The 44,564-nt window shown below is 34.4% G+C and carries 31 protein-coding genes (1 of these 31 running past the window's edge); 10 read left to right on the forward strand and 21 right to left on the reverse strand.

Features of this window, described 5'->3' with window-relative positions; all coding sequences use genetic code 11:
* The 9 genes from DM444_RS13200 to DM444_RS13240 form a co-directional block, all read right to left on the reverse strand.
* A protein-coding gene (locus DM444_RS13200; RefSeq protein WP_111287368.1) for a glycoside hydrolase family 3 C-terminal domain-containing protein crosses the window boundary here: on the reverse strand, positions 1 to 663 show its start. 1,575 nt of this gene lie to the left of the window's left edge; the window shows 663 of its 2,238 coding nt (coding positions 1-663); it begins with the start codon at positions 661 to 663; its stop codon lies beyond the left edge, outside the window.
* A gap of 98 nt (positions 664 to 761) precedes the next feature.
* Complete coding sequence (locus DM444_RS13205; RefSeq protein ID WP_111287370.1) at positions 762 to 2,348, reverse strand: GH39 family glycosyl hydrolase; 1,587 nt, start codon at positions 2,346 to 2,348, stop codon at positions 762 to 764.
* Positions 2,349 to 2,371: 23 nt separating this feature from the next.
* Positions 2,372 to 4,528: a glycoside hydrolase family 3 C-terminal domain-containing protein gene (locus DM444_RS13210; RefSeq protein ID WP_111287372.1), complete on the reverse strand. Its 2,157-nt coding sequence runs from the start codon at positions 4,526 to 4,528 to the stop codon at positions 2,372 to 2,374.
* A 144-nt stretch (positions 4,529 to 4,672) separates the two neighbouring features.
* Positions 4,673 to 6,679 (reverse strand): glycoside hydrolase family 97 protein, encoded by a 2,007-nt coding sequence (locus DM444_RS13215; protein WP_111287374.1) that lies wholly within the window; start codon positions 6,677 to 6,679, stop codon positions 4,673 to 4,675.
* 360 nt (positions 6,680 to 7,039) lie between these two features.
* Complete coding sequence (locus DM444_RS13220) at positions 7,040 to 9,439, reverse strand: glycoside hydrolase family 31 protein (RefSeq protein WP_111287376.1); 2,400 nt, start codon at positions 9,437 to 9,439, stop codon at positions 7,040 to 7,042.
* A 133-nt stretch (positions 9,440 to 9,572) separates the two neighbouring features.
* The gene (locus tag DM444_RS13225) at positions 9,573 to 12,059 is read right to left on the reverse strand and encodes a glycoside hydrolase family 2 TIM barrel-domain containing protein (protein WP_111287378.1); all 2,487 of its coding nucleotides are present in this window, start codon (positions 12,057 to 12,059) and stop codon (positions 9,573 to 9,575) included.
* Between the two features lie 138 nt (positions 12,060 to 12,197).
* Positions 12,198 to 13,058 (reverse strand): hypothetical protein, encoded by an 861-nt coding sequence (locus tag DM444_RS13230; RefSeq protein WP_111287380.1) that lies wholly within the window; start codon positions 13,056 to 13,058, stop codon positions 12,198 to 12,200.
* A 17-nt stretch (positions 13,059 to 13,075) separates the two neighbouring features.
* Complete coding sequence (locus tag DM444_RS13235) at positions 13,076 to 14,656, reverse strand: RagB/SusD family nutrient uptake outer membrane protein (RefSeq protein ID WP_111287382.1); 1,581 nt, start codon at positions 14,654 to 14,656, stop codon at positions 13,076 to 13,078.
* A 12-nt stretch (positions 14,657 to 14,668) separates the two neighbouring features.
* On the reverse strand, positions 14,669 to 17,758 hold the full coding sequence (locus DM444_RS13240) for a SusC/RagA family TonB-linked outer membrane protein (protein ID WP_111287384.1): 3,090 nt from the start codon (positions 17,756 to 17,758) through the stop codon (positions 14,669 to 14,671).
* Positions 17,759 to 18,338: 580 nt separating this feature from the next.
* On the opposite strand from DM444_RS13240, the gene DM444_RS13245 reads away from it, so the two are divergent.
* From DM444_RS13245 to DM444_RS13260, 4 genes are all read left to right on the forward strand, one after another.
* Positions 18,339 to 19,055, forward strand: coding sequence for an NUDIX hydrolase (locus tag DM444_RS13245; protein WP_111287386.1), 717 nt, complete (start codon positions 18,339 to 18,341; stop codon positions 19,053 to 19,055).
* Between the two features lie 56 nt (positions 19,056 to 19,111).
* On the forward strand, positions 19,112 to 19,813 hold the full coding sequence (locus tag DM444_RS13250; protein WP_111287388.1) for an NUDIX hydrolase: 702 nt from the start codon (positions 19,112 to 19,114) through the stop codon (positions 19,811 to 19,813).
* A gap of 162 nt (positions 19,814 to 19,975) precedes the next feature.
* Positions 19,976 to 21,772 (forward strand): translation elongation factor 4, encoded by a 1,797-nt coding sequence (gene lepA, locus DM444_RS13255; protein ID WP_111287390.1) that lies wholly within the window; start codon positions 19,976 to 19,978, stop codon positions 21,770 to 21,772.
* Between the two features lie 224 nt (positions 21,773 to 21,996).
* Positions 21,997 to 22,614, forward strand: coding sequence for an outer membrane beta-barrel protein (locus DM444_RS13260; RefSeq protein ID WP_095928471.1), 618 nt, complete (start codon positions 21,997 to 21,999; stop codon positions 22,612 to 22,614).
* Between the two features lie 93 nt (positions 22,615 to 22,707).
* Here DM444_RS13260 and DM444_RS13265 read toward each other — a convergent pair whose 3' ends face one another.
* The 3 genes from DM444_RS13265 to DM444_RS13275 are packed head-to-tail and all read right to left on the reverse strand — an operon-like array spanning position 22,708 to position 25,035.
* Positions 22,708 to 22,905 carry a hypothetical protein gene (locus tag DM444_RS13265; protein ID WP_111287392.1) on the reverse strand — a complete coding sequence of 66 codons (198 nt, stop codon included), beginning with the start codon at positions 22,903 to 22,905 and terminating at the stop codon, positions 22,708 to 22,710.
* A gap of 5 nt (positions 22,906 to 22,910) precedes the next feature.
* Positions 22,911 to 24,302 (reverse strand): radical SAM protein, encoded by a 1,392-nt coding sequence (locus tag DM444_RS13270; protein ID WP_111287394.1) that lies wholly within the window; start codon positions 24,300 to 24,302, stop codon positions 22,911 to 22,913.
* Complete coding sequence (locus DM444_RS13275) at positions 24,292 to 25,035, reverse strand: prolipoprotein diacylglyceryl transferase (RefSeq protein WP_111287396.1); 744 nt, start codon at positions 25,033 to 25,035, stop codon at positions 24,292 to 24,294. Before DM444_RS13275 ends, DM444_RS13270 begins: the two co-directional genes overlap by 11 nt.
* A 193-nt stretch (positions 25,036 to 25,228) precedes the next feature.
* Between DM444_RS13275 and DM444_RS13280 the strand changes: the two genes are divergently transcribed.
* Entirely contained in the window at positions 25,229 to 26,188 is a 960-nt protein-coding gene (locus DM444_RS13280) for a helix-turn-helix transcriptional regulator (protein ID WP_111287398.1), read from the forward strand.
* A 39-nt stretch (positions 26,189 to 26,227) separates the two neighbouring features.
* On the opposite strand, the gene DM444_RS13285 is transcribed toward DM444_RS13280, so the two are convergent.
* Positions 26,228 to 26,725, reverse strand: coding sequence for a DinB family protein (locus DM444_RS13285; protein ID WP_111287400.1), 498 nt, complete (start codon positions 26,723 to 26,725; stop codon positions 26,228 to 26,230).
* 47 nt (positions 26,726 to 26,772) lie between these two features.
* Positions 26,773 to 27,252 carry a DinB family protein gene (locus DM444_RS13290; protein ID WP_111287402.1) on the reverse strand — a complete coding sequence of 160 codons (480 nt, stop codon included), beginning with the start codon at positions 27,250 to 27,252 and terminating at the stop codon, positions 26,773 to 26,775.
* A gap of 298 nt (positions 27,253 to 27,550) precedes the next feature.
* On the opposite strand from DM444_RS13290, the gene thiL reads away from it, so the two are divergent.
* Positions 27,551 to 28,597, forward strand: coding sequence for a thiamine-phosphate kinase (thiL, locus tag DM444_RS13295; protein ID WP_111287404.1), 1,047 nt, complete (start codon positions 27,551 to 27,553; stop codon positions 28,595 to 28,597).
* A 125-nt stretch (positions 28,598 to 28,722) separates the two neighbouring features.
* On the opposite strand, the gene DM444_RS13300 is transcribed toward thiL, so the two are convergent.
* The 5 genes from DM444_RS13300 to DM444_RS13320 all read right to left on the reverse strand — a co-directional run bounded on the left by DM444_RS13300 (position 28,723) and on the right by DM444_RS13320 (position 34,623).
* Positions 28,723 to 29,421: a response regulator gene (locus DM444_RS13300; RefSeq protein ID WP_111287406.1), complete on the reverse strand. Its 699-nt coding sequence runs from the start codon at positions 29,419 to 29,421 to the stop codon at positions 28,723 to 28,725.
* Entirely contained in the window at positions 29,411 to 31,468 is a 2,058-nt protein-coding gene (locus tag DM444_RS13305; RefSeq protein ID WP_239455678.1) for an ATP-binding protein, read from the reverse strand. Before DM444_RS13305 ends, DM444_RS13300 begins: the two co-directional genes overlap by 11 nt.
* Before the next feature lie 90 nt (positions 31,469 to 31,558).
* Positions 31,559 to 31,816, reverse strand: coding sequence for a hypothetical protein (locus tag DM444_RS13310; protein ID WP_111287408.1), 258 nt, complete (start codon positions 31,814 to 31,816; stop codon positions 31,559 to 31,561).
* A gap of 176 nt (positions 31,817 to 31,992) precedes the next feature.
* On the reverse strand, positions 31,993 to 32,811 hold the full coding sequence (locus DM444_RS13315) for a LytR/AlgR family response regulator transcription factor (RefSeq protein ID WP_111287410.1): 819 nt from the start codon (positions 32,809 to 32,811) through the stop codon (positions 31,993 to 31,995).
* A 270-nt stretch (positions 32,812 to 33,081) separates the two neighbouring features.
* The gene (locus DM444_RS13320; RefSeq protein ID WP_111287412.1) at positions 33,082 to 34,623 is read right to left on the reverse strand and encodes a glycine--tRNA ligase; all 1,542 of its coding nucleotides are present in this window, start codon (positions 34,621 to 34,623) and stop codon (positions 33,082 to 33,084) included.
* 98 nt (positions 34,624 to 34,721) lie between these two features.
* Here DM444_RS13320 and DM444_RS13325 point away from each other — a divergent pair, with 98 nt between their 5' ends.
* Positions 34,722 to 35,405, forward strand: coding sequence for a ComF family protein (locus DM444_RS13325; protein WP_239455679.1), 684 nt, complete (start codon positions 34,722 to 34,724; stop codon positions 35,403 to 35,405).
* An 80-nt stretch (positions 35,406 to 35,485) separates the two neighbouring features.
* On the opposite strand, the gene DM444_RS13330 is transcribed toward DM444_RS13325, so the two are convergent.
* Complete coding sequence (locus DM444_RS13330) at positions 35,486 to 38,161, reverse strand: zinc-dependent metalloprotease (RefSeq protein WP_111287416.1); 2,676 nt, start codon at positions 38,159 to 38,161, stop codon at positions 35,486 to 35,488.
* 194 nt (positions 38,162 to 38,355) lie between these two features.
* Here DM444_RS13330 and DM444_RS13335 point away from each other — a divergent pair, with 194 nt between their 5' ends.
* The 3 genes from DM444_RS13335 to DM444_RS13345 all read left to right on the forward strand — a co-directional run bounded on the left by DM444_RS13335 (position 38,356) and on the right by DM444_RS13345 (position 40,843).
* The gene (locus DM444_RS13335; RefSeq protein ID WP_111287418.1) at positions 38,356 to 39,303 is read left to right on the forward strand and encodes a bifunctional riboflavin kinase/FAD synthetase; all 948 of its coding nucleotides are present in this window, start codon (positions 38,356 to 38,358) and stop codon (positions 39,301 to 39,303) included.
* A gap of 99 nt (positions 39,304 to 39,402) precedes the next feature.
* Positions 39,403 to 39,840 (forward strand): hypothetical protein, encoded by a 438-nt coding sequence (locus tag DM444_RS13340; protein ID WP_111287420.1) that lies wholly within the window; start codon positions 39,403 to 39,405, stop codon positions 39,838 to 39,840.
* Positions 39,841 to 39,976: 136 nt separating this feature from the next.
* Positions 39,977 to 40,843 (forward strand): cupin-like domain-containing protein, encoded by an 867-nt coding sequence (locus DM444_RS13345; RefSeq protein ID WP_111287422.1) that lies wholly within the window; start codon positions 39,977 to 39,979, stop codon positions 40,841 to 40,843.
* 47 nt (positions 40,844 to 40,890) lie between these two features.
* On the opposite strand, the gene DM444_RS13350 is transcribed toward DM444_RS13345, so the two are convergent.
* The coding region (locus DM444_RS13350) for a T9SS sorting signal type C domain-containing protein (RefSeq protein WP_162614965.1) at positions 40,891 to 44,564 on the reverse strand (3,674 nt) is incomplete at its 5' end.

Genomic DNA, 44,564 nt, shown 5'->3' on the forward strand with positions numbered 1-44,564 from the left:
AAGTGTACGTTCATCAATTTGTACATCTACAAAATCGCGATTCGTTTCCTGATTGTTTGCTGCATAATGTTTTACACACGCCATTACATCTTTTTCTTGTAGACCTACAATCAAAGGCACCGCGATTTTTTTATTCAAAAATGGGTCTTCAGACATATATTCGTACGTTCTTCCTCCAAGTGGCGTTCTTACCATATTGATGGCTGGCGAAAGTAACATGTCTTTATCTCTTGCACGTAATTCTTCTCCTAAACTGGTTCCAAAAGTATGCGACATTTCTGCATTCCAAGTTGCTGCCAAAGCGCCTCCTGCTGGATAATATGTTGCAAAATCGTTTGTCCATCCGGCTGGAGCCCAATTATCTCTTGAGATTTCTTCACGAACTCCCAACGGACCGTCGGCCATTTTTAATTCTGGAATTCCTAAACGTTTTACACCTGCATTGGCAAACATGCTGTTTCCGTGAAGCATTCCAATTTTTTCTTCTAATGTCATTTGCGAAATCAATTTGTCGATTTCGGCATCGTGATCTGTGCTTATTTCTTTTCCAACGTATTCTTCGGTTTGCGCCGAATTTGAAGCTAAAGTTTGCGCATCATTTTTACAAGAAGTAAACAATGCAAAAACCAAAGCCGATGAAAGGAATATCATTTTGTTTTTCATAGATAGTTAGGTGTTTTTTGATTTAAAGATTTTTGATTCCTCACAAATCATCTTTAAATACCGTTAATACTATTTTTATGTTTGTGGTTTTCTCTTTATTATTGTTTAATTAAATTCAGCATTACAACATCATTTTCGTTGATTTTAAATTCTCTGCTGAAAGTTCCTTTTGCGTCAATTGTAATTTTTTCTGTTGAAATTGGCGCGCCGTTATTTTTTTCTTTTATGGAATTGACTTGCTCACGTGTTAACTGACTTGGTTTTTTCATCGACAGATAATCTGCGTAAGCGTCGTTTACTTTATAACCAACTTTGTAAATTTCTAAAAGATATTTTCCTTTCTGTATTCCGTCAATCTCCACTTTTACTTTTCCTTTTTCTTTTGATGGAAGATCCTGAATGTAATAAGTTTGGTTCCAAACTTTATCGCCGGGATGTGTATTCGTAAAATCCCATAATAAAACTTGTACATCGCCTTTTGCATTTTTGGAAGTCCAAGAAGCTTTATCACTGTTTTGAAGTTCTGTTTCTCCTAATTTATTCATTAAATAATAAGAGAAATATGCTGGCTTTTTAATTCCCTGCGTATTCAACAATCCGAAACCGCCGTGAAAAGGCGTGAATCTTGGTCCTGGTTCTTCAAAAACATCGGTAAAAACCCAATATGACATGGAGTTTGCCGCATTTCCAACTTGCTTGAGTTTTTGCAGAATGTAAGCTGCCGAATGATAACTGTCGTGAATTGGATCTGCTGGTGTATAAGAAGAACTCCACTCTGTGTAATGCAATTCTAAATTTGGTTTAGCCGAATTGGTAATCTGCTTACGCGAATTTATAACATCTCCGTTTACACTGTTTACATCTGGACTCAAAACTGTTCCAGAAGTTCCGAATTCATCCAAATATCCTTGGTTTACACCATAAGTATGTGTTGAGATAAAATCTAGGGGCACATTATTTTTAAAACAAAAATCAATTGTTTCCGGAACCCATCCTGCGCCTGCCGTTGCGGGTCCGCCAACTTTGTATGCAGGGTTTACTGCTTTTACGCCACGGGCTGCATAATCGTATAATTTAAAATAATCTGCCTGTGTTCCTGTCCAAAAACCTGGGGATAAGTTAGGCTCATTCCAAACTTCAAAGTACCATGTTTTTACTTCTTCGTCTCCATAGCGTTCTTTAAAATGCTGAGTTAAATTTCGAATTAAATCTTCCCATTTTTTATAGTCTTTTGGAGGCGTAACGTTTCCTTTCCACCAAAAAATAGTTTCTTTTCCGCTTGCCAAAGCATTCGGCATAAAACCTAATTCAACAAACGGTTTCATTTTTAGACTCACAATATAATCGAACAAAACGTCTACATATTGGTAATTGTATTCTGGATTTCCTTTTTCGTCTTCACGATAAACGGCCATATCATCGGTCAATAAACCATGAAAACGGATGTATTTAAAATCACATTCTTTTTTTACCAATGCCAATTGCTGCTGCCAGTCTGCACGAAGACCTTCATTTGCTCTTCCCGCACCGATGCATTCTTTGAACATGGTATTTAATTTTCCTGCTTCTTTTTTGAAATCTACTTTTATAATTCTGTTTTGAGAATCAGCGTTTGTTGCTTGTGCAAATGATTTAAAGCTTGCCAAACCAACAAAAACAAATAGTATTACTAGGCTTTTTTTCATGTTTAAGTTTTATTCTTTTACAATTATTTAGCTGAAATTTTCTTTTTCAGAAGTATGTTATCTGAAGAATTTCCGATCTGGATTTCGGTTGTGTTTTTTTCAAGTTCGAACGCTTGTTTTGCTGTATTCCAATATTCTAAGTCTTTTGCTTTTACAATCAAATCAACACTTTTGGTTTCTCCAGCTTTAAAGAAAACTCTCTTAAATGCTTTCAATTCTTTTTCTGGTCGTTCCACTTTCGATTCTAATTGTTTTACGTAAAGCTGAACTACTTCATCACCATCTTTATTTCCAGTATTTGTGACAGAAACTGTAGCTTTTAATTCTTCATTTTTCGAAATAGTTTCAGAACTCGTTTCAATCGAATTGTATTTGAAAGTCGTATAACTTAATCCGTGACCAAAAGCATATAATGGTTTCTTTTTAAAATACATATAGGTTCTTCCATTTCGAATGTTATAATCCAATAATTCCGGAAGATCGGTAATATCTCTTACCCAAGTTTGCGTTAAACGTCCTGCAGGATTATAATCTCCAAATAAAACATCTGCCAATGCCGTTCCTGTTTCCTGACTATTCTGAGCCATGTGTACAATTGCTGGAACATTTTCCTGAGTCCAATTGATTGCATAAGGAAAACTGCTGATTAATGCGACCACCGTTTTCGGATTTGCCTGATAAACTACCTTGATCAAATCTTCTTGTTCTAAAGTTAGAGACTGGCGGTCAACCGCTTCTTTTCCTTCACTTGGAACTGGACAATTTGCCCATCCAGCATTACAAACAGGGTGATTTCCAACAATGACAATTACAAAATCTGCTTTTTTTGCTATTGTTGCTGCTTTTCCGTCAATGTTATTTTTTGCGACTAAAACTTCGACATTATTCCCCAGCTTCTTTTTTATTCCTTCCAAAGGTGTAATAACATAAGGAGGCGTTCCGCTGTACCAGTCTAAAAGCACTTCATCAGCCCGAGGTCCAATAACGGCAACTGTTTTTATTTTTTCCTTTTGCAAGGGCAAAAATCCCTTTTCATTTTTCAATAAAACAATAGATTTTTGAGTTGCCTCTAAAGCGATTTTCTTGTGCGCTTCTGTTTTCCAAGGATCGATTGTATCTTTATCTTTTCCGATTTTCGAATATGGATTTTCTTCTGAAGCATCAAGCATTCCAAGTTTTATCATTACTCGGTAATTTCCACGCAAAACTTCATCAAGATCTTTTTCTTTCAAATATCCATTAGAAAGAGCACCATAAATACCATCTATAAATTCATCCAAAAATTGGTTAATACCCGCTTTTACAGCTGCAGCCGCTCCTAAATATTTATCTGCATAATATTTATGATCTGAAAGAAGCAATTTAAAAGCACCTCCATCGGTACAAATAATACCATTTTGGCCCCATTCTTTCTGCGTAATATTTTTAAGCATCGGATGTACCATTGCTGGAATTCCATTTACTTTGTTATACGCCGCCATATAAGCACGTGAGCCTCCTTCCACAACTCCCATTTGAAAAGGAAGTGCGTAATATTCTCTCCAGAGTCTTTCATCAAAATCAGATGATGTATAGGTTCTTCCGTCTTCATTGCTGTTTGCCAAAAAATGCTTCATCAACGAAGCCGTTTGCCAGTATTTGGAGTTATTTCCTTGTAAGCCTTTTACAAAAGCAACTGTCATAATTCCGTTAAAAAAAGCATCTTCTCCGTAACTTTCTTCAGTACGTCCCCAGCGCGGATCTCTTGCAATATCTGCATTTGGAGCACGAACTACTAGTCCACCTCGATTGTATTTTTGCAAAGCAAAACGGGTTTCATAGCCTTCAACATTTGCAACTTTTTGAAGAAGTTCAACATCCCAAGTTTCTCCTAAACCATACGCTTGAGGGAAAGTGGTTGTTGTTAATGGCTTTTTATTTTTTCCTCCCCATTCACCTGGTCCGCCCAAAGCCAATCCATGTAATCCCTCTACATGACCTGTACCAATAAGTCCTAATCTTTTTACTGACGGATTTGTGCTTAGAGCCTGAACTTTTTCATCCAGCGTCATCAAAGACAGCAAATTGTCAATACGCTTTTCAGTATCTAAACTCGGATCCTGAAAAGGATATTGCTTTTGCTGTGATAACATCAAATTAGCAGATAAAAGAAAAAAGATATAAAGAATACTGTTTTTCATTTTTTGGAAGAAGGACTAATTTTTTTGGGTTGTGTTTTATAATACCTAACAGGTTTTAAAAACCTGTTAGAATATTCAAATCTCATCGTTGCGTAACGAAACCCGACAGGTTTTAAAAACCTGTCGGATTTTAGAAATTAATAATTACAATTTTTTAAATCTCACTGCTCCACCACCAGCTCCGCCTAATTTCAATTGTAATTTATCTGAAGCTTTTACTGTTTTCTTAGAAATTGCCACTGCTTCTGGATTATGCGTTTGATCTGTTCCTTCAGCATCTACATAAATCTGAGCTTCATAGGTTGCATTTGGATCTAAGAATGATAATGAAACCTCAACATTTCTTGGTTTTTCGTTGGTCAAAGTTCCTAAATACCAATCAGCGCTGTTTCTGTCTTTTCTTGCTGTTGTGATGTACTCGCCAATTTTTCCTTCTAAGATTTTAGTGTCTTCCCAATCTGTTGGAACGTCTTTTAAGAATTGTAAAGCTGGTTTTCCTTCATAATTTTCTGGAAGATCGGCTAACATTTGAATTGGAGAATAAATTGTAACATACAATGCCAATTGCTGTCCAACTGTTCCCTGAATTCTTTTTCCTGGATAGCCCTGTTTTACCTCAACATCAAAAATTCCAGGTGTAAAATCCATTGGTCCAGAAAGCAATCTTGTAAACGGAATAATACTTAAATGGTTTGGCGGATTTCCTTCGCTCCAAGCGTTATATTCTTGTCCACGCGCTGCTTCTCTCGAAACCATGTTTGGGAAAGTTCTTCTTTCTCCAGTATCTTTTATTGATTCGTGGTATAAAACCGCTAAATCGTATTGTGCTGCCTTTTCTAAAATGTATCTGAAATAATTTACTCCAAACTGTCCGAAGTGCATTTGTTTCATATTCAATTTAGAACCTACGTGACCGATTTTTACGGTATGGATTCCCAATTTTTTGTATAAAGCAAAACCTTCGTCAACTTCTTTTAAGTAGTTAATTAAGTTTGAACCTGTTTCGTGATATCCGATTAATTCGATGTTCTTTTTCTTTCCGTATTCAACCACTTTTTCTAAGTCGAAATTGTCTGCACTTTTTGTGAAACTGAACATGTGCATACGGTTTTCATACCAACCCGGTGTCCAGCCTTTATTCCAGCCTTCAATCAATAAATGGTTGAAACCTTCTTTTGCTGTAAAGTCGATATATGTTTCAGCATTTTTAGTTGTTGCGCCTTGTTTGTCGCTTTCCCAGAAAGTATATTTTCCAATGTGCATTCCCCACCAGATTCCTAAATACTTGTATGGTTTAAAATAGCTGTTTGTATTTTTTAATTTGTTTGGTTCATTTAAATTTAAAACCAAATAAGAAGTAATCAATTCACCTGGATTTTCTCCAATTTGAAGTGTTCTCCAAGAAGAAGTGAAAGTATCTTTTACACGAACTTTAACTCCGTCAGGCCAAGGCACCAAATCCGATTTTAGTTCTGTTCCTTTATTATTCACTAAAGTCATACTTGCAAAATCGATCAAGTTTGCTTCGTGAAAACTTAAAGCCAATCCGCTTTTGCTTTCAATTGTTAATGGCGTTAAAACGGTATCCAAAGTACTTACTGGCGCATCTTTAAAAAGATATTCGTCACGGTTTTCTCTGTTTGCGGGAATCCACCAAGCTTTTCCGTCTTCTTTTAAGTTAAAAGTTGTTTTTTCATCCATGATGAAAATACTGTCTTTTACATTTTGTTTTGGATACACATATCTAAAAGCAACTCCATCATCAAAAGCACGAAACTGAATTTGTAATTTTCTTTTGTTTCCTGTTTTTTGCTGTAAATCGACTACCAATTGATTGTAGTGATTTCTGATATTTTTCTTTTCTCCCCAAACTTGTTCCCAAGTTTCGTCAAACGTAGAAGTTTTTGCTCCTTTAATTTCAAAATTTGAACTTAAGTCTTCGTTTCCTTTCAATACAAATCCCATATCTGACGGAGAAATTACTTCAGTTTTTCCGTGAGAAACTGCATATTTTGGAGCATTTTTTACTAACTCAAATTTGATTTTGTTTTTTCCGTCTGGCGATGCCAATTCGTAAGCGTTTTTCGTTTTTTGACTGTAGCCTATTGCTATTGAAAACAATACGGCTGGGAGAATTAGATAGTTTTTCATGTTTTTTGGTATTATTTTTTTTGCCACAGATTAAAAGGATTTTTTTGTTTGCGGATTTTTTTCTCGCAGATTTGGCAGATTTTTGCAGATTTATTTTAATCTTTTTAATCCTTTAATCTGTGGCTTAAACTTTTTTAAACACATAGAATCATAACTCATTGGAAACTTAAAAAAAGGCGTTTCACTTGTTTAAACAAACATAGTTTCTATGTGTGAGAAACTAGTTTCTTTCCATTTTCCTTTTATTCACAAACAAAAACCTATGTTTCTATGTGTTTAAATATTTATTTTTTGCCACGAATTGCACCAATTATCACCAATTCAATTCGTGGAAATTCGTGTAATTAGTGGCTAACTTTTTTATTTTGCCCACTCGGTTTTAAAAGTGGTTTTTCCGTTTAATGGATTTGCAACTACATCGAAATTATTTCCATTTTTAGTAACTTTTATTTCTTGTACTGCGTCACCTTCTGGTAAAAATACTTTGGCTGTTGCCGAAGTAGTTTTATCGCTTGCGTAAACTTTCAAAGTCAATTTACTCCAATCCATATCTTTTGTAGACTGCGCTAAACCGATGTGTGGAATTGCAGTTCCATCTTTAATTAAAACGATAATTGGCACCTCGCCCGCTTTGATTTTATGCCAGCCTGACTGATACACTTTTTTAGTTTGATAATCGATCCAAGTTCCTTCTGGAAGATAAACGTCTCTTTCTTCAACCTCTTCAAAAAGCGGTGCAACCAACATACTCGAACCAAATAAATATTGATTATCTACTAACCAAGCTCCCGGATCGTTTGGATATTCTACAAAAAGAGCGCGCATCATTGGCAATCCTTTTTGAGAACTTTCTTTTGCTTGTGCGTAGATATATGGCATTAATTCGTAACGCATATTATCTGCTTTTCTAAATCCTTCTAAGAATTCTTTGCTGTACAACCAAGGTTCGCGAGGTGGTTCTCCGTGGCTTCTTACGTGCGAAGTAAACATTCCAAATGGTGTCCATCTTCTGTAAATATTCTCAGGAGATTTTGTTGCGAAACCTCCAACATCATGACTCCAGAAACTGAATCCGCTTAAACCTAATGAAAGTCCGCCGCGTAATTCTGCTGACATTGCTCCGTTTGAAGTTTCAGAATCTCCTCCCCAATGTAAAGGGTAACGCTGTGATCCTGCCCAAGTACTTCTTGCCCAAATTAAAGTGTATCCTTTTTCTTTTTGAGTGATTTCTGCAACAGCTTTATTGTAACGTAACGGATATAAATTGTGCTCATAGAAACCAGTTCTTCCAGAATGGTAAATTCCGTCTGGCGGTGCCGCTTCTCCAAAATCTACTTTGAAAACTGCAACGCCTTCATCAAATAATTTTTTCAATTTTCCTTGGTACCAAGTTACCGTTTCTGGATTTGAGAAATCTAAAACAGCGTCTTCGTACGGAAGATTTCCTTTTCTATCTCTTACCGCTAAGTTTTTATCCATGATTTCTGGGAACAAAGTATTCTTTGGCGTGAAATAAGGTAATTGCCATAAACAAACTTGGAAACCGTCTTTCTTTAAATCAGACATCATTTTTGTGGCATCTGGGAAACGAGATTTTGCAAACTCATAATTGTTTCTCCAATCTACATCAAACCAGCCTGTATCGAAGTGAATTACGTCTGTTGGGATTTTATATTTACGTAAATCTCTTGCTACTTCTCTTCCTTCTTTTTCAGAGAAATAAGTGATTCTACTCATCCAGAAACCGAAAGACCAAAGTGGCGGCATTGCAGCTTTTCCAGTCAAATTCGTGTATTGGTCTAAGATATCTTTTGGTTCTCCAATAAAGAAAAATAAATCTGCTTCGTCATCTCCAATGTACATTTCGTTGGCACTTGAAAAGTATTTCCCGAAGTCCACTGTAATTGGTGTTGAATGGTGCATGAAAACTCCGTAACCACGGCTGCTCATGTAAAACGGAATCGGTTTGTACATCGTTTCGTTTTGGATTCCATTTGCGTCATCCGTCCATAAAACTACTTTTTGTCCGCGTTTGTTGAATTGGGTAAATGATTCACCACAACCAAATATTTTTTCGTCTGGTTCTAAGCTGAAAGCTGCACCCATACTTCTTGAATAATCGCTGTTTCTGCGAACATAAGAAAACGGAAGTGTCGGCGTGTATGTATTTTTAAAATCGGTATCGTGAAGTGTGCTTGTCAGCAATTTTCCTTTTTCATCGTAGATTTTTACGTGCCAAGGTTTTGTCAAAATTTCAACTCTTCCGTGTTTACTTGTATAACTGTGACCGCCTTCAATTTTAGCATATTTCCATAATTCAGGATGATTTGGCGCAACGCCGTCAACCAACATTAAAGATGTTGCCTGTGGATGAAATTGCGGTCCAGAAGTCGTTTTGATTCTAACTGTTCTGTCTGAAACAAACTGAATTTCGAATGGCAAAACAGGAGATTCTGCATATTCTGTTGTTGGAAATTCGTTTGCTTTTTCAACATCTGGTTTCATCATCATGTTGTTGAAAGCCTGACGTGTTTTATAATTGTATCTCAAATATTTGATGGTTCCTTTTCCCGTTGCAGGATCAAAAGAAGCCAATTCGTCGGCAAAATAAAAAGTGTTCAGATAGTTCTGAAAATCTTTACTGATATCTATTGGAGCATTTAATACATCTGCATTTTGAATTTGAGCATTAGCATTTGGAACTGCTAAAAATCCAAACATAAGAGCAGAAAATAATGCGGTTAGTTTTGAGTTTTTCATTGGTTAATAATCTAGATGTTAGTTTATCCTAACAGGTTTCCAAAACCTGTTAGGTATTTATTTTTTTTAATATCTTAATTAAATATATTGATACCTAACAGGTTTTGGAAACCTGTTAGGATAGCGCAACTTATTATTCGGTTGTAATTACAATTGTGGATTGTTTCAATCCGTTTGCACTTGCGGTTAATTCCAATCTTCCTGATTTATCTCCAGATTGTACAATAACCAAGCATTTTCCAGCCAAAGCCGTATGTTTATTTCCTTTATACGATTCGTGACTAACTGGATCTCCACTGCAAACGCCTACGATTTTTCCGTTTCCTTTTAAAGAGAAGTTGATTTCGTTATTGGCATTTGGCGCTATCGTTCCATTAGCATCTAAAATATCTACAGTTACAAAAGACAAATCATTTTTGTCTGCTTTGATTGTACTTCTGTCTGCTGTCAGTTTTAATTGTGAAGGATTTCCAGCCGTTTTGATCTCTTTTTCTAAAACTACTTTTCCGTCTTTACGAGAAATGGCTTTTAAAGTTCCAGCTTCAAAAGGAATTCTCCACATTACGTGCAAATCGTCTCCTTTTTTACTTCTTTTTCCAACTGATTTTCCGTTTACGAAAAGTTCCACCTCATCGGCTTTATTGTAATATGCCCAAACATCAACAGTTTGTCCAGCTTTCCAATTCCAATGCGGGAAAATATGAAGAACGGTTTTATCTGTCCATTCGCTTTGGTACATATAATAAACATCTTTTGGGAAACCAGCTAAATCTACAATTCCAAAATACGAACTTACAGATGGCCATTCGTACGGAGTTGGTTCTCCGATATAATCGAAACCTGTCCAAACGTACATTCCTGCCAAGAAATCATATTTTTTGATGACTTTCCAAGTTGCTTCGTGTGTAGAACCCCAAGGTGTCTGTACTTGGTCATAAGCTGAAACCGTATTTCCAGGATTTCCTCCTTCAAATTTTTTATCCCAACTAACCGGCCATTTTTTGATGGTGTCTGAAACCGCATCGTAATAACCTCTTGTCTGTAAGCCTGAAGTGGTTTCAGTTGCGATAAAAGGTGTATTTGGGAAGTTCTTCAGATGATGTTCGAATGTCTGGTGCGCATAATTGTATCCAATTAAATCTAAAACTCCAGATCCAGCAAGCGGATTAATTGAAACATTCTTTTTCTCAAACTGCAAAGTCACTGCATCAATATTCATATTTACTGGCGGATTCATTCCCGCAGTAATTGGTCTTGTTTTATCATATTGACGTGTAATTGCCGCCAATTCTTTTGCAATTTCAATACCTGTTTCGTTCCACTGCTCTGGAATTTCATTACCAATACTCCACATAAAAATACTAGCATGATTTCGGTCGCGTAACAACTGATCGATTAGATCTTGTTTGTGCCATTTGTCCCAATCGTTAGCATAATCGTATTTAGTTTTGTTTTGTTTCCACATATCAAAAGCTTCATCCATGACAATGAAACCCATTTTGTCGCAAAGCTGTAAAAGTTCTGGAGCAGGCGGATTGTGAGAGGTTCTGATTCCGTTTACCCCCATTTCTTTCAAGATTTCTAACTGGCGTTCGATTGCACGCGTGTTGATTGCAGAACCCAACGGGCCTAAATCGTGATGCATACAAACTCCTTTTATTTTGACTTGTTTTCCATTCAAAATAAACCCTTTATTCAAATCGAATTTAAAATCTCTGATTCCGAAAGTGGTTTTGTATTGATCAATGATTTTATCGTCAAGCGAAATTTCGGTAACTGCTGTGTACAATTCAGGTTTTTCATCTGACCATAATGCAGGATTTTCAACTTCAGCTGATTGCTTTACAATTTGATTTCCATTTGCATTGATTGTTATATCTTGAGTAACCGATGTTACTTTGGTATCTTCTTTAAAAATAGTTGTCGTTACTTTTGCTTTTTTACCTTCTTTGTATTGATTTTTAATTGTTGTTTCAATACTTACAGAAGCTTTTTCAGCCGTAACTTTTGGAGTTGTAATATAAGTTCCCCATTGTCCAACGTGAAGTTTGTCTGTTGTTTCGATCCAGACATTTCTAAAAATTCCTGAACCCGAATACCAGCGTGAATTGGGTTGTTTTGAATTGTCAACCTTAACAATTATTTCGTTGTTTTTGTCTCCGTAGTTTAAGTACGGCGTAATTTCATATTGAAAACCAATGTATCCGTTTGGACGTTTTCCTAAATAATGCCCGTTTACCCAAACTTCGCTGTTTCTGTAAACACCGTCAAAAGTGATTGAAGTTATTTTTGTGCTGTCTTCTGCAGCAACTTTAAATGTTTTTTTGTACCAGCCTAAACCTCCGTTAAGAGATCCTCCGCCATAACCTGCAGGACTTTTTTCATCAAATTTCCCTTCGATGCTCCAATCATGCGGAACGTCTAAAGTTCTCCATTTTGTAGAAGTTCCAATAGTATCTTTATCTACAATACTATCATTTAGATGAAAGCTCCAATCTGCATTAAAAGAAACTTTTCGGTTTATAAATGCATCCTCCTTTTTTGAACAAGAATTCAAGAAAAAAACTCCAGCTGCAACTGCCCATAAACTTATGTTTTTTATGTTTTTTTTAATTTGCATAGGTACTTTTTTTGTTTTTGGAATTTGAAGATAGAAATAAAAATTGATTTCATTTATTTCTTAATAAAATAATTTAAGTCTCAGTCTTAAAGAACATTACAAAATGTTTTTAGGACTGAGACTTCAAAACTAACTAACTTACGATTTTGGCTTGTAATGGAATACAATTAAACAAACTCCTTCACCAGTTCTACTTTGATCTCTTACTACTGCTAATCTTAAAGATGTTTTAGTAATCTCAACCAATTTTACACTATACCAGTTACTGCAGTCTCCATAATAGTCTCCACCGTAAAGCATTTCGACACCACCATTAAAAACTAATTTATTATTTGCTATATCAAATGTGTATGTTCCAGTTTTAGTTGTTTGATTGTTGTTTGCAATCGCTGTTTGAGTAACAGATGTATTGTAATTTCCATTTAAATCAAAATACATTTCTCCCCAATTTTTATTTGGCATAACCCAAGAATTACTTGCGTAATCTGGAAACCAGTTCCAATAATCGCTTCCTGTTGGGTTGTAAGGATAGTCTAAACCAGCCCAGCCAATAGGATCAACAAAATCTAAAACCCATGTTTTTCCGTCAACTCCATTCGTCAACATTTCCCATTTAGGATCTTTAAAGTAAGTGTCATCATTTTCAGCGATATCAACCACAGTAGGAGCAGCTTCTACAGAACCTCCTCTTGTATAAGCCGTGAAATAAATAGTATATTTTCCAGCAAAAGGTAAAGTTACCTGATCACTACTTTTATTTGAGTGTCCTAATTCATTTCCAGCAGCGTCTACATATTTCCAATATGGAATAACTGTAGGGTCTTCGCTTTTAAGAATTACAATATTTTTGTTTGTTGCATCTTGAGTCACAGAATATTCAAGTGTTTCTGGTGTCAAGGTAACTGCTGGAAGGCTTTCGCGATCTTCGATAGCCTCGCAAGAAGCTAAACCTGAACTTATCGTTGCAGCAGTTAATAAAATATATAATATACGTTTCATAGTCATTTTGTTTTAAATTAATTCCAACCTGGATTTTGAGTTATAGAACCATTTGAAAGAATGATCTGAGATTGAGGTAATGGGAACCAACCTTGAGTCTCTGTTCTGAAAGTCACATTAAATTGAGAATCGCCCGTATTGTTGTCAATAGCAGATTTCATTGTAGTCATACCTTGTCTGATTAAATCAAAATAACGTAATCCTTCTAACGCCAATTCTAATTGACGCTCTTTCATGATATTCTCCTGAGTTGCAGTAATTCTATGAGACGTATTTTTAAAAGCACGATCACGTACTCTATCAAAATCTGCTTGTGCTACAGCTGGGCTCGATTGTAAATTCAATTCAGCAGCCATTAATAAAACATCTGAGTAACGAATAATAGCGTAATCTTGGTAGTTGTCAATTTGGAAGTTTCCTCCATTTGCTTCTACAACAGCTGTTCCTGCTTCGTTTGTAATTGGACAATATTTTTTCCAAGAATATCCAGTGTACTGACGTTGCTCTCTAGCTTGTGCATCAAAGTTTAATCCTTCACCAGCATAATCAATAAATGAAGCTGCTTTTCTAGTATCGCCTGCTTCATACAAGCTTACCAATTTAGGGTTTACAGTTGCTCCACCCCATCCAGTTGCATATCTTCCAATTGCTCCTCCACGTGGTGCAATGTTTACTTGGAAACGGTTTCCTTCGTGAAGATCCCAGTTTCCTTTTCCTGAACCATTAAAACGAACAGCCCAAACCATTTCTGTATTATCTTCTCCAGCAAAATTTTCAAGAGAAGCCGCTAACCAAAGATTAGCAAAATCAGAAACTAATGCGTGACCGCTATTGTTTACAACATCATTAATATAAGTTGTTGCTTCAGCTTTTGTTACTACACCTGCTAAATCAGTTTTATTGTAAGTTCCTGTGTAGAACAAGAATGTTCTAGCTAAGTAAGCTTCTGCAGCCCATTTTGTAATACGACCGTAGTTTGCATTTCCTGCTTGCGAATAATTTTCGTTACCTAAATTATCAGCAGCAAATTTTAAATCACTTGCAATTAAAGCGTAAGTAACTTCTGGAGCTTGTCTTGGCAATTCAAATTCTGTTGTTGAAACTGTATGATCCAATGGAATAATATCTCCAAACATTTTAGCAGCTGTAAAATGGAAATGCGCTCTTAAGAAACGAGCTTCAGCTTCGTAACGCGTTTTCAAAGCCGTATCAGAACCCCAGTTTACATTGTCTAAATTTTCTAATAAAATATTAGCTCTGTAAATTCCTAAATAAGCGTTAGACCAAACATCTTTATTCATGTCTTTATCTGAAACATACAAGAAACGATCCCATTCGATATCGGCTTGACCGTCAGCAATACCATAACCCCCGAAACAGTTATCAGAAGCTTGTTCACTAATCAATAAAGGTCCGCCGTAAGCCTCGCGCTGTAAAACATCGTAAACCGCTACAAGACCTTCAAATGCATCAGAAGGTGTTTTATAAAAATTCTCAGTTACCTTATCTGTGTATGGTTCGTTTTCTAAAAAATCCTGCGAACAAGCACCTAAAACAAGTAAGCTTGAAAGGGCAAATAAGTTTATATATCTTTTCATGGTTTTCAAAATTTAAAAGTTAACATTTAGACCCATCATGTAGGTTCTTGGTTGAGGATAGTATCCAACATCAATTCCTTTAGCCCAAGATTGATTTACGTTTCCGAAACCAATTTCCGGATCCATTCCTTTGTATTTAGTGAATGTGTAAATGTTATTTCCTGCCACATACAATCTAAATTTAGTGAAGAAGTTAAGCTTTGTTGTAAGCTTCGTTAAGTCACATCCAATTGTAGCATTTTTAATTCTGAAGAAATCTGAATCTTGAACATATAAATCAGAGAATTTAGTGTAATTCCCGTTTGCATCTGTTCCGTAAGTTACTCTTGGAACTCTGTTAGAAGATCCTTCAGTTGTCCATCTGTTCAACACGTCTGTTGTGTTGTTTGTGTAAGCACGAGTGTAGTCGTGAACTCCAAATACGTTTTGTCCTCCAGCGATACCGTAAGTATTAATAGAAAAATCAAAAGCTTTATATGATAATTCTAAATTGATACCGTAGTTAATATCTGGATTTGGATTACCTACTTGCGTTTTATCATTAGCATCGATTTGTCCGTCACCATTTAAATCTACGAAACGAACGTCTCCTGGCTGTGCATTTGGCTGAACACCCGCTGCAACTTCAGCTGCATTTTGAAAAATTCCGTCTGTTTTTAATCCGTAGAAATACCCCATTGGTTTACCAACTTCAACACGGTTCATCTCGTCTAAACCTTGAAATAAAACGTTTGTTTCTCCGTGAATGATTCCTTCATTGTTAGCAATTCTTAACACTTCGTTTTGGTTACGAGAAAGGTTTGCGTTGATTGCAAAATTCCAGTCTTTTCCAAAGTGTGTACGGTAAGCTAATCCAATTTCAAAACCTTTATTACTTACGTCTCCACCATTAATGTAAGGTGCAGTTGCTCCAGCATAAGTTGGGATAGATGCCAATACTAACCAGTCTTTAGTTTTCTTGTCGTAGTAATCGAAAGTTAATGTAAAGTTATTGAACAATGTAGCATCAAAACCTAAATCTAACTGCTCAGAAGTTTCCCATTTCAAGTTACGGTTTGCTAATTGGTCAGGGCTTGAACCTACTAATAAAGTTTCGTCACCAGTTCCAAAGTGATATGTTTTGTCTGTTGAATTTACAGTTGACAAGTAAGCAAATCTTCTACCAAATTGGTCGTTACCATTTTGTCCCCAGCTTGCTCTTAATTTGAAAGTATTTAAAACTTTGTTTTCTTTGAAGAAAGCTTCTTTATCTAAATTCCACCCCGCAGAGAACGATGGGAAAATAGCATATTTGTTATCTGGACCAAATTCTGATGAACCGTCACGACGAACTGTTGCAGAGAATAAGTATTTATTGTTGTAATCGTACAATAAACGTCCGAAGTAAGATTGAATAGAATAATCTTTACGATTTCCTTTTACCACATTTGATGTCGGATCTTTTGCGTTATCTAAATAAGCGTGTTCGAAATCATCAAAAATCAAGTTCCTTCCTTGACCTTCCATATAATCTGCAGTATTCTGTTTTGCAGAAGTACCTACTAACACATCAAAATTATGAGAAGCAGCAATGTTGAATTTGTATTGAAGTGTGTTTTCAAAAATCCATCCTACAGATTTTGTTGAACTTTGAGTTACGCTAGAAACTGTATTATTATCATTTGAAGAAAGAGAGTAAACAGGTCTGAAAGAACGGTAGTCACTATCTGTCATATCAACACCATAACTTGTTCTGAAAGTAAAGTTTTTTGCAAATTTTAATTCAGCAAAAATGTTACCTACATAACGATTTGTTTTCGTTTGGTTGAAGTTGTTATAGTATAAAGATCCAACTGGGTTGCTGATATCTTGAGAAATAATTGAATGAGCAAAATCGCCATTTTCATCATAAGCCTGATCAATTGGAGCTGCATTTAAGAAGCTTCTAATTGCGTTGCTATAAATACCATCATCTGCAACACCGCTTGATTTGATGTTTGATAAAGTAAAGTTTTCACCAATTTTCAAATGATCTTTAATTACTTCAGAAGTAGAGTTTACTGTAAAAGTAACACGATCATATTGAGACTGATTATTAGATCCTCCAATCATACCTTCTTGCCCGTAGTAAGATAAACCAGTCGCAATTGTAGATTTTTGGTCACCACCAGTAATCAAAAGAGAGTGGTTTTGTTTCATTGCACCTTCATTGAACAAATCATCTTGCCAATCGTGGTTTGGAAATGAAGCGATTTGAGCTTTAGTATATAATGGAGCATATCCAGAATTTACACGAGCTTCGTTCATAATTGTTGTATATTCCTGTGTATTCATCAAATCCAGTTTTTTAGCAATTTGCTGAAAACCTGTATAAGAGTTGAAAGACACATTCATTTTACCATCTTTACCTTTTTTAGTTGTAACCAAGATAACTCCATTTGCCGCTCTTGCTCCGTAGATAGAAGCTGCTGAAGCATCTTTCAAAACGTCTACCCTTTCAATAACAGATGGATCAAGGTATCCAATTCCGTTATCAACCACTACACCATCAACTACATAAAGAGGATCGCTATTTCCTGCTGTACCTGCACCACGAATATTTACCACCATATTCGCTCCAGGCTGACCAGAAGAAGAAGTTACAGAAACCCCTGAAGCCTGACCTTGTAAAGCATTTACAACATCAAGTGACGCTACTTGCTGAATGTCTTTTCCAGACACTAAAGAAGTCGCCGCAGTATTTACTTTCTTCTTTTGAGTACCGTAACCGATTACTACAATTTCTTTAAGTTCTGCAGTTTCTGGATGCAAAACCACATTCACTGTTTTTTGAGTTCCAACCGTAATATTTTGTGCTTTGAAACCCACAAAAGTAATTACTAAAACATCTCCTGTTTTAGCCTCCACTTTATATTTTCCATCAAAATCGGTAACTGTACTCGATTTTGTTCCCTGTACTTGTACAGTTGCTCCTGGAACTCCAAATCCGTCTTCGGAAGAGGTAATTGTCCCACTTACAGTTTTGGATTCTTGTGCAAATCCAAACTGCATCATAAATACGCTAAGCAGCACCGCCATTAAAAATGGAAGCTTTGTTGTTTTAATACAATTTTTGCTTTTCATAATAAGAATTGATTAAGTTTAAGTTATAGTTAGTAATTTCTACCCTAAGAGAAACTCCGGAAAACTTCCCAAGCAGGTCATGCCAAAAATGAGGGCCTGAATCTCATTTCTAACATTTAGTACTTGTCTGACTATAAGATGATGTTTTGAACATCAAAATCGACTCGAAAATCAATTTTTAAAAAAACATTTGTGGTAAGTTTAAGTTAAGTTGTAATTTCGCCTTTTTAAACTTATAGTCAATTTGAATTTATCTTATGGTAAATTTGACTACAAGTGTAAAACAAATTTTCTATATTAACAAAATATTAGGGTTATTTTTTTTCGATTCTAATAAATACTAATTCATTTTTATCAATGTTGTAAAATCTGAATTGAAATCGAAATAAAAAATATAGAAAAATCAACGTTTTATAAAATTGACAATCAGATATTTAAGAATCACTTAAAACAAATACCGTTTTCTGATAATTTTTAAACAGCTGATTCTCACAATTTTATTTCGTTAAAAAAAATATAAAGCTTTCAAGAAGGCTAATAATCATTTTATTTATTTAATTTGTCAAAATTTATCTCGAATATGGTTGAAAATGTAGATGACAAAACTGCTCCAAAAAATGAAAACAGTGCGATGAATGCCATCACAATTGACTGTGTTATTTTTGGTTTTGATAAGGGCAGCCTTGAAGTACTTTTGGTGCAGCACGGTGAAGGTATCAGCAAAGGAAAATGGGGTCTTCCTGGGGGATGGATTTATAAAAAAGAAAGCACAGACGATGCCGCTCATCGTTTATTGAATGAGCTTACGGGTCTTGACAACATATATTTGGAACAGCTAAAAGCATTTGGAGATCCAGATCGTTTTCCGCTGCGACGTGTTATCACAATTGGATATTATGCTCTCGTAAAAAGAGAAGACTATAATATTAAAGCAGGTTTTACGGCATCTGATGCTAAATGGTATAAAATCAATAACATTCCAGATCTGATTTACGATCATAACGAAATTCTATCTTACAGTTTAAAAAACCTGCAAAACAGAGTTCGTCAAGCTCCAATTGGATTTAATCTGCTTCCTGAAAAGTTCACTTTATTACAATTAATGCAGTTGTACGAAGAAATTTTAGGAATCGAAATGGACAAACCAAACTTTAGAAGAAAAATTCTTCACATGAAACTTTTGGCCGCTTTAGATGAAAAACAGCAGGATGTATCGCATAGAGCAGCGCAATTGTATAAATTTGATCCAGAAATCTATAAAAAACTAACTGAAAAAGGATTCAATTTTGAATTCTGATTTTCAGGTAAAATGAATTAAAAAAACCTTTTCGCATTTCGAAACACCATAATAAATTGACAGAAATAACTACTCATCATCAAAAACCAGCCGTAGACGGGATCACAATTGACTGTGTTTTTTTCGGATTTAACAAAGAGAGTCTCGAAGTTCTCTTAGTACAGCACGCTCAAGGCGAAAGTAAAGGTAAATGGGGACTTCTAGGCGGATGGCTTCAATTGAATGAAAGTGCAGATGACGCGGCTCAGCGTATTTTACAAGAACTTACGGGACTTGAAGATATTTATTTGGAACAGCTAAAAGCCTTCACAAATCCGATACGTGTTCTAGAAAGACGAGTTGTAACAATTGGTTATTACACTTTAGTTAATAGAGAAGATTATAATATTAAAGCCAGTTTACGAGTAATTGAAGCAAAATGGTATAAAATAAAAGATATCCCTGAACTGATTTTTGACCACAACGAAATTCTAGATTTCAGTTTAGCGCAATTAAGAAACCGTGTTCGTCAGGCTCCAATTGGTTTTAACCTTCTTCCAGAAAAATTTACTTTGTTGCAATTAATGCATTTGTACGAAGAAATTTTAGGAATCGAATTGGATAAATCTAATTTTAGACGAAAAGTGCTTCACATGAAACTGCTCACAGCATTGGATGAAAAGCAAAAAGACGTTTCGCACAGAGCGGCCAAACTTTACAAATTTGACCCTGAAATGTATAAGAAATTAACAGAAAAAGGATTCAATTTTGAATTTTAATCCCGATTTTAATTCTTTACGCTCAACTATCCTACATCAAGATTCCAGAATCCAAAACTTTGCGCTATCTTTGCGCCTTAATAACATGCTTTAAAGCAATTGCTTTAGGCTGTTTTATACCCAAAAAATACTAAAACTCGTTATAGAGAACTGATATATAAAATGAAGAAGATACGTAACTTTTGCATTATTGCACACATTGACCACGGTAAAAGTACATTGGCGGACAGATTACTAGGCGCAACACAAACCGTTACAGCTCGTGAAGAAAAAGCACAATTGCTTGACAACATGGATCTGGAGCGTGAGCGTGGAATTACCATTAAGAGTCATGCCATTCAGATGGAATATACTTATAAAGGTGAAGAATACATTCTGAATTTAATTGATACTCCTGGCCACGTAGATTTTTCATACGAAGTTTCAAGATCTATCGCTGCTTGTGAAGGAGCGTTACTGATCGTTGATGCTGCACAAAGTATTCAGGCACAAACGATTTCAAATTTATACTTAGCTCTTGAAAACGACTTGGAAATTATTCCAGTTTTAAACAAAGTCGATTTGCCAAGTGCTAATCCAGAAGAAGTTAGTGATGATATTATTGATTTACTTGGATGTAAATTAGAAGATATTATTCACGCATCTGGAAAAACTGGTTTTGGTGTTGAGAACATTCTTGCTGCTATTATCGAAAAAATTCCTGCTCCAAAAGGAAATCCTGATGAGCCTTTACAGGCTTTGATTTTTGACTCGGTTTACAATCCGTTCCGTGGAATTGAGGTAATCTTTAGAGTTGTAAATGGTGAAATCAAAAAAGGCCAGAAAATTAAATTCATGGCTACGGACAATGAATATTTTGCTGACGAAATTGGAACTTTAAAGCTAAATCAAGTTCCTAAAAATGTAGTTTCTGCTGGAGATGTTGGTTATTTGATTTCTGGAATTAAAGAAGCTCGTGAAGTAAAAGTTGGTGATACCATTACAGATGCAAAAGTACCAACTACCAATATGATTACTGGTTTTGAGGATGTAAAACCAATGGTATTTGCCGGTATTTATCCTGTTGACACTGAAGATTACGAAGATTTACGTTCTTCAATGGAAAAATTACAATTGAATGACGCTTCATTAGTTTTTACTCCTGAAAGTTCTGCAGCTTTAGGATTTGGTTTCCGTTGTGGATTCTTAGGAATGCTTCACATGGAAATTATCCAAGAACGTTTAGAACGTGAGTTTGACATGACAGTTATTACAACAGTTCCTAACGTTTCGTACTTGGCTTACACTAAAAAAGAGCCAGAAAAAGCATTAATTGTAAACAATCCTTCAGATTTACCAGAGCCTTCAAAATTGGATAGAGTTGAAGAGCCATTTATTAAAGCTACTATCATTACTAAATCTGACTTTGTTGGAAACGTAATGAGTTTATGTATCGAAAAACGTGGTTTAATCACAAATCAAACATACTTGACAACTGAAAGAGTTGAATTGAATTTTGATATGCCTTTGGCGGAAATTGTATTCGATTTTTACGATCGTTTAAAAACAGTTTCTAAAGGTTACGCTTCTTTCGATTACTCTCCTATTGGAATGAGAACTTCGAAATTAGTTAAACTTGACGTTCTTTTAAATGCTCAAACAGTTGATGCACTTTCTGCATTGATCCACGAAGACAACGCTTACAACATCGGTAAAAAAATGACCGAAAAATTACGCGAGTTGATTCCAAGACAACAATTTGATATTCCGATTCAAGCAGCAATTGGGGCAAAAATTATCGCTCGTGAAACTATTAAAGCACTTCGTAAAGACGTTACCGCAAAATGTTACGGTGGAGATATTTCGCGTAAGCGTAAACTTCTTGAAAAACAGAAAAAAGGTAAAAAACGTATGCGTCAAGTAGGAAACGTTGAGATTCCGCAAGAAGCATTTATGGCTGTTTTGAAATTAAATGACTAAATTTTAGTATTAAGATTTTAGTACTAAGTATTAAGATAAAACCCAATGACGAAAGTTGTTGGGTTTTTTGTTTGTTTTTTATCTATCAAATTACAAAGTCATTACCTACAAAAACATTCAAATATTAACTCTAAAAATCGTTTTTTAACCCATTCGAGCAAACTCAAAGCCATTTTATAACAGAAAATGTATTTTTAATCTTACAACTTTAACATGTACGAACTATGAAAACCAAATTTTCTGTTATTTTAGCACTATTCGCATTCTGCTTTGCAAACGCTCAACAAGACCAAGTTGATGCAGAAATGAATTCTGCGAAAGGTGTCACTTTTCAAAAAGGTGATATGTTTTTAGAAGGATCTATCAAAATTAGTACAGGCGGAGACGCAGACTATTATGGCTTTAGCCCAAAGTTTGGCTATTTGTTAAATGATAAATTTGCTGTTGGAGCTAAATTAAATTACTCAAGTAACAAAGTAGAAACAACTCAAGTAGAAACAAATGTATTTGGGATTGGAGCTTTTGCTCGTTATTATTTCTTAGAATTAGACAAAAAACGCTTTAAAACTTACGCTGAAGTTGGTTTAGGTTACGGAAGAAACAAAACTGACATACCGCAAGTGGGCAGCGATACCGACAACAGTTTAACAGCTGATATTAATGTTGGTTTAAATTACTTTGTAACCAAAAACATTGCTGTTACTTTCGTTCTTGCAAATGTTTTGGCTTACAATAGCGTTTCTCCAGAAAATGGTCCGTCGTCTGATACTTTTCAATTAAATATCAATTTATTTGAAAACATTTTCGATCAACCTCAATTTGGAGTTTTGTATAGATTTTAATTTTTTTTTTTTGCGATTTAACGATCGAAAAGCTGTTTCAATTTGGAACAGCTTTTTTATTTGCCAAGTAATTCTATTCGTTTTGGGATTTTCTTATGACAGAAGTGTTCCGCATATTCCTAATCCAATAAGCAAATATAATGCTCCAATAATAAAACAAACCTTTGCTCCATTGGGATGGTTTTTCTTAATTGCAAAACCAATAATTGCCATTAAAATTGGTGGTCCAACCATAATCGCTATAAAAAATGCGATCAAACCATCTAAATTACCTACTTCTAACGCTGTCATATTCTTTATATGTTAGTTCTTAATTCCTCTAATCTTTTTACTTTATCATCTCTGTAAAACAAATTCATGGTTTCAAAAGGAATTATTTTATTATCCTTATTGACAATATGAACACATGATTTTTTTATTGCTCTCACATCAAAATTATAAGCATCAATAAACTGCATTATAATAATTCGAAACAAATTGTCATAACCTAATTCTGGTGCATCAATATTAGGGAGACAGCATAATATCGATTTCAAGTTTTCTTGCGCTACTTCTACAGAATTTCCTGTACTAAACAAGTCTATCATTTTGCCGCGAAGCACTTCATCCTGCTCGTAAATAATGGTGTTTTTACTATTGTCCAATAAATCATTTGGATTAATATATCGTGTTAGTGGAAAAACTTCTTCTCCCAGTTTCAAAGCATAACCCATAACTAAAGCATCGGGATTACAAGGAACTGGAAGTAAATCATCTGAATTAAAAACAGTGGTCTGTTCCAGAATTTTTCTTCTTACTTCTGTTAATGTCATACGATCGGTCTCTAAGTTAAAGTTCTCCAATCTGCCCGCTATTTGAGTCGGCTGAAATGTAACCCCTCGAACGCATTTTTGCTTTAGTGCAAACTCAACAATTTTACCTATTTCATGATCATTTAATCCTTTTTGAAGCGTAACAACCAAAGTTGTAGACAAATTAACTTCATTTAGATTTTCTAAAGCCTGTTTTCGTATTTCACTTAAATCGGCTCCACGCAATTCTTGCAATACACTATCTTCAAAAGAATCAAACTGAAGATAGATTTCAAAATCTGGAGCATAGCTTTTTAGCCTCTGAACAAATTCTTTGTCTTTTGCAATTTTAATTCCATTTGTGTTTAGCATTAAATGCTTTATCGGAATTGATTTTGCATAATCCAAAATTTCAAAAAACTCAGGATGTATGGTTGGTTCTCCTCCGCTAATCTGCACCACATCAGGTTCTTTTTCGTTTTTAACAACCGTATCTAGCATTGCTTTTATTTCTTCAAGAGTTCTATGTCTACCATAACTAGGCGATGAACCAGCATAACAAGTCGGACATGTCAGATTGCAACGATCTGTAACCTCAACAACTGTAAGGCAAGAATGCTGTTCATGATCTGGACATAAACCACAATCGTACGGACAACCATAATGCGTTTTTGTATTAAAAGTATACGGCATCTCAGATGGTTTATTGTAGTTTCGAATATTCTTGTAATACTGAATATCGTCAGCAATCAAAACCTTAGAACTTCCGTGTTCCGGGCATCTTTTAAGCATGTAGACATTCTCGTCTTCAAAAACAATTTTAGCATCAATTCTCTTTAAGCATTCGGGACAAAGGCTTAATGTAAAGTCATAATAAGTATATTTTCTAACTGGCATTTTTTACAAATAAATTTAAAATTGTTTTGTTATAATAGAGCAGACAAATCAAACATAAAATCTGAATCGAACTTATTCCAAAAATCAGGAAATAATTGGGTTTCAGAAATTCTACAAAAAAGCGAAATGTAAAATAGGCAATCATAAAATACTGAAATATAAGTCCGTTTTTTATATTTCTATTCTTTAATTTCTTCAGAACAAAAAACAAAATAATAAGAAAAATTAATTCGTATAATGCAATTGGATGTCTTTTAATATTATCTCCAAGATTCATACCCATAAAAAAGGTCGTTTCTTTTCCATACGTAAACTCATTTGTGCCAGATAAAAAACAGCCAATTCTCCCAATAAAAATTCCCAGAATAATCGGGAAGGTAAACAAATCACCAGATGATTCTTTTTCTCCTATAATTTTCTTAGCAATTTCAACACCCAAAAGTCCGCCAAACAATCCTCCCATAATGGTCTTCGCATTGAAAAGGTCTAAAATTGATCTCGCATCAAGATGAAAAATAGGATTTTCTAGAAAGCCCATAATTCTAGAGCCTAAAAAAGCTCCAATTGCAGCTCCCAATATGATTGATAATCTATTGGAAGAAACAATAGTATCATTCGTTCTTTTTCTCAAAAAAACGTAATAACGATATCCTAAAAAAAATGCCAGATATTCTAAAACTAAATGGATATTGATTTCATAACCAAAAATAACTGGCTCAAAAGGAAACTTCATTTTTTACGCTAAGATTTAATACTATAATTCTGTAAAGATGCAAAAAAATGTTTAAATTCATTTGACTTATAAAGTAAAAGCTGTTCTAGTTTAGAACAGCTTTTTTTATTCTCTTTACTTTTTACATTTGTATCTTTGAATTAGCAAAAGACTTAGAATCTTAGCAACTCAGAACCTTAGAATCTTAAAAAAAATGCTTGACGAAACTCCAAAACGATTTGACCGAATTGTAGCTATTCTTATTCAATTGCAATCTAAAAAAATTGTGAAAGCACAAGAATTGGCCGATCGTTTTGAGTGCAGTTTGAGGACGATTTATAGAGATATTAGAACTTTGGAAGCATCTGGAGTTCCTATTTACAGCGAAGCTGGAGTTGGTTATGCGCTAATGGACGGATATCGGCTCCCGCCAGTTATGTTTACTCGCGAAGAAGTAAGCAGTTTTATCGCGGCGGAAAAACTAATGCAAAAGTTTACCGATCCTTCTTTGGGAACACATTATGCATCGGCGATGTACAAACTGAAATCGGTTTTAAGAAGTAACGACAAAGATTATCTTTCGAACATCGAATCGAGAATTGTAATGCAGGATGCGGAACCGATGTTTAATGATAATTCGCCCAATACTTTGGCCGTTCTTTTTGAAGGAATTGCAGAGAAAAAACAAATTCTTTTAACCTATAAAACTTTTGAAAAAGACGAAACCACTGAACGCAATCTTGAGCCTGTAGGAGTTTTTCATGACAATAATAATTGGTACTTTCTTGGATATTGTCATCTTCGAAAAGATTACCGTCAGTTTAGAACAGACAGAATTCAGGGAATTAAAAAAACAGATGCTGATTTTACGATCGAACACAATGCTCTAGAAACCTATTTAACCAAAACTGAAACCTGCCCCACAACAAAAGTTCGTATTTTAATTGACCGCAAAATAGCGAGATATTTAGCAACCGAGAGAAAATATCATGGCTTTATTTCGCAAAAAGATGTAGGTGAAAAAATCGAAATGACTTTTATGTCAAGAGATATTAATAATGCTTTTCCGAGATGGTTTCTTATGTATGGAGATTACGCAGAAATTCTCGAACCTGAAATATTAAAAACCAATGTCTTGGAATTATTGGAAATCAACAGAAAGAGACTTTTATAAAAAAACTCCTGAGAGTTGTATCTCAGGAGTTTTTTTCATTTATTTCTGTTTTACAACATTATAAAAATTGTAATCGGTGTTTGAAGCGTCTGTAATTCCGACATTTCGTCCCATGGTTACAATCTGGCCGCGATGATATGTTCCATGATTGATAACTTGGATTAAATATTCAGAAATTGGCAATTCACACTCAAACCACGGATTTACTATTTTAACTTCTTTCATTAAATCTTCTTCAGATAATGAGTTAATAAGATGTTTCAATTTTGTAGACGAATTTAATAATCCGGTAAATATTTCCTCTTTTGATAAATCGCTTTCTGCTTTCTTTTCTGATAATGAAGATTCGGAAATGACAGAAAACCAATATTCTTCAGTAGACCAGATATGATCGAGTGTTTTCATAATGGTAGAAAAACTCGAAGGCACTTCTGCATAAAGCAATTCATCTGACTTCGGCGAAAGCCAATTCACAAATTGTTGATTTACCCATAAATTATAATCTGCATAATTGGATATTATCTTCTTTAAACTCATAGTCTTAGTTTTAGATTTCAGATATTAAGTTAGTAAAAAATTATCAATTATCTCTCCCAGAAAAATGGCGGTTCGATATTTAAAGCTCTTAAATAAACATAAGCTTGTCCACGGTGATGCACTTCATTATCGATAAAATATAAGATATTCTGAATTACAGGAAATTCATATTGTCCAAAAAGATTAAAGGTTTCGCTAAAATCTTCAATCGATAATTGTTCCCAATATTTGTTGATTTCTGCTGTAGCCTCATCCCATTTTTCAAGATATTGTGCTTTAAAAATTAGTTTTTCAGCTCCTTCTGAGAATGGTGCAGTTTCTTTCGTTACAATTCCTTTTAAACCTGGAACTGCAATAGCCAAAAGCTCATCTACTAATTTTGAGAAAGGTCTCATTCCACCAATTGAAAATTCGAAGAAATCTTTCTCTGGAAAAATCTCAATTAAACGACGTGTAAGTGCTCTGTGTCCTTGCCAGTGTTTTAATAAATCTTCTGAAGTAATAACTTGTGCTTCTAATGTTTTCATGGTTTTAAAGTTTAAATATTTTTAATACTTCAAAAGTAAAATGGGCCGGTGACAACAGTTTGTCAGCAGCAAAAAAAATAAATGAAATTTTTTTTTTTTTGCTGACAAACGTAGAGACGCACTGCAGTGCGTATACACACAGTATGTCTTAAACAATGAGTATATACAGGACGTAAGACGCACTGCGGTGCGTCTCTACAGAATAAAAAAACTTAGAACCTTAGCATCACAGAATCTTAGCATCTTTAAAAAAAACCTTTGTACCTTTGCACCTTAATAACTTTGGAACTTAACAGAAATGATAGAAGATAAAAATCAGCAGAGAACTAGTATAGCGCAATTAGGCGAATTCGGTTTAATTGACCATTTAACCAAAAACTTTGACGTTACTCAGGAATCTACTTTAAAAAGTATTGGCGATGATGCTGCTGTTCTTGATTTTAAAGACAAAAAAGTAGTAGTTTCAACCGATTTATTAATTGAAGGAGTTCATTTTGATTTGGCTTATATGCCGTTGAAACATTTAGGTTACAAAGCGGTTGTGGTAAATGTTTCTGATATTTGCGCAATGAATGCAAAGCCGACACAAATTACGGTTTCTGTTGCCGTTTCAAATCGTTTTCCACTTGAAGCTTTGGAAGAATTGTTTGCAGGAATTACACACGCAGCAAAAGAATACAAAGTTGATGTTATTGGCGGAGACACAACCTCATCTCAAAAAGGTTTAATTATTAGCATCACTGCAATTGGAGAAGCTGACGAAAATGAAATAGTTTATAGAAACGGAGCCAAACAAACTGATTTATTAGTTGTAACGGGAGATCTTGGTGCTGCTTATATGGGATTACAGGTCTTGGAACGCGAAAAACAAGTTTTCCAAGTTAACCCAAACAATCAGCCCGATTTAGATCCTTATACTTATTTGGTAGAACGCCAATTGAAACCTGAAGCACGAAAAGATGTTCGTACTTTGCTTCATGCTTTAGAAATTAAACCAACGGCAATGATTGATATTTCAGACGGATTATCTTCTGAAATTATTCATATCTGTAAACAATCTAAAGTAGGTTGTAATTTATATGAAGATAAACTTCCTTTAGATCCGCAGTTTATTTCTACTTGCGAAGAATTTAATATTGACAGCACGACGGTTGCTATAAACGGCGGTGAAGATTACGAACTTTTATTTACAATCGATATTAATGATTTTGATAAAATAAAAGGAAATCCGAATTTCTCTGTTATCGGACACATGGCGGAAGAAAATGAAGGAATCCATCTTATAACTCGCGCCAACACAAAAATTGCTTTAAAAGCGCGCGGATGGGACGCTTTGACAGAATAGTTTGAGTTTTCAGTCACGGTCGCAGTGCGCAGCGGCAACATAAATTAAAAATCCTATCAGATTTTAAGAACCTGATAGGATTTTTTATTGCTAAATTTTGTTCTATAAATCTAAAATCTGAAATTTTAAAACAGCCCTTTACTTTTTGCTTCTTTGATCAAATCTTCATCAGAATCATTTTTAATCTTTAGCAATTCCTTTAAATGTTTTTTTCGTTTCTCTATCGCATTTAAAGAAATCGGAATATTTTGCAGCATTTCATCTATGGTAGCTCCTTTCGATAAATGAATTAAAATCTGTTTGTCGTACTGATCAATTTCAATTGCATTGTGAGTAGATTGATTCAGCATTTTCACAACCGATTGGCTATAGTATTTTTCGTTTTTCATTACTTTATCAAAAGCCAAAAGCAATTCATCAAAAGTAAGGTCATTTTTTATAATCAAACCATTTGGCTGAATTGTTCTAATAATCGTTTTTATTTTCAGCAATTCTGTATACATGGTCAAAAGAATAATCTTGCACGAAGGCATTTTTTTCAAAAGCAATTTTGCCAAATCTTCACCAGAAAAAATCTCTCTTTCTTCATAAGGCGGCATGCTGATATCCAAAAAAGCAATATCAAACGTAGGCGTGTTATCACTTTCAATTATATCATAACCAGACCGACAATCATGTCCTTGCGAAATTAAAAATTCATATTTCTTTGGATTATAACGTGTTATGGCATTTTTATATCCTTCAATAATAAATGGATGATCATCTACTATCAAGATATTCTTCTTAACTAATTGTGGAACTGAAGATGTTAAATCAAATGTCATTATTATGCAGGTTATGGTTTGGATCTATTGGGATTTTTACGGTGAGAATTGTTCCTTCACCCTTGGCAGATTTTATGGTAACTGTACCCTTACCTTCTGTTGCTCTATATTCTATGTTATGCAAACCTATTCCGTTTTTGGTTTTCTTGGTATTAAAACCAATTCCATCATCTTCTATAGTTAAAACCAAAATTTCATTTTCATTTCTAAGTTCTACTTTTATAATATCTGCTTTAGCATATTTATTACAATTTTGAAGTCCTTCCTGAATAATTCGGTACAAATTGATTTTCAAAGTATTACTTATCAATTCCCATTTTATATTAGGATCAAAAGTCGTAATTAGTTTAGAACTATATGTATTTCGCTGATCTTCAAATAGTTTACCTAAAATAGCAACAAAATTATTAATTAATTCGGATTTTTCTCTATTTAAATCGTGAGAAATTTCGCGAATGTCTTGCTCAATATTTTTTAGTTCGTTAAGATATTTTTTTCGCTTAGCAACTGCCTCTGTTTCATTAACCTTATCCAAACTGTCCAAGCTAATTCTAATTCCAAACATACGTCCTAAAACTCCATCGTGCAGTTCCTGTGCAACTTTTTTCTTTTCTTTTATTCTCGCTAGCTCAATTTCGTTTTGCTGCGAAATCATCAAATTATAAATATTTTCATTTGCAATCTGCTGTTCCTGTTTAAAAAGTAGTTCGCGGTTTTTAGCCTGCTGCGTTTTGTAAACATAAAAAAACAATCCGAGCAATGTACAAATACTAAAGACATAAACCAAAGTTTTATTTTTTTCCTGAAGATTCGAATTTTGGTCTTTTATTTCGTTGGTTTCATATTCGATTCGAGAGAATTTTTCTCCCATTTTGCGCTCTGTTTTCTGAAGCTTCTCATTGATTTGAATATACTCTTTAGAATATATTGAAGCATTTTTCGGATCAACTTGGGCAATTTGCTTTAATGATTCCAATAAACTTGAAGGAGATTCGCTAGAACGCGACAATTCTACTGCTTCTTTTGAAAATTTCAAAGCATTAACCGAATCTTGTTTAAATGCAAAATATTTGGACAAATGTATTTTGTTCAAAATGACACCAGAGGTTAATCCAAGACTGTCCCTAATTTTTAGAGCTTGGTAAAATTGTTCAGGAAGCCCATCAGATTCTCGCATTCCAAGTTTTGCATAAGCCAGATTATCTAAAAGCATAGCATACAACTTTGTGTCGCCATGATACAAATTATCCTGTATTAATCCTTCATGAAAATAATATTTGGCTTTTCTGTAATTTTTCATTCCTAAATAGACAAAACCAATATTATTAAGAGAAGTTGCCTCTAATTGCAGTTCTGCAGGAATCGATTTATCTTTTAATATTTCCAGTGCCTTATTATGAAACTCTAAAGCTTTATTGTACTCTTCTCTATCATTATAAAGTATTCCCAAAGTGTTATAACAATCGTACAATTGGTTACTTACATTTTTTAGTTTTTTTAAAATTTTTAAAGCCTTAAAAATTGTAACTTCACTTTCAAAAAGAGCACCTTCCTGATATTGAAGATTTGCTTTATTAGAATACGTTTTTGCAAGATTCAATTCATCATTAATACGAACATAAATCTTCTCAGCCGCATAATAGTTCATATATGCACTATCTGAAACAGACTTTAATAGATAATAATCTCCTAAATAAGTATATGCTTTTGCTAAATTAACCGAATCCTTACTTTTTTCTGATCTATCCAAAATCAGATATGAAGTGCTCTTATAGGAATCCCAGTCACTCATATTATAATATCTGTTGGCAATTTTAAAAAGATTTACTTTATTAAGAGAGTCATCTTTTTGGCCAATAATAATATTCAAAGCTTTTTTATTATATAACTGTTTTTCGTTATAAGAAAGGTTAACATCATTTGCCAACGAAAGGTATATAGATAGACTATCTGTCTGAACAGCATCACTATCATCAACACTCTTTTTTTTGGAACATCCAAAAAGAAGAATAAAAATTGAAGTAAGTATTAAGCATTTATTTTTCAATAGTCCTTTTGAATTTAATCAAAAGTACAAAACTAAAAGACATAAAAAAAGCTGCCAGAATTGACAGCTTATATTTTTTATTTAAACTATTTAATCAAGTTTAATATTTTTTCCAAATGATTGTCTATCAGAATTGAAAGATTTAGTTTCGTTAAAATCAGCATTGCTTGTTCCATAAACATCTAATTTCCTTCCATCTTGACTAGTTTTCTGACCGCCCTTACCATCTACTGGTAAAATTTTAATAGAATCGTTAGCTGCCAAATATGTTGGAACTTCTGTTGATGCAAAAGAAGTTGCTACTGCTACTAAAGAAAATAATCCGATTGTCAAAGCTGTTTTTTTCATGACCTGAGGTTTTAAGTGTTTGTTTAAATTTTTGGAGAATGACCGCTGTTTGCTAGCGAATCAGAGTGTAAAACTAACACCAAGGTCGAAAAGAATTTATATGAAAAAATGAGTTTGTGGTAAATCATACCCAATTGATAGTCAATGGATAGCAATTTTGTGTAAACGTCTAGTTTTTAGATTTCTAAGTAATTTCCAGTAGAAAAATCGGCAATAATCTGCTCGACATTTGCTTTATAAGTTTTAGAGAAAGGAATCTTTTTGCTGGAATTTTTAATGTAACAGATTGAGTTTCCGCTATGAATTCTTGAAATATAATTCCGATTAATTACATAGCTATTGTGAATACGAATAAACGGATAAGTCAAAACACTTTCAAAATGCTTTAACGTTTTAAATGCCGTAATCATTTCACCGGTATTCAAATAAATATCTGTCGAGTTATTATCGGCTTGAAAATAGCAAATATCTTCAGCGTTGAGATATCGATAATCACCATACGATTTTATACAGATCGTTAATGGTTTTTCGATATTTTGAGGAATCGTAACGTTATTTACATTATCGATTACAATTGAAGTTGGTTCTTCTGTAAATGGAGCGGTTTTAGATTCTAAATGAGCTTTTTTAAGCTTCAAAATCGTTTTTAGAAGATCAATGTGCGCAACGGGTTTCAAAACATAATCAAAGACGCCATATTGAATTGCGTCGAAAGCCTTTTCTTTATGTTTGGTAGTGATAATGATTTTTGGAATTTCCTGAAAAAACCGATGCAGTTCGCTGATAAAAGCAAGCGATAAATGACTTGATTGATCTTTAGGTTCAATTTCTAGAAAAATTAAAGCAGGTTTGTGTTCTAAAACCAAATTTAAACCATCTTGAAAATTTGAAGCCGATGCTGCAAAAGCTAATTCTGAAAAACCTGAAGCGGTTGTTTTGGCTTTCAAAATACTCTCAGCGTCATCATCAATTATAATATAGGAATACTTTTTCAATTTTTGGTTTTGTTGCTTTTCTCACTTTGCAATCATAATCAAAAAATAATTTTAATTTGACTTATGGGTGAAAAAAATTGGTTTCGGTATTAATCCGATTTTAAAAATACGGATTTATAAATTTTAAACACTTTATTGTTAACACATTACAATAAAATGTTGATACAAAATGATGAAATGCAAAAAACATCGACAAAATGCGTGTTTTCTAAAATCAAAAATCCCAAACTCCTTTACGGAATTTGGGATCCTTATCTTAAATAGTAAAGATTACATTTTCATTAACCAGTTCTTCATCGAAACTTCGTTTTCGATAATACCTTTTAATTCTGTAATTTTTACACGATCTTGTTTCATTGTATCTCTATGACGAATTGTTACTGTTTCGTCTTCAAGTGTCTGATGATCTACTGTAATACAAAATGGCGTTCCTAGAGCATCTTGTCTTCTGTAACGACGTCCTACAGCATCTTTTTCATCATAAGCCACATTGAAATCCCATTTTAAATCTTCAATGATTTTTCTTGAAACTTCTGGTAAACCATCTTTTTTAACTAATGGTAAAACCGCCGCTTTAGTTGGTGCTAAAACTGCTGGCAATTTTAAAACTGTTCTTGTAGAACCGTCTTCTAATGTTTCTTCTTTTAATGAAGTTGCAAAAACTGCTAAGAACATACGATCTAAACCAACAGAAGTTTCTACTACATAAGGAACGTAGTTTTCGTTTAATTCAGGATCAAAATATTGTAATTTTCTTCCAGAATATTCTTCGTGCGCTTTCAAATCGAAATCTGTACGAGAGTGAATTCCTTCCAATTCTTTAAATCCGAATGGGAAATTAAATTCGATATCAGCAGCTGCATTTGCGTAGTGAGCTAATTTTTCGTGATCGTGAAAACGGTAATTTTCTTTTCCTAATCCTAAAGATAAATGCCATTTTAAACGCGTTTCTTTCCAGTACTCGTATGATTTCATTTCTTCTCCTGGACGCACAAAAAATTGCATTTCCATTTGTTCGAACTCACGCATACGGAAAATGAATTGTCTTGCAACAATCTCATTTCTGAATGCTTTACCCGTTTGAGCAATTCCGAAAGGAACTTTCATACGACCAGATTTTTGAACATTTAGAAAGTTTACAAAAATACCTTGAGCCGTTTCTGGACGTAGGTATAAATCCATTGCGTTTTCTGCAGAAGCTCCTAATTTTGTTCCGAACATCAAGTTAAATTGTTTTACCTCTGTCCAGTTTTTAGAACCAGTTTCAGGATCAGCAATTTCAAGTTCTTCGATCAATGCTTTAACATCAGCTAAATCTCCGTTTCCTAAAGAACGCCCTAAACGCTCTCTAATTTCTTTTTCTTTAGCTAAATATTCAATTACACGAGCGTTTGTAGTTACAAATTCTTGTTCGTTGAATGCATCGCCAAAACGAGCTTTTGCTTTGTCAATTTCCTTTTGTGCTTTTTGGTGAATTTTTTCAGCATGGTCTTCAACCAAAACGTCAGCTCTATATCTTTTTTTAGAATCTTTATTATCAATTAATGGATCATTGAATGCATCAACGTGGCCTGAAGCTTTCCAAGTTGTTGGATGCATTAATATTGCCGCATCAAGGCCGACAATATTTTCATTCATCTGAACCATTGATTTCCACCAATATTCACGGATATTCTTTTTTAATTCGACACCGTTTTGTGCGTAATCGTATACAGCACTTAAACCATCGTAAACTTCGCTTGACGGAAAAATAAATCCGTACTCTTTTGCGTGCGAAACCACATTCTTAAATAAATCTTCTTGTTTTGCCATAGTGATGCAAAAATATAAAAAGTACCTTTAAAAAAAAGAAAAATAATAAAGTTTGAAGCATTGATTTTGTTATTTTTGTAAATAAAATCTTTCTTTTAGTGATTAATTATCTAATAAACCTATTTTTTCCAAAAGTCTGTGATGGTTGTCGTGGAATTTTACTTCAAAATGAAAATGTTTTCTGTACAATCTGTAGACACGAAATGCCTCTTACTCAATATCATTTGAACCCAAAAAATGAAGCAATAAAAAAGTTTTACGGCAAGGTTGATATTCAATTTGCTTCGGCATTTTTGTATTTTAATAAAAAAGGAATGGTTCAGGAGCTCATTCACAACTTAAAATACAAAGGCCATCAGGAAATCGGAACTGTTTTAGGGCAATGGTATGTTGAAGATTTAAAAGAACTCCAAATCGAAGTTCCTTTTGATGCTGTAATTCCTGTTCCTCTTCATAAAAAGAAATTTAAAGAACGAGGTTATAACCAAGTAACCACTTTTGGAAAAGCACTTGCATCGGGTTTTGAAATTCCTTTTGATGAAAACTTATTAATTCGAAAAGTATATTCTAAAACACAATCTAAAAAGAATCTTTTAGGAAGATCAGAAAATATCGAAAACATTTTTGATGTTGAATTTAATGAAACCAATCACAACAAACATTTCCTAATTGTCGATGATGTACTTACGACAGGCGCCACAATTGAGGCTTGCTCACGAGCTTTATTAAAAATCCCAGGAGTCAAAATCAGTATAATTTGTATGGCAATGGCGAACTCTTAAAATGAAATTCTAAATAAAAAAAATCCAAATCCCAACTAGGTCTTGGAATTTGGATTTTAAATATTGATTTTTAAAAATCGTTAATTGATAATTATTTTTTTGACTGTTCTTCTTTCTCCATCTGATACAGTAACTAGATAAACTCCAGTTGGTACATTTACTAACTGAATATCTTGAATAAAATATCCTGCACCTGAAAAAGTATTGCTGTAAACATATTTTCCTAAAATATCATGCACATACACTTTAATTTCTTTTAATGTGTCTCTCTTGCATTGAATTGTAAACAACCCTTTGTTTGGATTTGGGTATAAAGCAAAATCCATGTTTTCGAAATCTGTATCTCCTAGTGTAAATGTTTTATTGCAAATATTTACTGAAGCCGAATTTATAGTTCCAAACATACCTACTACAGCATCGCGAACTCTAAATGTCCAATTTCCTTGAGGATCTTCTCCATTAAAAGCACTTAAAGCGCTAGCAGGAATTACAATTTGGCTCGTTGTTGTACTGCAATTTAAAGCATTTCCGCTATCATCAAATTGAAGTGTTAGAGTCGAATTTGTACTTCCACAACTTTTATTAAATAAAGAAACGACTGTTCCGCTTGGGCTTACAATCTGCATTTCAAGATCTTGAAATCTTTCGTGAGTAACATTAACCGAAACATTTACATCTGAAATAGTTCCTGTTGAAGCTGGCACTGTAACTGTTTTGGTAACATAAGATGAGCTTGTACCAATTGAATAACCACCATCAAAATTATAAGTCGAACAGCTAGTTGAAACAGAATATCCTACAGCAAAAGGTAAACGATTAAGAGCATAATAGATATTATCTACTGGCTGTATCATAAGTCTGCAATTTGTAGAAGCATCAATACCTGTTGGAATCAATACTGTTTCAGAACCATCATTTGGTGTATTAGCAGCTAAAGTGACAGGAAATGTTAAACCTCCGTCCAATGATAATTTTATATTAACCTCTGAAGATCCTTGCAATGTATTTGTATTATTTACACTCCAAGTAACAGTTTGCGTCGATCCTTTTGCCCAGCCAATATTTTCGGCATTTTGTGAAGTCACAGCAAATGGTCCTGCAGCCGCACTTACCGTTACAACCATTGCATCTGTACTCGTTTGTGGTCCTTCTGCAGCGTTATCTCTTCCTGTCAAAGTAAAATTCATTGTCTTTGCAATTGAAGATACCGATTCCCAAGTTGTAGTTAATTGATTATTCAGCACAGAACTTAATGCTGGCATATAACGAACTGGCGAAGTTGTTGGTGCAAAAGATCTAAACATTGGTCCGTCTGGCTTTGTTGGATAGGCAATACTATTTGCTCCAAAAGCTGTTGTTGCACTGTCAAATTGTTCCCAAGTATAAGTAATATCATTATTCTCAGGATCCGATCCTGTTCCTGTTAAAATAAAAGGTGTACTAATTGGAATCGTATAATTTTCTCCTGCACTAATCGAAGGAGGATTATTAGCAATTGCGGTTGTTACCGGACAGGTTTTTCCAGCTAAATTATTTTGTATTTGATTGATACTTCCATAAGAAAAATAATCGTCTGAGTTACTTTGCACATCATAATTTCGTGTAACACCAGCATATCCCATAATTGTTGAACCACTTCCTGGCTCATATTGCGTTCCTGTTCCTTCGCCTGAATGAGAAAATGTATGGGTTCCTCCAAGCTGATGTCCCATTTCGTGCGCAACAAAATCAATATCAAATGTATCGCCCTGAGGTATTGCATCTGCTGGTGAAGTATAAGCGCTTCCTTTTGCCAAAGGTTCATTTGAAGTTGGGTTTTCGCAAACACAGCCTATACAATTTGCATTTCCGCCGCCGCCAGAACCTCCAAATAAATGCCCAATATCATAATTAGCATTTCCAATTACGTTCGTTAAAGTTGTTTGAACTTCTTGTCCCCAAGTTCCTCCTGGATCTGCTGTTCCAACTGCAGGACTAGAATACGGATCTGTCGCTGCATCTATATAAATAATCGCATCATTATTAGCAATTAAAACTAATTTTACAGAAAGGTCTCTATCAAAAACTCCATTTACTCTAGTTAATGTTGCGTTCATTCCTGCCAATGCCGCAGCTTTTGTCCCTCCAAAAAATGCTGCATATTGGTGGGTACAAGATAGAGCTAAACGAAATGTTTTTAATTGTTTAGTATTTGAAGCGGTTTTTGCAGTAGAAGAAGATTTTTTTTCTGAAACTAAATTAGATGTTTTACAATCTAAAAGCATTTTTGATCCTGCATTGTCTGCTGATTTAAACAAAACATACTCCGATTTGTCGTCTTGATTTTGTTCAATATATTCTGTTGGTTTAGCAACGCGAAATACCATTGTCTGCATTCCAATTGGTGCAACACTAAAATATATTTTAGCATTTTTATCATCTATCCCTCTTCCTTCATACGCTCTAATTTCAGGATATTTTGCTTGCAATTCTGGATCAAAATTTGAAGATTCCCAAACCGAAAAACGTTCCAAATTTCCATCAGTATTAGGAATAGTAATTTCTGATGTGGTACTTTTTGCCGTTTTACTCGATGCCGAAGCCAATTTTGAACTAAGAAGATCGGCATTTAATTTATAATATAATTTACCCGAATCAGAAGTGTTGGCTTTTCGCGAAAGCGAAGAAGAAGTAACTTTCTGCCACAAGATATCACTTTGAGCATTAGCGCTAAGACAGCAAAAAACAAAAGATATATAAAGTAAAATTTTTTTCATTTTTCTGGGATATAATATCAAAATTAATTCAATTAATTTAAAATCATAACATATATACGACAATTAATACTTTTTCATCGACGAGTCATGTTATTTTTGCAAAAAGAAATTATACTACAAGTAAAATTCGATTTAGGATAGTATTAAATTTAAAAGAGAATAGTATAAATTTGCAGCATCTTAAATAATTTGTTTTGAAGCTCTTTCATTCTATAAACGATTTTCAGTCAACCAAGAAAACAATTTTAACTCTTGGCACTTTTGACGGCGTGCATATTGGTCACAAAAAAATTCTGGAACGAATTACACAAAATACTGAAAACGGAAAATACGAAAGTTTGGTTCTTACTTTTTTTCCGCATCCAAGAATGGTTCTTCAAGAAAAATCTGAAATAAGATTACTGAATACCATTGATGAAAAAGTAAAACTTTTGGAAGCTACCGGGATTGAAAACTTAATTGTTCATCCTTTTAACGAAAGTTTCTCACGACTTACTGCCGAAGAATTTGTGCGTACTATTTTGGTAGATAAATTTCAGATTCAAAAAATTATTATCGGACATGATCATCGTTTTGGCCGTAATCGAACTGCAAATATTGACGATTTAATTGCTTTCGGAATCGAATATGGTTTTGAAGTAGAACAAATCTCAGCCGAAGAAATTCAAGATGTTTCTGTTAGTTCTACCAAAATCAGAAAAGCTTTGAACGAGGGCAACATGGCTTTGGCAAACGAATATTTAGGATACACTTATTTCTTGAACGGTACGGTTGTTAAAGGAAAACAACTTGGAAGAACAATTGGTTTTCCTACTGCTAATATTCACATTGAAGAAGATTATAAATTGATACCTAAAATTGGTGTTTATGTTGTAAAAGCAATTGTAAATCAAGAAACGGTTTATGGCATGATGAATATTGGTTTTAATCCGACTGTTAGCGGTGAGAAGCAAACGATTGAAGTTCATCTTTTTAATTTTGACAAAGATATTTACGATCAAAGTATTGAGGTTTCGCTTCTGCATTATATTCGTGAAGAACAAAAATTTGGTTCGTTAGATGCTTTAAAAGCTCAGCTTAACCAAGATCAAACTGAATCTTTGGCTTTTATAAATTCTTCTTTAAAAAATCTGACCGCATAGTTTTTACTGTTTTTAAATCATCGTAGTTATTTTTTTAGTAAATTTGATAGAACACTGTTTTTCAAATATTTACTATTAACTTCTTAAAAAATAACCACTATGAAACTACCTAAAGAAATTACCAACGGGTTTTTGATTTTTCTCGGAATTGGCATTTATTTTTTATTGATGAATGTATTAGGTTTAGCAGATTTGTTTTATTTAAGAGTACTCAACGTTTTCTTTATATTCTATGGTGTTAACAGGACAATGCAGATGAACATTCATGAAGGAGAAACCAATTTTGTATCTAATGCTGTTTCTGCCATGACTACTTCTGTAGTTGGTGCATGTATGAGTGTATTTGGCCTTTTGGTTTATAGTTATGCTCGAGGCGGAGATGCCTATGTAAAAACTTTATCTGAAACATTTTTGTTTGGAGGAAATCCATCAGTACCAACTTACTGTATTTGTTTATTGTTTGAAGGAATCGCTTCATCAGTAATTGTTACTTTGATGATGATGCTTTATTGGAATAATAAATTGGCTGCAGATTGATATTTTGAAATTCTCAGATTAACTCTTTTTAAATTCGATTACATCAAAATTTTAGCTAAAAGAGTTCATTAATCTCATTAAATATTTTTAAATTGCTTATAACATACAGAGTTATAAGCAATTTTTTTTTAGTAAAATGAAGTTAAATCAAATTGAAAGGGTGAAAAAAATCTCAAAAGCTGATTTTGTTTCCCAATATGTAAAAAAACAAATTCCTGTTGTTATCGAAGAATTGACAGAAGACTGGCCAGCTTACAGCAAATGGAAATTATCTTATATGAAAGAAATCGCAGGAGATTTGGTCGTTCCATTGTATGACGACAGACCTGTAAATCACGAAGACGGATTTAATGAGGCTCATACCTCAATGAAAATGAGCGATTATATAGAATTGCTGGAAGAAAAGCCAACTAATTACCGTATTTTTCTTTATAATTTAATGAAAGAAGTTCCATCATTAAAAGACGACTTTTTATGGCCAGATATTGGCTTAAAACTAGTGAAGCAAATGCCAATGTTGTTTTTTGGCGGAGAAAATTCGAAGGTTTTTATGCATTATGATATTGACTATTCAAACATTCTTCATTTCCATTTTCATGGAGAAAAACAATGTATGATTTTCGCTCCTAGTCAGTCAAAATTTATGTATAAAGTACCTCACGCTTTGATTTCGCGAGAAGACATCGATTTTGACAATCCAGATTACGAAAAATTCCCCGCACTTAAAAATATAGAAGGTTACATTACTAATCTGAAACATGGAGAAATGCTTTATATGCCTGAAGGTTATTGGCATTATATGAAATATTTAACGCCAGGATTTTCAATGAGTCTGCGTTCATTTCCAAAAAACATAGTCAACTTATCAAAAGCCGCGTATAATGTTTTCATTATGCGTCACTTTGATATTATGATGCGAAAAATTCAAGGTCAAAAATGGATTGACTATAAAAATGAAAAAGCGATTACAAATACACACGAAAATTTGCAGCGCACATTTTAATTAAAATAAAAGCGGTTGAGTTTTAAAATTCTCAACCGCTTTTTTTCTTATTGGAAAATTATCTTTTTCGAGACGGTCTTCCCATCTTCCGTAGTTATTTTTAAGAGCAAGACCTGAGGTCCCGATTGGAAATTTGTAATTGTCCATTCCCTATTATTAATGCCTTTCTTTTGATATAACAATTTTCCTCCAGCATCATAAATAGCAGTTTCTTGGAGATTTTCTTGATCTAAAGTAGACTGTAATTTTATATTTTTATCTCTTACAGAAACTATAATTCTGTTATCAGAACCTTCAAAATCATCATTCCCTAAAACAATTTCAGGGTTAATATATCGCAACATAAAACGATCAGGAAAAACTCCTGTAGTTGTCGAAAATGTGTAGCCACCAGATCTAAGATTATGTATAATATTTGCTGTCTTATCTTCAAGATAGATGTCTTGGGTACTCAAATTACCGTCGCTATTGTGTATTGCAATTGTGAAATCTCCTTGAATCGCCGATCTATATCCTAAAGTTACAGTGTCTGTTACAACAAAAGGAAGTGCACGACCTTGAATTACAAGTTTTTTACCTTCATTAATACTGTAAAAATCTAGGTAAGGATTTGCATCCATAGATAATGCATCGAAATTATTATCCCAAGAATTTGTTGCTCCAGCGGCATAACCTATTAGCAATTGTTTAAAAGCGCCTTGTGTATTGGTCATATTTAACCACACACGATGTCTTTCGATTGCCGTTACAGCCGAAGATTTATAAAATTGAGTATTACGACCCGGGACACGCATTGAGTTTGTAAAAACAACGCTTTGATTGGTTCTTGCTTTTGCAAAAAATCCTTGTCCAGCCGCTATGTAACCCGAAGGTGCTTCTTGATTTCCAGGAGTGGTTGCGCCTACACCTGTTAATCCGCCAACTGTTGTTTCTCCTGAAAGATTATAAATCGCAAAATCATCATTGCTATAAGAATAAACGTTAGATCCTGGACTTGCACTAGGAGGTGTGTTATGTGTCCAAAAATATAAAGTCCCATAGATATTAGCTGCGTTATCATGTATAAACTGATCAGCATAAATTGCTGATGGATATGGATTTCCAAATAAATTAGATTTTTCTGCTACAGCAGCTGGCCCAGAAATAGTTCCATTATTAGGGACTCCAACAAATTCAGCTGTATAGATTTGAGTTGAATTTATATCATAAATTTGAGGAGCTCTAACATTGTATCCATTTCCTTTAACCATCTCTTGAGTTCCATTATAATTTATTATCCATCTTGCTACTGGATCATATTTATAAAATTTGTCATAAAGTGTATTTGGTGACAAATCATGTAAAGTAAACGCTGGCACACGAGTTATCGGAGAAGACCAATAGGTAAGATCATAACGTCTAACTGGTTTTGTATTTCTTCTATAGGTAATATTTCCAGTATTTACTGCATCTGAAATTTGAACTAAACTAGAATTGTTTTCAAAAATAAAAACTCCGTTTCCTACTACATTTACTTCATTTGTTACTGTAAGTGTGTTGGTGCTTTCTACTACTAAATAACCATTATTCTCAATAGTTATTCTATTAGCAAAAAAAGTTCCATCTGTTCCAGAAATAATTGGATTGGTTGCTACATCTGGAATTTCAACACAGTCTGAAGCAAGAGGAACTCCAGCTGGAGTCCAGTTTGCGGCATTTCCCCAACTGGCATCTACATTTCCATTCCAAACTTTACTAATTAATGGATTAATAACAATTGGAGTGGACGGCGATTCGCAACCTGATGCATTATTTTTCACTTTTACCGTATAAGAACCCGCCGCTAAACCTGTAAATATTCCCGAAGTATTACTAAAATCTACTCCATCAATACTATAAGAATAACCTGTTCCAGATGCTGGTGATGTCACGGTTATTATACCAAAATTATTCTGGCAACTTGGCTGTTGTGTTGCTGAAGCCGTTGGCGCAGCAGAAACAGCATTTACAGTTAAAGAAACTGCTTGATTTGCTGGACATCCATTTGCGGTTACAATTGTCATAACGCCATTATAAGTTCCAGCTGGCGTATTTGCCGGAACATTTACATTTACAATGTTTCCTGATCCTGAGCTAAAAACGAAAGGTGTAGTTCCTTGATCTGTTAAAGCAATCCAATCAATCGAATAACTTATTGGCGAATTAGTTGTTGCAGTATAAGCTAAAGAAGTTGTTTGAGCTGATGAACTTTGACAGACTGGAGTAAACGTTCCTGATGTTGTTATAGTTGGAACAGCATTGATTGTTAAAGAAACCGCTTGTGTTGCCAAACATCCATTTACTGTCGAAATTGTCATTACACCACTATAAGTTCCGGCAGGTGTATTTGCAGGTATATTTATATTATTTATACTGCCTGCCCCAGAAGTAAATGCAAAAGTTGTTGCTCCTTGGTCGGCTATAGTTGCCCAATCAATTGAGTAACTGTTTGGTGATCCAGTTGTCGCTGAATATACTAAAGAGGTAGTTTGTGCCGATGTACTTTGACAAGATACGGTCAAAGCGCCCGACGTTGTAATAGTCGGAAGAGGATTAACTACAATTGTAAATGTATTGACTGCTGAAACACATCCATTAGCATTTCGAACCGTTAAATTTCCTGTATATGTGCCTGCCGTTGTTCCTGCTGGAACTGCAATACTTATTGGACTTGCTGATAAAACTGCATTGGTAACGGCTGCAAAACTATTAGTAGGACTTGCATTCCAAGTAATGCTATAAGTAGTTGGAGAATTTGTGGTAGCGCTATAACTAAGATTTGTTGTTTGTGCAGAAGCATTTTGACAAACTGCTCCAGCCGTTCCAAGCGTAATTGTCGGTAGCGGATTGACTGTAACTGTAAAACTATTTCCAGCAGATACACATCCATTGGCATTTTTTACGGTTAATGTTCCCGTATAAGTCCCCACAGCTGTATTAGCAGGTACAGAAATACTGATTGGACTTACTGTTAATGCTGCGTCTGTAACTGCTACAAAACTATTTGTCGGACTCGCATTCCATGTAATGCTGTATGTTGTCGGCGAATTTGTTGTCGCACTATAAGTCAGATTTGTAGTTTGTGCAGAAGCACTTTGACAAACTGCTCCTGCTGTTCCAAGCGTAATTGTCGGTAACGGATTGACTATAACTGTAAAATTATTTGCTGCAGATACACATCCGCTTGCATTTTTTACTGTTAATGTTCCTGTATAAGTTCCTGCGGCTGTTCCTGCCGGAACTGCGATACTGATCGGACTTGCTGTTAATGTCGCATCTGTAACGGCTGCAAAACTATTTGTCGGACTTGCATTCCAAACAATACTGTATGTTGTCGGCGAATTGGTTGTCGCACTGTAAGTCAGATTTGTAGTTTGTGCCGAAGTGCTTAAACAAACTGCGCCAGCCGTACCCAACGTAATAGTCGGTGGCGGATTGACTGTAACTGTAAAATTATTGACTGTAGAGACACATCCATTTGCATTTCGTACAGTCAGGTTTCCTGTATAAACTCCTGCTGCTGTGCCTGCTGGAACTGCAATACTAATTGGACTTGCTGTTAATGTTGCATTAGTAACCGCTGCAAAAGTGTTCGTTGGACTCGCATTCCAAGTAATGCTATAAGTAGTTGGTGAATTTGTCGTAGCACTATAAGTCAGATTTGTTGTTTGTGCAGAGCTATTAAAACAAACTGCTCCCGCTG

It is taken from the genome of Flavobacterium ginsenosidimutans (assembly GCF_003254625.1).
Classification (GTDB): Bacteria; Bacteroidota; Bacteroidia; order Flavobacteriales; family Flavobacteriaceae; genus Flavobacterium; species Flavobacterium ginsenosidimutans.

Excerpts from the sequence above, each read along its gene's own strand:
- DM444_RS13205 (WP_111287370.1), bottom strand. The coding sequence starts at position 2,348 with ATGAAAAAAAGCCTAGTAATACTATTTGTTTTTGTTGGTTTGGCAAGC.
- DM444_RS13210 (WP_111287372.1), bottom strand. The coding sequence starts at position 4,528 with ATGAAAAACAGTATTCTTTATATCTTTTTTCTTTTATCTGCTAATTTG.
- DM444_RS13215 (WP_111287374.1), bottom strand. The coding sequence starts at position 6,679 with ATGAAAAACTATCTAATTCTCCCAGCCGTATTGTTTTCAATAGCAATA.
- DM444_RS13220 (WP_111287376.1), bottom strand. The coding sequence starts at position 9,439 with ATGAAAAACTCAAAACTAACCGCATTATTTTCTGCTCTTATGTTTGGA.
- DM444_RS13225 (WP_111287378.1), bottom strand. The coding sequence starts at position 12,059 with ATGCAAATTAAAAAAAACATAAAAAACATAAGTTTATGGGCAGTTGCA.
- DM444_RS13230 (WP_111287380.1), bottom strand. The coding sequence starts at position 13,058 with ATGAAACGTATATTATATATTTTATTAACTGCTGCAACGATAAGTTCA.
- DM444_RS13235 (WP_111287382.1), bottom strand. The coding sequence starts at position 14,656 with ATGAAAAGATATATAAACTTATTTGCCCTTTCAAGCTTACTTGTTTTA.
- DM444_RS13240 (WP_111287384.1), bottom strand. The coding sequence starts at position 17,758 with ATGAAAAGCAAAAATTGTATTAAAACAACAAAGCTTCCATTTTTAATG.
- DM444_RS13245 (WP_111287386.1), top strand. The coding sequence starts at position 18,339 with ATGGTTGAAAATGTAGATGACAAAACTGCTCCAAAAAATGAAAACAGT.
- lepA (WP_111287390.1), top strand. The coding sequence starts at position 19,976 with ATGAAGAAGATACGTAACTTTTGCATTATTGCACACATTGACCACGGT.
- DM444_RS13260 (WP_095928471.1), top strand. The coding sequence starts at position 21,997 with ATGAAAACCAAATTTTCTGTTATTTTAGCACTATTCGCATTCTGCTTT.
- DM444_RS13265 (WP_111287392.1), bottom strand. The coding sequence starts at position 22,905 with ATGACAGCGTTAGAAGTAGGTAATTTAGATGGTTTGATCGCATTTTTT.
- DM444_RS13270 (WP_111287394.1), bottom strand. The coding sequence starts at position 24,302 with ATGCCAGTTAGAAAATATACTTATTATGACTTTACATTAAGCCTTTGT.
- DM444_RS13275 (WP_111287396.1), bottom strand. The coding sequence starts at position 25,035 with ATGAAGTTTCCTTTTGAGCCAGTTATTTTTGGTTATGAAATCAATATC.
- DM444_RS13280 (WP_111287398.1), top strand. The coding sequence starts at position 25,229 with ATGCTTGACGAAACTCCAAAACGATTTGACCGAATTGTAGCTATTCTT.
- DM444_RS13285 (WP_111287400.1), bottom strand. The coding sequence starts at position 26,725 with ATGAGTTTAAAGAAGATAATATCCAATTATGCAGATTATAATTTATGG.
- DM444_RS13290 (WP_111287402.1), bottom strand. The coding sequence starts at position 27,252 with ATGAAAACATTAGAAGCACAAGTTATTACTTCAGAAGATTTATTAAAA.
- thiL (WP_111287404.1), top strand. The coding sequence starts at position 27,551 with ATGATAGAAGATAAAAATCAGCAGAGAACTAGTATAGCGCAATTAGGC.
- DM444_RS13300 (WP_111287406.1), bottom strand. The coding sequence starts at position 29,421 with ATGACATTTGATTTAACATCTTCAGTTCCACAATTAGTTAAGAAGAAT.
- DM444_RS13310 (WP_111287408.1), bottom strand. The coding sequence starts at position 31,816 with ATGAAAAAAACAGCTTTGACAATCGGATTATTTTCTTTAGTAGCAGTA.
- DM444_RS13320 (WP_111287412.1), bottom strand. The coding sequence starts at position 34,623 with ATGGCAAAACAAGAAGATTTATTTAAGAATGTGGTTTCGCACGCAAAA.
- DM444_RS13330 (WP_111287416.1), bottom strand. The coding sequence starts at position 38,161 with ATGAAAAAAATTTTACTTTATATATCTTTTGTTTTTTGCTGTCTTAGC.
- DM444_RS13340 (WP_111287420.1), top strand. The coding sequence starts at position 39,403 with ATGAAACTACCTAAAGAAATTACCAACGGGTTTTTGATTTTTCTCGGA.
- DM444_RS13345 (WP_111287422.1), top strand. The coding sequence starts at position 39,977 with ATGAAGTTAAATCAAATTGAAAGGGTGAAAAAAATCTCAAAAGCTGAT.